36 protein-coding genes and 3 pseudogenes (1 of these 39 only partly in view) are annotated in these 57,671 nt (G+C 69.4%); 7 read left to right on the top strand and 32 right to left on the bottom strand.

Annotated features, from left to right (window positions below):
- Positions 1-252: 252 nt before the first annotated feature.
- The 10 genes from ACFY93_RS12720 to ACFY93_RS12765 all read right to left on the bottom strand — a co-directional run bounded on the left by ACFY93_RS12720 (position 253) and on the right by ACFY93_RS12765 (position 12,319).
- Complete coding sequence (locus ACFY93_RS12720) at positions 253-891, bottom strand: DJ-1/PfpI family protein (RefSeq protein ID WP_391356956.1); 639 nt, start codon at positions 889-891, stop codon at positions 253-255.
- A 57-nt stretch (positions 892-948) separates the two neighbouring features.
- A complete protein-coding gene (locus ACFY93_RS12725; RefSeq protein WP_391356958.1) occupies positions 949-2,424 on the bottom strand; it encodes an amidohydrolase family protein in 1,476 nt (491 codons plus the stop codon).
- Between the two features lie 85 nt (positions 2,425-2,509).
- On the bottom strand, positions 2,510-3,757 hold the full coding sequence (locus ACFY93_RS12730; RefSeq protein ID WP_391356960.1) for an FAD-dependent oxidoreductase: 1,248 nt from the start codon (positions 3,755-3,757) through the stop codon (positions 2,510-2,512).
- Between the two features lie 309 nt (positions 3,758-4,066).
- Positions 4,067-5,311, bottom strand: a complete 1,245-nt coding sequence (locus ACFY93_RS12735) for an allantoate amidohydrolase (RefSeq protein ID WP_391356962.1) — start codon at positions 5,309-5,311, stop codon at positions 4,067-4,069.
- Between the two features lie 313 nt (positions 5,312-5,624).
- Positions 5,625-6,569 carry an alpha/beta hydrolase fold domain-containing protein gene (locus tag ACFY93_RS12740; RefSeq protein WP_391356964.1) on the bottom strand — a complete coding sequence of 315 codons (945 nt, stop codon included), beginning with the start codon at positions 6,567-6,569 and terminating at the stop codon, positions 5,625-5,627.
- A gap of 155 nt (positions 6,570-6,724) precedes the next feature.
- Positions 6,725-7,738: an ABC transporter permease gene (locus ACFY93_RS12745; RefSeq protein WP_391356966.1), complete on the bottom strand. Its 1,014-nt coding sequence runs from the start codon at positions 7,736-7,738 to the stop codon at positions 6,725-6,727.
- A gap of 5 nt (positions 7,739-7,743) precedes the next feature.
- Positions 7,744-8,532, bottom strand: a complete 789-nt coding sequence (locus ACFY93_RS12750) for an ATP-binding cassette domain-containing protein (protein ID WP_391356969.1) — start codon at positions 8,530-8,532, stop codon at positions 7,744-7,746.
- Positions 8,532-9,383, bottom strand: coding sequence for a substrate-binding domain-containing protein (locus ACFY93_RS12755; protein ID WP_391356971.1), 852 nt, complete (start codon positions 9,381-9,383; stop codon positions 8,532-8,534). Before ACFY93_RS12755 ends, ACFY93_RS12750 begins: the two co-directional genes overlap by 1 nt.
- Before the next feature lie 402 nt (positions 9,384-9,785).
- The gene (locus tag ACFY93_RS12760) at positions 9,786-11,399 is read right to left on the bottom strand and encodes a helix-turn-helix domain-containing protein (RefSeq protein ID WP_391356973.1); all 1,614 of its coding nucleotides are present in this window, start codon (positions 11,397-11,399) and stop codon (positions 9,786-9,788) included.
- A 539-nt stretch (positions 11,400-11,938) separates the two neighbouring features.
- Positions 11,939-12,319, bottom strand: a complete 381-nt coding sequence (locus ACFY93_RS12765; protein ID WP_391356974.1) for an antibiotic biosynthesis monooxygenase — start codon at positions 12,317-12,319, stop codon at positions 11,939-11,941.
- A 255-nt stretch (positions 12,320-12,574) separates the two neighbouring features.
- Between ACFY93_RS12765 and ACFY93_RS12770 the strand changes: the two genes are divergently transcribed.
- Complete coding sequence (locus ACFY93_RS12770) at positions 12,575-12,934, top strand: hypothetical protein (RefSeq protein ID WP_391356976.1); 360 nt, start codon at positions 12,575-12,577, stop codon at positions 12,932-12,934.
- 346 nt (positions 12,935-13,280) lie between these two features.
- Here ACFY93_RS12770 and ACFY93_RS12775 read toward each other — a convergent pair whose 3' ends face one another.
- Positions 13,281-13,490 (bottom strand): hypothetical protein, encoded by a 210-nt coding sequence (locus ACFY93_RS12775; protein ID WP_391357383.1) that lies wholly within the window; start codon positions 13,488-13,490, stop codon positions 13,281-13,283.
- Between ACFY93_RS12775 and ACFY93_RS12780 the strand changes: the two are divergent.
- Positions 13,426-13,947 (top strand): annotated as a pseudogene (locus ACFY93_RS12780) (glycosyltransferase); the annotation flags it as partial. The gene ACFY93_RS12775 and the pseudogene ACFY93_RS12780 overlap by 65 nt on opposite strands.
- 35 nt (positions 13,948-13,982) lie before the next feature.
- On the opposite strand, the gene ACFY93_RS12785 reads toward ACFY93_RS12780, so the two are convergent.
- The 3 genes from ACFY93_RS12785 to ACFY93_RS12795 form a co-directional block, all read right to left on the bottom strand.
- Complete coding sequence (locus ACFY93_RS12785) at positions 13,983-14,555, bottom strand: hypothetical protein (RefSeq protein WP_391356978.1); 573 nt, start codon at positions 14,553-14,555, stop codon at positions 13,983-13,985.
- Entirely contained in the window at positions 14,552-16,357 is a 1,806-nt protein-coding gene (locus ACFY93_RS12790) for an alpha/beta hydrolase (protein WP_391356980.1), read from the bottom strand. The genes ACFY93_RS12785 and ACFY93_RS12790 overlap by 4 nt, the downstream gene beginning before the upstream one ends.
- Positions 16,358-16,482: 125 nt before the next feature.
- A complete protein-coding gene (locus tag ACFY93_RS12795) occupies positions 16,483-16,941 on the bottom strand; it encodes an amino acid ABC transporter permease (RefSeq protein ID WP_391356982.1) in 459 nt (152 codons plus the stop codon).
- Positions 16,942-17,424: 483 nt separating this feature from the next.
- On the opposite strand from ACFY93_RS12795, the gene ACFY93_RS12800 reads away from it, so the two are divergent.
- Positions 17,425-17,985, top strand: a complete 561-nt coding sequence (locus tag ACFY93_RS12800; protein WP_391356984.1) for a hypothetical protein — start codon at positions 17,425-17,427, stop codon at positions 17,983-17,985.
- Positions 17,986-18,368: 383 nt separating this feature from the next.
- Here the strand turns inward: ACFY93_RS12800 and ACFY93_RS12805 are convergent, their stop codons facing one another.
- On the bottom strand, positions 18,369-18,563 hold the full coding sequence (locus ACFY93_RS12805) for a hypothetical protein (protein WP_391356986.1): 195 nt from the start codon (positions 18,561-18,563) through the stop codon (positions 18,369-18,371).
- Positions 18,564-19,694: 1,131 nt separating this feature from the next.
- On the opposite strand from ACFY93_RS12805, the gene mycP reads away from it, so the two are divergent.
- Positions 19,695-21,023, top strand: coding sequence for a type VII secretion-associated serine protease mycosin (gene mycP / locus ACFY93_RS12810; protein ID WP_391356989.1), 1,329 nt, complete (start codon positions 19,695-19,697; stop codon positions 21,021-21,023).
- On the opposite strand, the pseudogene ACFY93_RS12815 reads toward mycP, so the two are convergent.
- From ACFY93_RS12815 to cseB, 6 genes and pseudogenes are all read right to left on the bottom strand, one after another.
- Positions 21,020-22,649 (bottom strand): annotated as a pseudogene (locus ACFY93_RS12815) (IS4 family transposase). The gene mycP and the pseudogene ACFY93_RS12815 sit on opposite strands and share 4 nt — an antisense overlap.
- Positions 22,650-22,866: 217 nt before the next feature.
- Positions 22,867-23,105: pseudogene (locus ACFY93_RS12820) on the bottom strand (IS481 family transposase); the annotation flags it as partial.
- Positions 23,106-23,133: 28 nt separating this feature from the next.
- Positions 23,134-24,003, bottom strand: coding sequence for an endonuclease/exonuclease/phosphatase family protein (locus ACFY93_RS12825; RefSeq protein WP_391356991.1), 870 nt, complete (start codon positions 24,001-24,003; stop codon positions 23,134-23,136).
- Positions 24,004-24,124: 121 nt separating this feature from the next.
- Entirely contained in the window at positions 24,125-25,174 is a 1,050-nt protein-coding gene (locus ACFY93_RS12830; protein WP_391356993.1) for a serine hydrolase, read from the bottom strand.
- 213 nt (positions 25,175-25,387) lie between these two features.
- Positions 25,388-26,650, bottom strand: a complete 1,263-nt coding sequence (locus ACFY93_RS12835) for an ATP-binding protein (RefSeq protein ID WP_391356996.1) — start codon at positions 26,648-26,650, stop codon at positions 25,388-25,390.
- Between the two features lies 1 nt (position 26,651).
- On the bottom strand, positions 26,652-27,401 hold the full coding sequence (gene cseB / locus ACFY93_RS12840) for a two-component system response regulator CseB (RefSeq protein WP_391356998.1): 750 nt from the start codon (positions 27,399-27,401) through the stop codon (positions 26,652-26,654).
- Positions 27,402-27,604: 203 nt separating this feature from the next.
- Between cseB and ACFY93_RS12845 the strand changes: the two genes are divergently transcribed.
- A complete protein-coding gene (locus ACFY93_RS12845) occupies positions 27,605-28,549 on the top strand; it encodes a LysR substrate-binding domain-containing protein (RefSeq protein WP_391357000.1) in 945 nt (314 codons plus the stop codon).
- A 182-nt stretch (positions 28,550-28,731) separates the two neighbouring features.
- On the opposite strand, the gene ACFY93_RS12850 is transcribed toward ACFY93_RS12845, so the two are convergent.
- Genes ACFY93_RS12850 through ACFY93_RS12885 form a run of 8 tightly spaced genes read right to left on the bottom strand, consistent with a single transcriptional unit; the run spans position 28,732 to position 35,838 of the window.
- Complete coding sequence (locus tag ACFY93_RS12850; RefSeq protein WP_391357002.1) at positions 28,732-29,733, bottom strand: amidohydrolase family protein; 1,002 nt, start codon at positions 29,731-29,733, stop codon at positions 28,732-28,734.
- 3 nt (positions 29,734-29,736) lie between these two features.
- Positions 29,737-30,258, bottom strand: coding sequence for a 3-hydroxyanthranilate 3,4-dioxygenase (locus ACFY93_RS12855; protein ID WP_391357004.1), 522 nt, complete (start codon positions 30,256-30,258; stop codon positions 29,737-29,739).
- Positions 30,255-30,728, bottom strand: coding sequence for a Rid family hydrolase (locus ACFY93_RS12860; RefSeq protein WP_391357006.1), 474 nt, complete (start codon positions 30,726-30,728; stop codon positions 30,255-30,257). The genes ACFY93_RS12855 and ACFY93_RS12860 overlap by 4 nt, the downstream gene beginning before the upstream one ends.
- The gene (locus ACFY93_RS12865) at positions 30,725-31,492 is read right to left on the bottom strand and encodes a fumarylacetoacetate hydrolase family protein (protein WP_391357008.1); all 768 of its coding nucleotides are present in this window, start codon (positions 31,490-31,492) and stop codon (positions 30,725-30,727) included. Before ACFY93_RS12865 ends, ACFY93_RS12860 begins: the two co-directional genes overlap by 4 nt.
- Positions 31,489-32,520, bottom strand: a complete 1,032-nt coding sequence (gene dmpG, locus ACFY93_RS12870) for a 4-hydroxy-2-oxovalerate aldolase (protein ID WP_391357010.1) — start codon at positions 32,518-32,520, stop codon at positions 31,489-31,491. Before dmpG ends, ACFY93_RS12865 begins: the two co-directional genes overlap by 4 nt.
- Entirely contained in the window at positions 32,517-33,503 is a 987-nt protein-coding gene (locus ACFY93_RS12875; protein WP_391357012.1) for an acetaldehyde dehydrogenase (acetylating), read from the bottom strand. Before ACFY93_RS12875 ends, dmpG begins: the two co-directional genes overlap by 4 nt.
- On the bottom strand, positions 33,500-34,306 hold the full coding sequence (locus ACFY93_RS12880; RefSeq protein ID WP_391357013.1) for a fumarylacetoacetate hydrolase family protein: 807 nt from the start codon (positions 34,304-34,306) through the stop codon (positions 33,500-33,502). Before ACFY93_RS12880 ends, ACFY93_RS12875 begins: the two co-directional genes overlap by 4 nt.
- Positions 34,307-34,350: 44 nt before the next feature.
- Positions 34,351-35,838, bottom strand: a complete 1,488-nt coding sequence (locus ACFY93_RS12885; protein WP_391357015.1) for a 2-hydroxymuconic semialdehyde dehydrogenase — start codon at positions 35,836-35,838, stop codon at positions 34,351-34,353.
- A 209-nt stretch (positions 35,839-36,047) separates the two neighbouring features.
- Between ACFY93_RS12885 and ACFY93_RS12890 the strand changes: the two genes are divergently transcribed.
- Together ACFY93_RS12890 and ACFY93_RS12895 are read left to right on the top strand one after the other, a co-directional pair.
- Positions 36,048-37,397: an MFS transporter gene (locus ACFY93_RS12890; RefSeq protein WP_391357018.1), complete on the top strand. Its 1,350-nt coding sequence runs from the start codon at positions 36,048-36,050 to the stop codon at positions 37,395-37,397.
- Positions 37,398-37,555: 158 nt separating this feature from the next.
- Entirely contained in the window at positions 37,556-38,821 is a 1,266-nt protein-coding gene (locus ACFY93_RS12895) for a carboxylesterase family protein (RefSeq protein WP_391357020.1), read from the top strand.
- Positions 38,822-39,110: 289 nt separating this feature from the next.
- Here the strand turns inward: ACFY93_RS12895 and ACFY93_RS12900 are convergent, their stop codons facing one another.
- From ACFY93_RS12900 to ACFY93_RS12910, 3 genes are all read right to left on the bottom strand, one after another.
- A complete protein-coding gene (locus ACFY93_RS12900) occupies positions 39,111-57,029 on the bottom strand; it encodes a hypothetical protein (protein ID WP_391357022.1) in 17,919 nt (5,972 codons plus the stop codon).
- Positions 57,030-57,110: 81 nt separating this feature from the next.
- Complete coding sequence (locus ACFY93_RS12905) at positions 57,111-57,488, bottom strand: hypothetical protein (RefSeq protein ID WP_391357024.1); 378 nt, start codon at positions 57,486-57,488, stop codon at positions 57,111-57,113.
- Positions 57,489-57,491: 3 nt separating this feature from the next.
- Positions 57,492-57,671, bottom strand: partial view of a YbaB/EbfC family nucleoid-associated protein gene (locus ACFY93_RS12910; RefSeq protein WP_391357026.1) — the final stretch only. The gene runs 276 nt beyond the window's last position; 180 of the gene's 456 nt are visible here — the last part of the coding sequence; its start codon lies beyond the right edge, outside the window — the gene reads right to left on this strand; the stop codon is at positions 57,492-57,494.

The following is a 57,671-nucleotide window of genomic DNA, read 5'->3' on the forward strand; positions in this document are numbered from 1 at the left end:
CCTGGCCGCGGGGTCGCGGAATTACGCGTGCGTTCATCGCGCCGTCGTCGAGGGACAGTCCTTAGCTTCAGAACGCCTTCCTGTCGGCGGTCCGCGCACTGATCACCGCCGCTTCGGTGGTGCACGCGGATGAGACGTTCACCCGCACCGCCGGGCGGAACGGGCGGAGGGAGTCCCGATGCGCTTCCTGTACGCATGGCACGGGGAAGGGGCAGTTGAGTCTCCGCCTGCTCCGGAGGGGTTCGGTGCCCGCTACCGAGGGAACCGCCTCGACAGTCTCTCTGTCGCGCTCCTGACGATGTCCGCGGGAGCGGACTCCAGGGATCCCGCGTCATAGGGAGGCTCCGGTGCGTACTCGATGATGAGCTGGACGGTCTGCGCCACGTCGTCGCCCAGCTGCAGGCCGGCCAGTCTCAGAGCCATGTCGATGCCCGCGGAGACACCTGCCGCGGTCGCGTAGTGACCGTCGATGACGACACGCTCGTCCGACGGTGTCACACCGAACTCGCGGAGCTGCTCGAGCGCGGCCCAGTGGGACGTCGCCCGACGGCCGTCGAGGACTCCAGCGGCGGCGAGGATCAACGACCCCGTGCAGACGGAGGTCGTCCACGCGGAGGTCCGGTCGACCGTTCGCAGCCATTCGTGGAGATCCCCGTCGGACATCTGCTCCGTCTGCCCGGGGCCCCCGCCGATGAGCACCACATCGGGGTCCGGCACGTCGGAGAGGCTAGCGGCGACGTCGACCGACAGGCCTCGCAGGTCGTTGCGGACGATGCCGGGACGCTCGGCGACGAAGACGACCTCGGTGTCCGGCAGGCGGCCCAGAACCTCGTACGGGCCGATGACGTCCAGCGAGGTGAACCCTGGATAGAGAACGATCGCGACCTGCACAGGCGCTCCTTCGGTTGGTCCGGTGCTGGGAAAGTCCGAACGGGAGTGACGTCGTCCTCACCGTGACGCTCTTACCGGCCGCCCGGGCAGAGCAGATTCTCGCAACCTGCCGTCACTGACGACGGACTCGCCGTTGACGAGCACATGGGCGAATCCGGTCGAGGGACGCGTCGTATGCCGGTAGGTCGCGTTGTCAGTGACGCGTTCCGCGTCGAAGACGACGATGTCCGCGTCGCGACCGGGCTGGATCCTGCCCTTGTGCCGCATGGCGGGTGAGGTCTCCTCCATGATTCGCGCCGGCTGCACGGTGCACTTGGCGATCGCTTCGGGAAGCGACAGGACGCCCGTTTCGCGCACCGCGACCCTCAGGGTGCGGCCGTAGGTGCCGACGCCGCGCGGGTGCGTCCGGACGAAATCCGGTGGCGGCCACTGCATGGGGTCGTAGCGGTGACCGTCCTCGACGACGAAGGGGACGGCGTCGGAGGCCATGACCGCGCCGGGCAGGGCGCAGATGCGCGCGACGCGGTCCGCGGAACTGTCCTCGTCGAACGACTTGATGAACGCCAGCCCCGACGGGTCGGCCGCTCTCAGTTCGAGCAGCCGGTCGACCGAGGCGACCGTCTCTCCGGTCCGGGCGTAGACCACGTCCCGAGGCGTCCCCGTCGCACCGAGGACGTGAAGCCGGTCGGGGCGGAAGTAGTCGGATCCGATCGAGGTCATGCCGGAGCCGTAGGGATAGGCCTCACTGGTCACCTTGGCGCCCTCGGCGCGCACCGCCTCGACCAGCGCCTGCACTCTGTCCAGGTGGCGCGTCGACGTGGAGTTGATGTGGCAGTAGTGCATGTGCGCGGCGGTCTGCCCGGCCACCCTCGTCAGCTCCTCGGCGCCGTCGATGACGACTCCGGGATCCTGTTCGACGAGTGGCCGCGCGTGGGTGAACGTCGGCACTCCGGCCGCTGCCGCGAGCCTCGCGACTTCGACGAACTCCGCTGGATCCGTCGCGGGGGCATACCCCAGAAGAACGCCGATCCCCAGTGCTCCGTCGCCGAGTTCCTGCTCCAGCATGCGCAGCATCGTGGCGGTCTGGGCAGGTGAGGCGGGCGCGCGCCACGCGTCTGATCCGAGGTGGTCGAGGGGCCCCTCCGCTCCCCCCGACAGCGGTGCGCCGACGAGCACATGCCTGCGCAGGGAGGCCCAGGAGGCCGAGTATCCGTAATTGACGGGGCGGCCCTCCGCGGCGGCCCTGCTGTACGCGACCGAGACGGGTGCGACGCCCGCCTCGAGCTCGAGAGCCGTGGTGACGCCGTCGAGAGCCTGCAGCCGGCATTCGCCGATCGCTTGTCCATGGCTGTGCAGGTCGATGAATCCGGGAGCGACCACCAGCCCGCGGGCGTCGATCCGCCTCAGGCCTTCGAGGTCCGCCTCGGAGACGGCGGCGATCCGGTCACCGATGATGCCGACGTTGCGTATGTCGTCCAGGCCGCTGTCGGGGTCGATGACCCGGCCCCCCAGAATCACGGTGTCGTACGTCACGCCGTCGCCGGCGCTCCTCGGTCCGTCGGCGTGTGTGTGCGCGGCCATAACAGGGTGTCTCCCGACGAGCTCAGGGTGTTTCCGGTCAGCGAAGTGGGTCGACAGCGCGCAGTGCCGCGGGCGTCCGGCCGGACACGATCTGCTCGGCGATCAGCTTGCCGGTCACCGGGCCCAGGGTGATACCCCACATGCCGTGCCCGCCTGCGACGAATATGTGAGGGCTGCGAGTCCGACCGACGAGCGGCAGCCCGTCGGCGGTACATGGACGGGAGCCCACCCATTCGTCCTGTCGGTCCTCCAGGTTCGCGCCCGACAGGAGCGGGGCCGCGGCGTTCTTGACCGCGTCGATGCGACGTCTGTCGAGAGGCGCGTCGACAGCGCGGAACTCCATCATGCCGGCGAGCCTGAGCCGCCCGTCGACAGGGCTGCAGGCGACGCGCTCGGCCGGGAAGTAGACAGGCCCTTTGGGTACGTGGTCGACCGCGACCGTGAAGCTGTAGCCACGACCCGCCTGGACGAGGCGCTTGACACCCAGCGGGCGCGCCAGCTCCCGCAGCCGCGCACCGGTGGCGATCACGACGGCGTCGAACCGCTCACCGTCGATCCAGGCACCCCGGCCGCCGTGTTCGACTGCTCGGACACGGGACTTGGTCCGGATGTCTGCTCCTCTGCGCTCGACGACCTCGGCCAGAGCCTTGACGAAGGAAGCGGGATTCAGGAAGCGTTGACCATCGATGCGGATCGCCGCGACGACCTCACGGGAAAGCGCCGGTTCCATCGAACGCGCCTCCTCTCCGCTGAGCAGGTCGTATCGCACTTGTTGTCCCGACTTCGCGATGTGACGGAACTCCTTGATGAGAGCATCCCGCACATTCTTGTCCTGATAGGCGACAAGGAGTGGTGCCGCTGCCTCCGTGCGGACGCCGGATTCCGGAGCCTCCATCTCCTCGAACGCGCGAAGGGCGCCTTCATTGAGCGGGACGAGGGCCGACATCGCCCGCTCCCAACGGGCCTGGGTACAGTTCCTGGCGAACTGTACGAGGAACTGGAGGATTCTCGGATTGGCAGAAGCCGGGACGTACACAGGTGAAGAAGGATCAAGAACCGCCCGCATCCCGAACTTGAGTACGGCAGGATCCGGCAGAGGCGTCGCAATGCTGGGCGTCAGCCAGCCCGCATTACCCCAGCTCGAGCCGGACCCGACGTCTCCCTGGTCGTAGACAGATGTTTCCACCCCGAAGTTCTGCAGAAACCAGGCTGTCGAAAGGCCGACCATACCGGCACCGATCACTGCGACGCGTTCGGGCCGGCCGCTCGGGATACGATGATTCATGTGTCCATGATCTGGCCTGGATCGGCCGGGCGGCCTGTCGGTTGCGCAGAACTTGCGGCGCCGGAGTTGGGCGAACTGACAACACCGGTACACGTCGTGTGCCTCGGGTCGGAATTCGGCGGCGCGACGGGCATCACGGTGGCGGCTGGACGAAGGTGCCTCGGCGCCAGGGGGCAGGACGATGGCGGCGCTCGACGCCCGGCCCGTCCTTGCGTACGAGGTCGAGGCACTTGCTGCCGAGCGGTCCGGTGCGGAGCGGGCCCGCCGGCGTCGGTGACGGGCTCCGTCCGGCGCGGCACCGAGGCGCAATCACACGCGACGCGGGGATTCGCTGCGCAGCAGGTCCTGCAGTACGTCGGCCAGGGCCGCCGCACCCGACTGCGCGTCGGCGTCCTCCACCTGCTCCTGCGGCGCATGTGAGATCCCGGTGGGATTCCTGGTGAAGAGCATCGCTGTGGGCACAACTCCCGCCAGCACGCCCGCATCGTGCCCCGCCCCCGCGTCGAGATGCGGTGCGTCGGGCAGGACCGCCGCGAGCCGGTCGCGAAGCGGGCGATCGAACCGGACGGATCCGCCATAGGATTCCTCGACGAGCGTGACCTCGCATCCCTCGGCCGCCGCGACGACGCGAGCCCGGTCAGCGATGGCCGCGACGAGCGTCACGACCTCGGCATCGTCCGGGTGCCGGACATCGAGCCAGACATCAACACACGACGCGATGACGTTCGTACCCCCTGGGGTGGGCTCGATCCGGCCCACCGTCACCCGCGCGTCCTTCACCGCACGCGCCGCGTCACGTGCCGCCACCACGATGGCGCCGGCCGCGACCACGGGGTCGCGGCGTTCGGTCATCCTGGTGGCTCCGGCGTGGTTCCCCTGCCCCGCGACCGTCAGTCGCCACAGTCCGTGACCGATGATCGAGGACCCGATCGCAACCGGCTCCCCGAGGTCGACGAGTCCTCGTCCCTGCTCCACGTGCAGTTCGACGAACGCACCGATGCGGCGGATCGCCTCGTCGTCGCGGCCGACGTGAGCCGGATCGATGCCGGCCCCGGCCAGCGCCTCGGCGAGCGAGATCCCGTCGGCGTCGCGGAGACGAAGGGCGCGATCGGCATCCATGGCACCGGTCATCAGCTGTGATCCCAGGCACGCCTGGCCGAAACGTCCGCCTTCCTCCTCCGGGAACGCCACGATGGCCAGGGCCCGGTCCGCCGTGAATCCACGCGCGCGCAGAAGATCGACTGCGGCGAACGCGGACGCCACCCCCAACGGGCCGTCGAACTCACCTCCACCGGGTACCGAGTCGAGATGGCTGCCCGTCACGACCGCCTGCTCGCAGGAGTCGCCGGGCCCGGGAAGCCAGGCCCAGAGGACTCCGTTTCTGTCGGTTTCCGTATCCATCGACCGCCGTGCGGCCTCCGCGACGAACCACTCCCGGAGATCGAGTTCGGCGGCGCCGTAGGCGAAACGGGAGTATCCGCCCCGGCGGAGATCGCGCCCGACATCGTGAATGCCGCGGAGCAACTGTCCGGCTGTCGCGGGACTGTGGGTCATGACCACCCTCCCGTCCATCGCGGAAGCTGCACGCGTGCGCTGGTCATGGCGTCTCCTGTGGGTGACGATCCGATTCCCGCGGAGGGCGACGAGTCGGTTCTGGTGCCGGAGATGGCGGGCCGGGACTTCCCGGCGGCCGGCTCGGGACGACACGGCGCCACGCGGACACATCTCCGGGAGCAGCTGTCCGGGACGGCTCGGCTGCGGCCGGCACGGGTGGCCCGGACACGTGACGTCTCCGGCGTCGGGCGGCAAGGGGCATCGGCCTGGTGACACCTCTCGCCGCCCGACGGACGTCGACGGGGCCTGCGTGCTATATCGGGAGGGATACTCGGCCGACGAGCTCGTTGACCGCGTCGGTGAGGCGGGTGAACGCCCGGTCGGCCGCCGGCACACGTGGCGCGAACTCGATCCACGCGTGCACGAGTTCGGGGTCGAGCTGAACCGTCACGGGCACTCCGTCGCCCTGGAGCCGTCGTGCGTAGTCCTCCTCCGCCGACCGCAGCAGGTCGTGCCCGGCGATGGCGACGATCGCGGGGGGCAGTCCGGCCAGTGACGTCGCACGCCCGGGCAGGGCGTACGGCGAGCCGAGCGCCGCTTCGTTGGAGGCGTACTGCTGGAAGAAGAACCGGAGGTTTTCGACGCTGGTAGGCGAGCTGTCGCGAAACGCGTGCATGCTGGGCGTGTCGAGGTTGTCGTCGATGCCGGGATACACCAGCACCTGACCGTCGATGCGAGGACCGTCCTCGTCCCGCGCCCGCAGCGCGACGCATGCCGACAGGGTGCCGCCCGCGCTGTCACCGGCGACGAGGAACGGCAGTCCGGGGTGCAGGGACCGGGCCCAGACGACCGCGTCGTAGGCGTCGTCGAACGGCGCGGGGAAGGGGTGCTCGGGCAGCATCCGGTAGTCGACCGACACCACGACGGCTCCCGTGTCGCGGCTGAGCCGACGCGTGACGAGGTCGTGGGTGTCGATGTCACCCCCGATCCAGGCGCCGCCGTGCAGGTACACGATGACCGAGGTGGGCGTCTCGGGGCTGTACACACGCACAGGGATCTTCCCGCCACGTCCCTGAACGGACTCGTCGGTGACGCGGTGCACCGCGATGGGTTCGGCGCCACGGGTGAAGACGGCGTTCGCGTCGCGCATCCCCTGGCGGAGCTCCTCCCCGGTCAGGTCCGCGGCGGCGACGGAGGCGGGTGGTCCCAGCTCGTCGAAGAGACTGATGACGTCGGGATCGATGGGAATGCTGTTCACGTCGCTTCTCCAGGTCGGACCGTGCTGTCGGGCTCCGTGCCGTCGCGGATCGTCCGGACGGCGTCGGCTTGTGGCTCGCGCAGCCGTGGACGGCGAGCCACTCACTTCGCGGCGGGCTGAGGGACGCCTCGCTCGAAGTGTTCTTCGGCCGGCGGCTACCTCTTGCGGTAGATGCGCGCTCGGCGGAGGTGGTCGACCGCTACCGCGCTGACCAGGATCGCGCCGATCACGATGCTGTTGTACTGCGGCGGGATGTTCGTGAGCACCAGCGCGTTGTCGATGAGCGACAGGAGGACGGCGCCGACGGCGATGCCCTGGACGGTGCCCATGCCCCCCATCAGGCTGACGCCCCCGATGAGCACCGCGGTGATCGCGTTGAGGGTGGTGGACGTGCCACCGGCGGTGACCTGCCCGGCGCCGACCTGGGCGGAGTAGATGATGCCCGCGAGAGCAGCCGTCCCCGCGGCGATCACGTACAGCGTCACGTCGAGCCGGATCACTCGGAGTCCGTTTCCGACCGCGGCCTGGCGGTTGCCGCCGAGGGCGCGGACCTTGACTCCGAACTGGGTGCGCTCCAGCAGGAACCAGAACAGGACGCCCACGGCGACGGCGATGACCACGTCGCTCGACAGGCCGAAGACGCTGCCCTGGGCGATCTGCTGGAAGCTGTGCGGGATCGGAATGATGTCGGAGCCGTCCGTCACCAGGTTGTTGAGGCCCGTGAGCATGTAGAACGTTCCCAGCGTCGCGATGATCGGCGGCACGTGGAGGTAGGTGATCACCAGGAAGTTCACCACCCCGAACGCGCAGCAGACCGCCAGGCCGATGAGGATCGCCAGCGGCCAGGGGACTCCGTCGACGAGCATTTTGCAGGTCAACAGCGCGCCCAGGGTGAACACGGCACCGGCCGAGAAGTCCAGACCACCGCCGATGATGAGGAGCGCGGCGCCACAGGCCATGACGAAGTAGATGACGCTGCTGCGCAGGATCTCGGTCAGGTTGCTCTGGGAGAGGAACAGATCGGACCGGGACGCGGCGAAGGCTCCGATCACCACGATGACGAGCATCAGCGTGGTCTCCTGCCGCACCAGAACCTTCGTCAGCACGCTGGTCCGCTCAGGTGCCTGAGTGGTGCCCTGGTTCCTGGTGGGCGGGGTTTTCGTGGTCACGGCCATCACGCCACCTTGTCGTTGTCGCCCGGGTCGTCCGAGGCGTCCGGTCGGTCGGGTGGGATCGCGCCGGTGATCATGCCGACGATCTCCTCGCGGCCCACGTCGGCGACCCGCCGGGTGCCGACAGTCCTGCCGAGCCGGAGGACTGTCACCCGGTCGGCGTGGGTGAAGACGAAGTCCAGGTCGTGGCTGACGATGATGACGGCCTTCCCGGACGCCCGGAGTTCGTCGATGATCTCGCCGACATGAGCGGTCTCCTGGACGCCGAGGGCGGCTGTCGGCTCGTCGAGCAGCATGATCGGCTTGTTCAGCCGGACGGCGCGGGCGACCGCGACGACCTGCCGCTGACCGCCGGACAGCAACCCGACGGGAGTACGCACGTTTCCGACGCGCACCTTGAGGTCCTTGAGGACCTGAGACGCCTCCTTCTCCATGCGGCGGCGGTCGAGCACGATGCCGAACTTGCGCGGCAGGTTGCCGAGCGCCATGTTGTGCGCGATGTCGAGACACTCGACGAGAGCGAGGTCCTGGTACACCACGGCGATGCCGTGCCCCTGGGCGTCGGCCGCTGACCGGACGTGTCGCAGCTCTTCGCCGTTGACCAGCACTTCGCCCTCGTCGGCCCGGTGAATGCCCGTGACGATCTTGATCGTCGTGGACTTTCCCGCCCCGTTGTCGCCGACGATGGCGTGCACCTCGCCGGCGTAGGCGTCGAAGTGGACGTTCTCGAGCGCCGACACGGAACCGAAGTACTTCCGGATGCCGCGCAGGCGCAGCGCGGGGGCACTCATCAGACCCATCCCTCGCGGAGAAGCTCCTCCAGCTGGTCCTTGCCGACGACCTTGAGCTTGATGGGGACCTCGGGCGCCGGCTTGCCCTGTTTGATGTTGACGACTGCGTCGAGCAACTGCTTCCCGAGCGTGCACACGTCCTGGAGCAGGATCAGGTTCGCCGTGCCCTCCTTGATGGCCTTGGACCCGCCGTTGTCGTGGCCACCGGCGAGCAGGAAGGTCTTGCCCACACGTCCGTGGGACTTGATCGCGGCCGTCGCGCCCGGGGTCACGGTGCCCATGTGGGTGACGATCTCGGTGACGTCGGGATGCGCCGTCAGAAGCCCGTTGACCTGTGGAAGCGCCTTCGCCGCGTCGTCGCCCGTGTACACCGCGCCCGCGATGGTGACGTTGTCGGTCTTCGCGGCCGCGGCCTTGACCCCGTCCATCCACGACTTGCCGAGTCCGGTGTTGGCCGCCGCGACGAGCCCGAGCACGTGCTGTCCGGGCAGGGCCGAGACCGCGTTCACCAGCTTCTCGCCGATCGCCGAGAAGTCCGGAGCGACGTTGTAGTCGGCCCCGAACTCCTTGCCGCCGGGACCGTAGATGGTTCCGGTCACCACGCCCGCGTGCTGGGCCTGCTTGAGGACCTGGGTGAAGCCGGTGCTGGACGGGAACGTGATGATCGCGTCCTTCTTGTTCGCCGTTGCCTGTCTCACCTGCTTGATCATCGCGGGCGCGTCCAATGCCTGGCCGGTCGGACCGCTTTCGGTGAGCTCTACATCGAGTTTCTTCGCCTCGTCCTTCATGCAGTTCCCGATCTGCTGCCACGTCGGATAACTGGGCAACGGATTGATGAATTGCACCGTCATGCCATGCGAGTCTCCCGAGGACGAAGTGGCGCCGGTCGTTGTGCCTTGATCGGCGCATCCGACCAGAATGGGGAAGGTGAGCATTGACGTCGCAAGTGCCGCACAAATGCGGATGTGACCGCGACGCGCGATCGTACTGGTCGTCATCCTGAGTTCCTCCTGAAGGGCAACCCGCGGCCCGGTCCTTGGCGGTGGTCCGAGCTGTGGTGCAGCATCATCCCTCGGGCGGAGCCCACCGGGTCTGGTCTGATCGGCCAAAGCTGAGCGGCTTTGTTTAGCCCTTGGTACCAGGTGCGTACAGAGGGGAGCCGACGCCGGAAGACGGACGGACCGGAGCCGGGGTTCGTTTTCGCTCTCCGCTGTCGAAAAGGCGCTGGGCGTCTTGGAATCCTGTCGGAATGATCAGGAATCAAGGCGGAACTGGAGCATGAGCTCGAAGCGCATTTCGGCGTCACTCAGGTCCACTCTCGTGACTTCCGTTATGCGTTTGAGTCGATACCGCAACGTATTCTTGTGCACATGCAGGTCCTCCGATGCCGCGGAGATGTCGCCGAAGTTGTCGAGCCAGCAGCGAAGGGTCTCCAGAAGTGCCGCGTCGTGCGCCCGGTCGTACTCCCGCAGCCTGTCCAGAGGCCCTGTGTAGCCGGGCGCGTCGCCGACGAGGAGATCGGAGAGACGGAGTACGAGGGATCGGCCGTACACATCCTCTCGCGTCGCCAGGCGGAGCGACGGCGTCCGCGCTCCCGCGGAGGAACGCAGTACCCGCAGTACGAGGTCCGCGTCGTCGCGTGACCGGTTCAGGTCGGTGAGGTGACCGACGGGCGCGCCGATGCCGATCACCAGCCCCTGCCAGTCGCGGCCGAGGCGTTGCACGAACCCGGTCGCGAGGCGGCGAACCGCGGACAGATCCACGGTCTCGTCCGCGTACGTCGGTACGACCCCGTAGATGGTGTCACCGAGCAGTGCGCAGACGGTGCTCGGCAGTTCCCCGCGCAAGAGCATCATGAGGGAATTGGCGACGTGATCCAGACCGGCCGTCGCGGTCAGTGGCACCGGCCCGTCGTGGGTCAGACCCGCCGCCAGGACGTAGCCGCCGGTGACGGCGCGCGGGGTGTTCAGTTTCTGGGACGCCTGCCACGCGGGTTGTCCCCCCTGGAGCAGAGCGGCGACCGTCGCGAGCCGCATCCTGTGCACGGCGTCGGCGGCGATACGTGAGCGCAGCATCGCGATGGCGGCCACGTGGGCGGCCTCCATCATCGCTTCCTCGTGCACCGGGGACAGGGGTTCCTCGGAGATGGCCCAGATCGACCCCAGGAGTTCGTCACCGGCGGACACGCGCATCGCCACACGCGACTGGGCGTCGAGCATGAACGGTTCGACGAAGAGCGGCCGGGCGGACGTGTACAGCTTGTGGAATATGCCCAGATCTGTCAGGTGCGCCTGGTAGAGGTTCGGCACCTGCTGGCCGAGCACGCTCGCCTTGCGGGCCTCGTCGGCCCGTGCCTGATCGGCCGAGAAGGCGAGAATGCGCGAGTCGCGGTCCTCGATCGTCACAGGAGCGTCGAGCAGCCCCGACAGGCTGTTGGCGATCTTGAACAGATCGAGCTCGGTGTCGGCGGTTCCCACCGCCGCCCATCTGTCGTCCCCGTCGGTCGACTGTGGCTGCAGCAGCGCCGCGAGGTGCAGCCACGACGCCCCGCCGACGAGGCTCAGGACGGTGACGGACCCTTTCATCGCTCGTGCGTGGACCTCGGCGTCGATCTCGGCCGGGCCACGGACGACCAGGACGCTGGCGCCCGCGTCGCTGATCCGCTCCAGCAGCTCCACGATGCCACGCGGCCCATGGACACCGACGCCCAGGACCAGAGCCCGTGCGGGAATCGGCACGTCGTCGATCGCGGAGAGGATCGTGACGTGCTCGAAGACCTGGGTCTCCCCCACCGGGCCGGTCTCATGGGTCAGCAGCGACCTGCCCAACCGCTCGAGCACGGCGGAGACGGAGTCACCTCTGGGCATGGGATACCTCCCGGGATGTGCCTCGCGCCGCTCACCTCGTCCGATACTCCACTCGGCACCGTGATCCCGCCGACGGAGCGGCACGGGGACCCCGTGGGGTGAGTGTGGTCAGATTATATTTTCTGCCCTCTTATGTCACTGAGTAAGTGGTGGCTGCTCGACTCCTCCTCCTGCTGAGGGGACGAGCGGCAGTTCCGCCGTGATCGCCGGCTGAACCTCAAGGGCAGATGGGAGTGCGAGACCGACCGGTCCGACACCGGCCGGGAGCGCGGACTGGCCGAGCACGAGCTGGCCGGCGAGATCATGGTGCCCTTGGCTCCCGAATCGAGGCTCTCCGGCGTCGAGGAGCGACCTCGCCGAACCGGAGGCACCGGCGGGCGCCCGAGCCCCGCGGTCCTAGCCAGACGCACGCACGCACACACGCGTACACGGTGGACGAGACCGGGCGGACCGGCAATGGGCCGGCACCGTCCGCGCCCGCGACGGTTCTACACAGCACCGGTCGCGCGGCACCGGCCGGCCGGCGCCCGGGCGGCCGCTCAGCCCGCTTCCGGAGCCAGCGTGGCCTCCGCGCGTGTGAACGCGTGACTCCTCTCCACCTTGGCGATGTGCAGCGTGTAGCTCTGGTACCACTCGGCACGGCCGCGCTTCTGCGCCTCACGGTGCTCGGCGTTGCCGCGCCACTCGGTGAGGGCATCGGCGTCGCGGAAGTACGCGGCGGTGACGGACAGCCCGCCGGGGGTACCCGCGTGATCCATCCCCAGGAATCCGGGGACCTCCTGCACCAGCTCTTGCATACGCGCGCTGGTCTCGGCGTAGCCGTCCTGTTCCTCGCTGCTGACCGTGGTGAAGACGGCAACGTAGTAAGGGGGTTCGAAGGCCTGGACGGGCGCGACAGTTACTTCCGGGTGTTCGCTCATGGCCCGAGGGTAAGCCAGGAGTGAGGTTCCCCAGGGAAACTTCATAGCTCCACGGCGACAAGGGCTACGCCTACGAACCACCTGCGCCGAAGGTTCCGCGCCTGGGGACAGACTCCCCGTGGCGGGTCTGGGCTGATTGCCCTGGCGGTTGACAGCTGTTTGATGGTGACGCGGCACCTCTATGAGTAGTTGGCGAGCCCCTGATGAGTAGTCGCACTCATGTCGCTATCCGGTGGCCGACCACAGGCTGGACCCGTGAACGTCACACGGAACGTCAAACCCCGCGACCTGGCCGACTGGCCGGCCTGCCGTTACCTCGCCCTGTTCTTCTGGAGCTGGGCGACGCTGATCACGTTCGGCCCCACCCTTCTCATGGCTGTGCTGTCCGTCGCGTGGATGCAGCCGCTGACGTCAGTGGTTCCGTCCGCTAAAGTGACCGTGATCCAGGTTGGCATTACTTCGGCTGTGCTGACTCCCCTGTACTTCGCCCCTGGCATCAATCGCCTCGCCCGTTCCGCCCGATTCGCACTGCTGGGACCCCTGGCCGTGACCGTCATCCTGGTCGTGCTTCTTTGCCTCGGTCCCCATGTTGGAGCCACGTCGCTCCTACCGTGATCTCACCGGCTCGATGGGGCGGACCCCATGGAGCAGCCGCGCGGCACCGCGAGCACATCCGCGATCTACGATGCTTCCTGCACGCGAGGCAGGGATACAAGAGTTCCTCTTCACAGGCGACCAGCCGCGCACCCTGCGCACGAATTACGGCCGGTTCGGGACCACTCCGTAGGGTGTCGGACGGCTCCTCGCGAAGGTCCGGCTGCCCGATATCGTCCGCCAAGTCCGGATATCCCCAGGCCCGGGCACGGCCCCGGCGCCCGCCGGAACGGGAAGCCCCACGACGTGACCAGCGCAGACCTCGACCGCCGTCTCGCCGCCCTGGGCCGGCCCTTCCGGCTGATCATCACCGGCGGCGCACACCTACCCCGCGCTCACAGCCATCCGCACCACGAGCGCCCGCCTCGGCCGCCTCGGCATCGGCCTGGACGTGCTGTGGGTGGGCATCGAGAGCGGTCTGGAGGCCGGCGTCGCCAGAGCGTGAACACAACGGCGGCGCCCAGGGCTCGGCCCAGATCAACACCGTCATCCGCGCGATCCTGCCCTGGTTGCTCACCCAGGCCAACGTCATCCACCAGTGTGGTGCCACTTCCATCGAGGAGTCGCGCCAGCACGCGGCCCAGCTCCCGGCCGAGGTCCGGCCCCGCTACCTGGTCACGGACTTCGTCGGCCCGGACCTTCCCGACGTACTGGCGCTGGCAGACGTCGTCATCTTCTGCGGGGGCGCCTGCACCATCGCCGAGCTCACCGCCCTCGGCAAGCCGTCCGTCCTCATCCCGCTCGCTACATCGGCCGGCAACGAGCAGGAGCACAACGCCCTCCACCTCCAGCAGGCGGGCGCCGCGGTCGCCCTGGTGAAGGACGCGGTGACCCTGGAGAGCCTTCGTGCGGCGGTCGACCCGATCCTCACTTCACCTGAGCAGCGCACGCATATGGCGGAGCGGGCCCGGTCATTGGGGCGCCCGGATGCCGCCGACCGCCTCACTGAGGTGTTGCTGAGCGCGGGCGTCTGACGAGGACACATACGAAGTGACTGTGCGCTGTACGCTCAGTTCTTCTCGCTCGGCGACGCAGAGGGGATCGGGGTGGTTGATGACCAGAAATCCGATCGGACGTTGGGGTCCGGGATCGATCCACCCGCGTAATTGGGGCCGACCGTCTCCGCTGTCGGCGGTGACACCGAGGACTTGGTGACACACGGTGTAGCTACCTCGAAGAACGCTTGGCCGTTGCCTCCGATGAGGAGACGCACACGGAACTGGTCGGGTGTCTCGAAGTACGTCGCAGGGCTCTTGGTGCTTCGATTAACACCAAGCTGCCGGTACCCCTCGGCCTTCCAATAGCGCTCAACCACCCCGAGGAAGCTACCCCTGCGTTCCGGGGAGATGATGGTCATCACTGCCCGACGCCGCGACACATCACAGCTGCCCTCGGTGGTCTCCCCGTGGGTCCAGTGGACGGCGGGCTTGATGGCGGCGAAAGTCCCGTCCAGCATTTTGTCGGCGTGTTCCGCCGCTTCTTGCATGTTCATCTTCGGCTTCCCTTCAGTCGACTGCTCCGAAGTTCCGCATCCTGTCAAAAGCAGCATTCCTACCAGGAGCGTTACGCTGACGCCTCTCATCGCGGCTGCTCCAAGACGATTTCGTCGGACTTCCCAACCACGATTTTGGCAATATTATCGGCTGACATCTGATCCTTTGTGGGGGTGAAATAGTGCGAGTGTGCGTCAAACCCACCCTCGGTCACAGGAGGGCCATCGTCGACCAAGAAGCGTGTGGCTCCGAACGCCTTGTTCGCCGGATCGGTTCCGAACCAGATCTGACTGGGATCCGTCTGCTGGTCCTGAGCCATATAGCCGGCGACGCCACCCACGACAGTACCGGCTGCACCACCAACGACTCCACCTATGGGGCCGCCCATCCCCAATCCCAATACAAGACCTGCTGATCCGCCACCGGCAGCCCCGGCTCCCATGCCACTGGCCTCATTGTGATTAGGTAGCTTGGTGACGATGTCGTTGTCTGCCGCGCCGACGAATACATGGTGCTTGCCGACGTTCAAGTCGTCGGCGGTCTTTGCGCCAGTGCCGGGGCTACCGACAAGGATGATGTCGTCGGCTCCGGGGACCCCGCCCTTCTCCTGAGCTGCCAGGCCGACGGTGAGGGAACCGTATGAGTGCCCAATGGCCGTGATGTGCGGATCCTCGTTCTCGTTCGTCGCCGAGATTCCTGCCATGAAGCTGTTGTATGCCGGTGCTCCGGCTTCGGCATTTTCCCTGAACATGACGTCCGTGTTGGCGGCGAGGTCCGTGGGAGAGACCTGGGGTGCGTCGTAACCGAGCCAGACGATCGACGCGGTTGAGCTGTGAGGGTCGGCTTCCCTGGCGCCAAGAGCAGTGTCCTGGGCTCGTTTCATCGTGCCGCCGACGAACTCACCATCCAGCTTCGTTGAGAGCCCAGGGACATAAGCCGAAACGTTCTTCGCCGTGTCGGGATTCCCATAGGAAACGATCGCACGGCCGTTGCCTTCGTCTCCGATACCAAGGAGATACATCGGGGGCACGCTTGGTTCCTGTAGTTTCTCCTGAATCCCCTTCAGCCCGTCCAGCATCGTCTTCGACTCCTCGTCATCCTGCCCCGAGAGTTTGCCGATGAGGAGCTGGATGTTCTCCCGGTTGGCCTCGTCGCGCACGGTCGCCGGGATACCGTCCAGGTTCCCGATCACGTCCGGGTAGACCGCCAGGTACTCCTCCCGCTGCTCCTGCGTGAGGTGGTCCCACCAGTCCTTGCGGGCGGCGGGGGACTTGTCGAGAGGGATGTCGCCCTTCAGGTATTCCGTTGCAGCCTCGCCCACGGCCTTGACGTCGGCGGCAGCGTCGGCCCAGGTCTTCGCGTCGACCTTCAGCCCGGGGCCTGCCTTGAGCTTGCTCAGCGCCTGCCGGTAACGTTCGTCGATCTCCCGGGCCTCACGCAGGGCATGGGCGATGCGGTCGGCGATGTCCTGCGCCTTGGCGTGGTTAGGGTTGGGGTTGATCAGGCCGGGTGTTCCGGGACCGGTGCCGGGCGTGTACAGCCCCTTGTCGCTCGGTGGGTACAGCCCGTTGTTGCCCGGAGTGAGCATGCCGTTGTTGCCCACTGCCGAGCCGCCGGGGATCTTCTCCCCGGTCATCTCGTTCTTGCCGCCGGCGGGGTACCCGATGCTGCCGTCCTCGTTCACCGTGTACGACAGGGCGGTGGCGTCGTCCAGTGCTTCCTTCAGCCGCCGCTGAGGGGCACCGAGTTCGGAGGCAAGACCGTTTATCGAGGAGCGGATCAGTCCGCACTCGGCGTGGATGTAGTGGTAGTTGCGGCTCAGTCGCTGCAGCCGCCGGATGGCCGCCCTCGCCGACTCGCTTTTCTGTGTCTTGGATAACTTGCCGGCCATATCGGCATCCACGCGTTCGGCCGAGGCATCCGCGTGGTGCGAAACCTTGGCTCATCCGTCGGCCGCGTCGTCCAGTTCCGAGAGCTTCAGGTCCCGCAACTGCTGCCAGGTCAACGCCGAGGTCACTAGCCCTTGCTCCCGTCTGAGACGTGCACAGCGCGCGCCTTGGCGGCAACGGCACTGTCGTGCTCGCCCATGTCCTTGGCGACGGCGCGCAGTTTGGGCTCCAGCGACTCGCACTCGTCCCGTACCGCCTCCAGCCGCTTCTCCCAGGAGGTGAGTACCGTCTTCAACGCACCCAGGCTCGCCAGACCCTCAGCCCCCGTCGACACGCCCGTATGGCCGGACTGCAGGCTCTTCCTCGTGGACTCGGTGCTGATCTTCAGGTCGTCCGCTGTGCCTGCCGCGTGGGTCCATGGCCCGTTCGAGTGCCGCAGGGTGCCCGAGCCGCCATCCGATCCTGGCTTCGCCCCACGTGTGGGAGTGCTGCCGCCCTGATCAGCCGGCAACTGGTTGAGCTGCATCTGGGTGGAGTGGCGCTCGGCCGCCGCGGCCTTGATCTGTTCCCACTCGTCCCACGCCACCAGCGATCCCTCCCCGTGTACGCCTCCACGGCGCTGCCTGAGCCTGCTGTTGCGGACGTTATCTTGTGGTCGCAACGCACTGTATCCGTGCGATCGCCAGAGCGACTGAGTACTCCTACTCATGCCAACGGACTTGCCCGGCTGTCACAGTGGCCACAACGGGGTGAAACTGCGACACAGCCCGGTTGGGCGGACAGCCGAGCCACCGTCATGCATCGGACATTCACAGAACGACCTCTGCGCACGGCGACAGCCCGTCTTCGTCAAGGTGCCGCCCTGCAGCAGGCGGGACGTGGCAGCAGTGGAGTGGCCGAACGTGCGGCGGAGTCGGCTTTCAGCCAGCCTCATGCCGTGGTGGTAACAGAGTTCCGCGAAGACACAAGATCACAGCTATCTTGCGGGAGTTGCTTCTATTACAGACGGGGATGTCAGGGGCACTGTCAGTGAGTGCCCCGAGGTGCTCACTGAGCGGGGAGGGGCGTGGTGGCGGTCGACAGCACGGGAGATCCGCAGGCAACCACCGTTGCCCTGGGAGCGGCTGTGGGAGTGATCGCGGCTTCGGGTATCGGGCCCTTCGGGGGTACTGGTGCCGCCGCGGCGCAGGTTCTGCGTGTTGAGGGCGAGACGCTGACTGCCTTCAAGACGAGGGTGGATGACCTGTTGACTCAGCTGGAGGAGTCGAAGGCCGCGCCACGCAGGATCGCGGACGGCGCTCTGCCTACGGGGCGTCTGGGGAACTTCGACGAGGCCGACGCGCTGCACGCCGCCTACACCCGAGTGCACTCCCAACTGGAGAAGCTGTCCAAGATGCTGGCGTTGCAGATCGAGGGACTGGTCGTCACGGTCGATGCCTCGAAGGCTGGCTATCACGATCTCGACGATGACATTCGCGACCGCCTGAGCCGGATCCGGGTCGAGGCCGACGAACTGCTCGCCGACAGGCCCGGGCCGGGTGCGGAGAACCGCACCAGCGGCGGGGCGGGAAGGCCGAACGGTGACCAACAGGGTTCCCAGCCGATGGACGCGGAGGCCGGAGGTCTGTGATGCCTTTGTCGGCAAGGAACGGCGGCACCACGACCGTGATGGGGAAGGCGGGCCGGTTCCATGAATGAGTCCCGGTTCCTGAGCCAGGATCCTGAACAGCTGTGGTCCATGGTGGAGGGGGCGGACGGTGCGACGGCCACGGAGCTCGGCGTTCTGCTGACCCAGGCCGCGAAGACGATCGGGGAAATCGGCACGGATCTGCGAACCCACAGCCTGGCGGTCGAGTGGGAGGGCGAGGGCGGCGAGGCGTTCCGGAAGTGGATCCACCAGGCCGCGCTGGCCACCCTGGACCTGGGCGATTTCAGCGCGAGCGCTGGCAAGTGGCTGGGCCACGCGGGGGATACGCTTCACGAGGTCAGGCCCCAGTTGGAGATCCTGCGGAATCAGAGTGCCACCGCGCGATCGGTGCTCGACGCGCACGCGGCGAAGGCAACGGACATCGGCAACCACGACGGCGGTCCCTCGGATGCCGCGGTGGAGAAGGCCAAGACCTCGTTCGCCGATGACAGCGCCGAGGCGGCCCGGCTGATGATGAAACTGGCCCAGTCGTACACCGCCTCGACGGAACAGATCGACACGCTGGAGGCGCCCGAGTTTCCGGAACTGCCGAAGCAGTTCGTGCCGACCAGTATTGATAGTGGAACACACATCGCTGCTCCCACCACCAGCGGTGGGGGCGACCAAGGGGCGGTTGCAGGACCGGACGCTCATGGAGGGGAGGCGGGTGCCGACTCCGTTGTGGGCGCGGCAGGTTCAGCACCGAAAGCGTCCACGTCGCACCACTTGGCGGGCCCGACCGGTGGGCCGGATGTGTTGCCGCCCCTCCACTCGGACACGACGAACACGGCGATCGACAGTGTAGGAACCCTTCCGTCTGACCCCGCAGTTCTTTCTGTACCCTCGGTGGCGCCTCCGGGACCAAGCAGTCCGGACGGCAGGACACAGCCGACGACCGGGTGGCTTCCGCCTGCGTTCGGGGGCGGAGCAGTGCCTCCGTCGGTTCCTCGGACAGGCGGGCAGCACTCCGTGTACGGAGGCCGGGGCGCCCTCCCCACGCCGTCCGGCTCGGGCACGTCGGGAGGTTCACGCGTACCCGGGCACGGTCTCACCAGCCCCTTCGGCCCCGGCATGTCCGGTAGTCAGCCAGTCCCAGGTCGTGAGTCGGCCGTTCCCGGCGCGGCCAGAGGTGCCAACGGCATCATTGGCGGCCGCCCCGTCTCGCCAGCGAGCGGACGATCTGCTGGTGCGATTCCACGCGGCACAGTTATCGGCAGCCCGAGTCAGCAGCAGCCTCCCATCGGTCGTGGCACCGCGCCGGGAGGATCCGGCCTTGGCACCACATCGCCCCGCGGTAACAGCCCCACGAAAAGCCCTGAAGGCGCGTCGAAGAGCGCCCGCCTGCCCGCGCAGTCCGGTGGGATCGTCGGTGGTCAACCCAGGACACCCCGACAGCGCGGACGGGCAGGGTTCACCTCAGGGGGTGCCGGACTCGTACGAGGAACGGGCGCAGGCGACGCACAGCCGCAGAGCGGCGGACAAGCCCGCGGTGCCTCCGCCGTCGCCCGTGCCCCGTACGGTGGTGACCGCTCCGCCCATGACGAGCGGTCGCGCAATCGCGCGAATCCGACGGCCGAGGACGAGGGAGGCCGACCGAGCGCACAACGTCCACCCAGCGGGCCCGACCGACACGCAGGACAAGAAGGATGACCATGCCCACCCGCAGCAAGCAGGCCCTACGGTACGGCCGGGTCATGGCGGCCGTCGCCAGCGTCCTGCTGGCGGGCGTCACCGTGACGCCCGCGTACGCAGACACCGTCCGCGGCCAGCAGTGGCACCTGGACGCCATGCAGGCCGAGCAGATGTGGAAGACCAGCACGGGCAAGGGCATCACGGTCGCCGTGATCGACACCGGCGTCCAGGACAACATCCCCGACCTGCGCGGCCGGGTCGTGGCGGGCAAGGACTTCTCCAATCACCCCGGGGACGAACACTCGGACTACGACGGCCACGGCACCAGCATGGCCGTCCTCATCGCCGGCACCGGAGCCAAAGGCCGAGCGACGGGTTCCTACGGCCTGGCCCCAGGAGCGAAGATCCTCCCGATCCGCATCCCGGACTTCATCGAGCAGAGCCGTAGCGACGGCAACCCGGACGACTACCCCACCTACATGGCCAAGGCCATCCGGTACGCGGCCGATTCGGGCGCCCAGGTCATCAACATCTCGCAAGCGAGCGCCGACAATTCACAGGAGCTGACCGAGTCCGTCGCCTACGCACTGTCCAAGGGCAAGCTGATCTTCGCAGGGGTGGGCAACACCGGCAGTGGACTCAACGAGCTGCAGTACCCGGCGGCCACGCCCGGTGTCGTCGGTGTCGGAGCGATCGGCAGAAACGTCAAGGCGACGAAGGAGTCCCAGCACGGCCCCCAGGTCGACCTGGTCGCACCGGGGGAGGACATGGTCGCCGCCTGTCTCGGCGGCACGGAACTGTGCAAGACCCACGGCACCAGCGACGCCACGGCCATCGCCTCCGCATCCGCCGCCCTGATCTGGTCCAAGCACCCCAGTTGGACGAACAACCAGGTCCTGCGGGTCATGCTCGCCACGGCGAGCAAACCCAAGAGCGGTAAGGAGCGCACGGACTACCTCGGCTACGGCGCGGTACGCCCCCGCATCGCACTGACGGACCCCGGCGACGCCGGTCCCGTCCACGTGTACCCACTGCCGGACTTCGAGTACGCCGCGGCCAGGACGCCAGAGGCGTCAGCCTCCGCTTCATCGAAGCAAGAGGGCGCGGCACCAGCCGCGTCGACGAACTCCGGCAGCGGAGACAGTGCAGCCTCGTTGATTCTCCTGGGTGTTGGCGGTGGCGTGCTCATCAGCGGGGCAGCGTTCGCAACGTGGTCTGTCCGCAAGCGTCGCCGTGCTCTGGCGGCATCACGTGTCTATCCAGCTGCTCAGGAGCCTGCCCAAGGAGCGTGGCCGTACGGAGACAGCAACCACGCCGGGAGTGAAGTTTCCCCAAGGCCGGGTAGTTAGCGTTTTCGCAGGTCATGCAAGGGGGTCGGCCTCTGTGTGATTGCCGCGTAGCGGCCCGTGCGGACTCTCTTGATCATTCCTCTCTCGGTCCAGCGGGCGAGTTGTCGGTAGGTGGCGACGAGGGTGACGTCACCGAGGAGTTCGGCGATCTCTCTTGAGCGCCAGAGCCGTTCGGGTTCTGCCTGCAGGATGGTCAGGACACGTGCCATGCGGTTGCCGGTGTTCTCCCGGTCGGTTGTCGCGGGCAGTGTGGGCTGTGGCGGTGGGGGCGGCAGAAGCGTGATCGTCGTCGAGGTCACGACCTTGCTGCCGTCGGGGCGGCCGTCCAGTTTCCGTTCCGCGTAGCGGGAGATGGGTGACTTCACCTTGCGGGTGCTGACGCGGTTTCGCCGTGCGGGCGCCAGTGTCAACAGGACTCGGCGGCCGATCTCGCCGATGCCCTGCTCGAAGACTCCTTGCGCACATACCAGCAGGTCGCGGGGCGGTCTGGAAGGCAATGGTGAAGCCGCAGCGGTCGGGATCGGTGCCCGGCTTGGACTCCGCCGCCTCGACCATTGTGCGGCGCAGGAGCTGGTAGAGAGTGAGCAGGGCCCACATCTCCTGCTCGACTCCGGCCGGATCGTGCGAGCGCAGGACTCGTGCGTGCAGGATGGTGTGGCGGAGTGCGTAGTAGGCGCTCTCGTGCTCCCAGCGCTCGTGATAGAGGTGCACGAGGCGGTCGGCGGGGTAACGGCGGGCATCCAGCAGCGTGGTCACCAGACGGTAGGAGCCTTCGAAGTTGCTGCCATCGGTGCAGGTGATACTCACCTGGGCTTCGATGATGCGCACCGGGACGCCGCCGATGACCGAGAGATAGGAGGAGTCGGCGAGAGTTTGAAGGACTGGTGGGCGGCGGCGCTGGCGGATGCGGCCCAGGACCTGTGCGCCGGTGGCGTGCGCGGCGGTGAGGAAGTCGTTGCTGTCGAAGCCCCGGTCCCACAGCACCAGCATCTCGGGGCCCAGATGATGCAACAGCCTGGTGGCGTACGAGGTCTCGCCCTCCCGGGTGGGACCGAAAACCGCCCCGATCACGGCCCGGGTACCGGTCTCGACCAGCGTCATCAGCTCGACCTGGGGATAACCGCCGTGCGGGCACCGCCCCAGCCAGCCCCGGTTGCGCTCACTGTCAGGCACCTTGATCGAGCTGCAGCCGTCGAACGACACCGTCCGATACGGGCCGAACCGTACCCCCGGCGTGGCCGGCTGGGCCAACGGCCCGGCCAGCACCTCGAACAACGCCCGCACCGGTGCGCTGCCGAGTCTGCGGCGCAGGTCACGTAGTGCCTTCGCACTCGGGCAGACGATCGGCATCCCCGACAGACCGGCGGTCAGCTTGTCCCAGACCAACCGGTAGCCGACCTCGGGGAACAGGCACATCGCCAGGAGGAAGTAGACGCCGACCCGCGAGGGCAGATCACGCAACCGCCTCTGCACGGTCCGGGTTTCAGACAAGACAGCGTCGACCAGCTCGAACGGCATGACCGGCGTCAGTTCTCCCAGATGCCCGGGAGCGAACCGGCCCACGGCCACAGTCACCGTACGGGTGATGGCCGTCAGCGCCGACGGCGAGACACAATGAACAGGCAACGGAGCTCCTTGCGGGACAAGCTGTCTTGGACGACTGCCTGTACCAACGAGCTCCGTTGCTTGGTGTCAGGGATTCTTCAACCCCCTTGCGTGACCTGCGAAAACGCTAACTACCCGGCCTTGGAGGTTCCCCCCTGATGTCGGACAGCATGTTCGTTCGACGTGTATTCGCTGCCGCGGTCGGGGTGCACAATGCGGCCGGCCTCGAGAGCGCCCCTTCGACCTTGCCGTTGGTCTGCGGGCGGTAGGGCCGGGTGCGTTCATGGGCGATCCCGGCCGCTGCCAGAAGCCCGTGGCGGTCTCCTTCTTCTCGTCCGCGTGGATCTCGCTGTGGGCGAGGCGGGAGTGGTCGTCGACGGCGGTGTGCAGGTAGCTGTAGCCGGCGCCGGACCGCTTCTTGCGGCCTGCCTGGCGGCCCAGCACCTTGTGGCCGCCGCCGTCGGGGATGTTGCCGAGGGGGCAAGCGGGTAACTGCCGACAGGACCTACAGCCGCACGGACGCCGCCACCGGCAGGTGGTCGCTGCCGGTGGCCGGGAGGGTCCAGGCCGATCGCGCCTCCACACCGCGCAGGAGGATGTGGTCGATCCGGGCCAGCGGGAACGCAGCCGGCCAGGTCAGCCCGAATCCGGCTCCGGCCGCTTCCTGGGCCGAGTGCGTCGCGGAGGTGAGGGCGGATAGGGCCCCGTCGTCCGTGGTGCCGTTGAGGTCGCCCACGAGCAGGACGCGGGGGAGCGGTTCGGCACGCAGGGCCGTCGCCAGACGGCCGGCGGCGCGGTCGCGAGCGGCGGTGCCGAAGCCCGCCGTGGGGCTGAACCGGACGGACAGGAGGTGCGCGACGTACACGGCGACCGGCCCCTTGGGGGTGCGGACCGTGGCGCGCAGGGCGCGCGGCCAGGGGGCGATGCCGACGGTACGGGTGTCGGTGAGCGGAAAGCGGCTCCACAGGCCCACCGTGTCCCGCACCGAGTGGTACGGGTAGTCGGCGGCCAGCACCTTCTCGTACACGGACGGGTCGCCCAGCTCCTCCAGGGCCAACACGTCGGTGTCGGAGGCGGCCAGGGCGCGGGCGGTGTGCGCCGGGTGCGGATTGTGCTCGTTGACGTTGTGCGTCACCACGGTCAGGTCGCCGCCGCTCGCCTGCTTGTCGGTGAGTGTCCCGCCGTAGAGTGCGCCCCACACGAGGGTGGGCAGCAGTACGGCCGCGGCGGCGGTCGCGGAGCGTCGGATCGCGGCACACACGAGGAGCAGCGGTACGACCAGGCCCGTCCAGGGCAGGAAGGCCTCGGTGAGACTGCCGAGGTGACCGACCCGGTCGGGGATCCGGGCATGCCCCAGCATCACGAGCGTGGCCAACGGCGCGAGGAGTGCGGCGATCCGCCCCCGGCGCCAGATGCCGGGGTGACGACGCGGCCGTCGGGGCCGAGCGGGTTTGGGCGGGGCGGGCGAAGCGTCGAGGACAGGGGCCAAAGTCGTCTCACCGGGTTTCGGAAGGGATGCCGGACGTCGTGGCGGGATCGGCCGCGGACACCTGCTGCCGGACCCTCTCGACGAGTGCGCGGCCGGCGTCGAAGACGGTTCGCAGGCCCTGCTGCGGGCCGGTGCCCGCGCTTTGGTGCAGCACCACGCCGAGGGCGAGATGCCGTCGGCCGCTCCGGTCCGCAGCGTCGACCGCCCACATCAGCGCGCCCCCGGCCGGGGTGCTGGAACCGGTCTTGATCCCCGTCACGCCCGGTGTGTTCAGCAGTTCGTTGCTGTTGGGAATCGTACCGGAACCCACTGCGGCGGCGGTGCGTGGCAAGGAGACGACGGACCGGAAGACGTCGTCGCGCATGACCTGCCGCGCCAGCTTCAACTGGTCCGCGGCCGTACTCGTGGTGGTGGGCTCGATACCGCTGGCTCCCGTGTACGTGGTGTGGTCCATGCCGAGGTCCTCGGCGGCGCGGTTCATCCTGGCGACGAACGCCTTCTGCAACCCGGCGTCCCAACGGGCCAGCAACCGGGCGATGTTGTTGCCGGAGGGCACGAGCATCAGTTCCAGCAGGCGTCGTTGGCTCAGTCGCTGTCCCCGCCGCACCTCGACGGTGGACTCCGCGCCGGAGAAGGACTCGTTCGCGGCCTGCTCGTCGACGGTGACCAGGGGGCCGGACGCGTCGCCGCGCAGGGGGTGGTCGCGCAGGACCACGTACGCCGTCATCACCTTGGTGACGCTGGCGATCGGTACCGGCCGCCGTGGTCCGTGGACGCTCGGGGCACCGCGCGGCCCGAACCCCTCGACCAGGACGGCCGCCTGACCTTCGTCCGGCCAGGGCAGCGACGCGGTGAGGGACGTGCCCGGCCGCCCGCCGGGCCCGCTGTCGACGCCAGCGGTGGACGCCGCGTCGTCCACGGCTCCGCGGGCCACGAGGACGCTCCCGAGGGTGACCAGGGTGACCAGGGCGGTCGCGCCGGCGGCGAGGAGTGCCGAGCGCCGCCGCAGGCTGTGCGGCAGCCGGGAATCCGACGGCGGAGCGGGGGGAACCCTCACGCTCGCCGGGTTCGGGGACTGGGCGCATGGGAGCACCTCCGAGAAACGCGGTGCGCGTCGTTCGCGCATCACGGCCACTCTCGGCGAGGGGGATGTCCGCACGGCCGTGAGCGCGTCTCCGCTCCTGCTCGGCCGGTCATCCGTTGTGTATCGGCTCCTGCACAGCGGCCCGGCACACGGCGACGTGGCCGGACCGCGCACGGTTGGCCGGTGTCAGTCGGCAGCGGTCGGCAGCCGGAGGGTGGCGACGGCCCCGCCGTCGGGCGCGTCGGCGAACGACAGCGACGCACCGAGGACCTGGGCCTGGCCCAGCGCGATGGTGAGCCCCAGGCCGTGGCCCCGACCGCGTTCCGGCGCGCCGGTGCGGAACCGCTGGGGTCCCCCGGTCAGCAACGCGGGCGGAAAGCCGGGACCGTGGTCCCGCACGGTCACCGTGGTGCCGGCGACCGTGACCTCGACGGGCGCGCGACCGTGCCGGTGGGCGTTGACGACGAGGTTGGTGACGATCCGGTCGAGCCGGCGCGGGTCGGTCTCGGCGGACAGGGCGTCCCTCGCGGTGAACCGTGTGTGCAGCCCTGTTCGGTCCAAGGACTCGGAGACCACCTCGGCCAGCGGCACCCTTCTCGGCTCGGCCCGCTCGGCGCCCGCGTCGAGCCGGGAGATCTCCAGCAGGTCCTCGACCAGGGTCCGCAGCACCCGCACCCGGTCCTGGACCAGGCCGGTCACCTCCCCCTCGGGGAGCAGTCCGCTCGCGGTGACCAGGCCCATCAGCGGGGTCCGCAGTTCGTGGGCGACGTCCGCGGTGAAGCGCTGTTCGGTCAACAGCCGCTGGTGCAGGCTGTCGGCCATCGAGTCGACCGTGGCCGAGATGGCGGTGATCTCGTCGTTGCCGCGGCCGGCTCCGGTTCTGGCGGTCAGATCGCCGTCCGTGATCCGGCGTGTGGTGCGCGCCACCCGCCGCAGCCGGCGGTACGGCAGCTCGGCGGCGAGCGCCGACAGGGGAACGACGACGGCCAGGGCGAGAAGGGAGTACTTCCACATGTGCCGGTCCAGGGCACGACGCGTGAGCAGGTCGGAGGTCATGTCGGTCTCCGTGGCGACGGGCTTGCCGCGGTAGCTGCGTGCCGCCCACATCGAGGGGTGGTCCCCGGCGTCCGGATCCTCGTACCAGGTGACCGTGTCGTGGTTCGGCTCCGGTTCCTGCCGGTCGTCGAGCCGGCGCAGCAACTCGTCCGGAAGCTCCCCCGGCACCAGGTGGAGCCCCCGGGGCGGGACGCCGTCCCGCTCGTAGGCCTCCACGTCACCGAGGAGTGCCGCGGTGGCCCTGGCGGCCCCGTCGTTCATCGACCGGGCGCGGGTGCTGGAGTGCACCAGGGTCCCGATGGTCAGCGCGACGGCACAGCAGCACACGGTGACGAGCAGACAGGTCTTCCAGCGCAGTGAACGCCAGTTGAGCAGGTCACGAACGGCGTCCACGTCAGCGCCGCAACTTGTAGCCGAACCCGCGGACGGTCTCGACCCGGTCGGCCCCGATCTTCTTCCGCAGCCGCTGCACGCACAGGTCGACCACGCGGCTGTCCCCGTCCCAGCCGTAGTCCCACACGTCGCGCAGCAGGGTCTGCCGGTCGAGCACGGTGCCGGGGTGCGCGGCGAACTCCAGCAGCAGCCGCAGTTCGGTCGGGGCCAGCGCGACGGGCCGGCCCGCCAGCGACACCTCGAGGCCCGCCGTGTCGACGGTCAGGTCGCCGAAGACCAGCAGGGCACGCCCGTCGGCACCGGACCGCTCCGGCCGCCCCCGGTCCGCGGCGGGCGGGGCGGAGGCGGGCGGGGCGGCGGGCGTGTAGACCGCCCGCCGCAGCAGCGAGCGGATACGGGCCACCAGAACCGCGGTGTCGACGGGCTTGACGACGTAGTCGTCGGCACCCGCCTCCAGACCGGAGACCACGTCCAGGGCGTCACCGCGCGCGGACATCATCAGCACCGGGTCCATACTGGTCTCCCTGATCCGCCGGCACAGCCCGATGCCGTCGAGGCCGGGCAGCATCACATCCAGGAGCAGCAGACCGTGGCGGCCCTCCCGGAACAGCTCCAGTCCGGTCAGACCGTCACAGGCCGACACGACCCGGTAGCCGTAGCGTTCCAGCGCGAGCGTGACGGACCTGCGGATGACCTCGTCGTCCTCGACCAGCAGGATCGTCACGGGCGCCGGGGCGTCCTCCTCGCTCACTGGGCCCGACCTCTCTGCCGGCCGCCCACCGCGGGAATCCCGCAGGGCGGCGCTGACCTCGTACTGCCCGCAATTCTGCCTGTCGTGTGTCGCCCCGGGGCATCCGGCAGGGCTCGGCCGTGTATCAGCCGCGTATCGGACCGGCCCTGGGCACGTGCGCGCACGGCCGGGGAGCGGCGGGCGGCGGTGGATAGAGTCACGGGGTGGAGACTCCCCGCCTGCTCGACGGCCGGCTCAAGTTCCGGCACCTGGTCCTGATCGACGCGCTCTCGCGCCAGGGAAGCGTCGTCGGCGCCGCCGCCGAACTCCATGTGACGCAACCCGCCGCGACCCGGAGCCTGCACGAGCTGGAGGACATCCTCGGCGTGCCGCTGTTCGAACGCGGCCCCCGGGGCGTCACCCCGACGGTGTTCGGCGAGGCGTTCACCCGGCACGCGCGGGCGGTCCTCGCCCAGCTGACCCAGGCGGGGCGGCACGTGGTGGAGCTCGCCGACGCCGACCGGGGCACGGTCGTCGTCGGCACGCACCTGGCCGGCTCCAACGTGCTCCTGCCGCGGGCCATCGCCGCGCTCAAGAAGGAGCGCCCCTACCTGACCGTGATCGTGCGGGAGGGGGCGCCGGAGGCGCTGCTGCTGGAGCTGGAGGCGGGGCGCGTCGACCTCGTCGTGGGGCGGCTGACCGCATCCTCCGACGAACGGATGGAGCGCCGCAAGCTCTACGACGAGTCGGTGGAACCGGTGGTCCGGGCCACGCACCCGCTCGCGGGCCGGGAGGGGGTGGAGCTCGCGGAGCTGGTCGACCACCCCTGGATCCTGCCCGGGGCGGAGACCGTGCTGCGCCGGGAGATCGAGGAGCTGTTCGGCCGCCACGGGTTCGCGCTGCCGCTGAACCGGGTGGAGACCACCTCTTTCCTGACCATCCGTCAGCTCCTGCTGGAGACTGATGTCGTCGCGGTGCTCCCCAGCCTGATCGTCCGCGACGACAACCGCATAGTGCGGCTGTCGGTTCCGCTGGACCCGATCGGGCACAGCGTCGGGCTGACCCGGTCGGCCGCCCGGACGCTGAGCCCTTCCGCCGAGGCCCTCATCCGGAGCCTGGAGGCCGTCGCCGACGAGATGGCCGCGCGGACGGGCGGTCGGCCGCGTTAGATTAGGTCCTGTCTGGAGTTTCCCGTCTGCCGCGCGACGCCTGGCACGGCACCTCGGCGCACGGCCGAATCATCCAAGTACGTCCAGTACGAGGACGATCCGGCCGCACGCCGATGCACCGCACCGGACGCCGCGCGGCCTGCCCTTCGGGCAGACGACGGGAAACTCCGGACAGGGCCTGGTCAGGCACCGGACAGTCCGAGGAACCGCTCGGCGTTCTCGTGGCCGATCAGCCGCCGGTCGGCGTCGTCGAGGAACTGGCTCTTGCGGACCACCTGACCGACCGGACGCTCGCCCAGCGGGTACGGGTAGTCGCTGCCCACCATCACCCGGTCCGCGCCCACCGTGTCGACCAGCAGCCGCAGGGCGCGCTCGTCGAAGACGACGGAGTCGACGTAGAAGCGGCCGAGGTAGTGGGACGGCGGGAACCGCGAGGTGCCGATGACGTCGTTGCGTCCGTGCCAGGCGTTCTCCATCCGGCCCAGCCAGAAGGCGAACGATCCGCCGCCGTGCGCGAAGCAGATCTTCAGACGGTCGTCGACGCGGTCGAAGACCCCGCCCAGGATCAACGCCAGGATCGACAGGTGGGTCTCGGCGGGCATCGCCGTCAGCCACTGGGCCATCCAGCGGTCCAGCCGAGGGGAAGTAGCCATGTCCCACGGGTGCACGAACACCGGTACGTCCAGCGAGGCGCAGTGCTGGAGGAAGGTGACGATCCCCTCGCTGTCCAAATCCTGGTCACCGACGTGGTTTCCGATCTCGACCCCGCGGTGCCCGGCCGCGACGCAGCGTTCCAGCTCGCGGCAGGCCGCGTCCGGGTCCTGCAACGGCACCTGGCAGAACGGGATCAGCCGGTCCGGTGCGGGCTCGACGATCTCCAGCGCCAGATCGTTGAAGATCCGCGCGATGTTCGTCGCCTCCCGGCCGCTGCGCCCGTAGGAGAAGAAGGCCGGTGTCGGGGAGACGACCTGGGTGCGCACGCCGTCCGCGTCCATGTCCCGCAGCCGGACCTCGGCGTCCCAGCAGTCCGAGCGGATCCGCCGGAACTCCTTGGTCCCCATCATGATCACCGCGTCCGACTCGGTCTCCACCCGCAGCCACGGCGCGTCCGGCCCGCCGTCGGCCGTCAGGTCGGGCCAGCCCCGGGGCACGTAGTGGGTGTGGATGTCGATCACCTGGTCCACCGGTCAGCCCTTTCCGGGGTGGAGCGCACCGCACTCGCGGCAGACGCGGGCCCGCTCGTTCTCGTAGAACTCGGTGAAGACCGGGGGCAGGTCCTCGACGATGTCCCTGACCTGGAGTTCGATCCCGTGGATCAGGGCGGAGCAGTTCAGGCAGTACCACTGGAAGCGCTCCAGGGTGCCCTCCTCGCGGACCCGCTCGATGACCAGACCGATCGACTCGGGGTCGGGGCGCTGCGGGGAGTGCGGGACGTTGCCGGGCAGCAGCCACGCCTGGCCCTCCCTGATGTGTACGGTCCGCGGCCCGTCCCCGGTCATGAGGTTGACGTGCATGTCGCCCCTGACCTGGTAGAACCACTCCTCGTACGGCTCCTGGTGGAAGTCCGTACGCTGGTTGGGGCCGCCCACGATCTGGACGATGAAGTCGTTGCCGAGCGACATGGTCCGGTTGTTCACCGGCGGCTTGAGCAGGTGCGCGTGCTCGTCGATCCAACCCTGGAAATCGATGACCTCGGGAATGTCGGTCATGAGACCACCTCCGTGCTGTGCGATGCGGATGTACCGGGGGCTGCCGGGGCCCGGGAGGCCCGGGGCAGGTGGGCGACGGCCTGGATCTCGATCAGCAGGTGCGGGTGCGGCAGCTGGTGCACCGCCACCGTCGTACGGGTCGGGCCGTGCTCGTCGAAGAACTCGCCGTAGACCTCGTTGTATCCGCCGAAGTCGTTCATCGACACCAGGTACGAGGTCACCTGGGCGACGTCGTGGAGTCCGGCGCCCACCTCGGCGAGCATGTCCCGGATGTTCTCGATCACCGCGCGGGTCTGCGCGCGGATGTCGAGGTTCGTGGTGCCCATGGCGTCGACCTCGACGCCCACGAACGTGTTGTCGGGCCGGCGTGAACTCGTACCGGACACGAAGACCAGATCGCCGACGACCTTCAGGTGGGGGAAGCGGCCGCGCGGGGTGGCCCGTCCCTCGAGAACGCGTGCGTCGCTCATCCGACGACCCTCACTTCCACCGTGCCGAGCCCCGCGACCTCGCAGGCGGTGACGCCGGCGGTCAGCGGCACCGCCGCCGTCGCCGCGCCGGCGAGCACCACCTGTCCGGCCCGCAGGGGGATGGACCGGCGCCGGCACATGTCCACGAGCGCGTGCAGGGCGCGCACCGGGTCGCCGAGGATCGCGGCGGTCGAGCCGACCACCTCCGTTGCCCCGCTCACCAGCCGTACCGCCCGGTTGGGCACGCTCTCCAGGGGCCGCCAGGCACCGATCGCGTACGCCGAGGCCGACGTGTTGTCCGCGACGACGTCCTCGTAGGTGAACCGGAAGTCCCGGTAGCGGGAGTCGATGACCTCCAGCGCCGGGGCGAGGGCGTCCACACAGGACTCGATGTCCGTCGTGGGGTCCTCCACGTCCACGTCACGGCAGATCCGGTACGCCACCTCCGGCTCCACCTTCGGGTGGATGAAGCGCGCGAGATCGAGATCGCCGCCGTTCGGGACGCGCATCGCGTCGGTGAGCCGTCCGACGATCACGTCGGACACCCCCATCTGAGCCATCTTGGCCTTGCTGGTGAAGCCCAGCTTGACCCCGGTGACCCGCTCGCCGCGCGCCTCGCGGCGGGCCAGCAGCGCCGCCTGGATCGCGTAGGCCTCGCCGATGCCGAACGCGTGCGTGTCGGCGAGGCTCGGTACGTCGGTGCGCGTCGTCTGCGCGGTGTCGAGCCGCTCCGCCAGGGTCTCGACGGTCCGAGCCGTGATCATGCGGCGCTCCCTTCGGTGCCGGCCCCGCCTCGCGCGGCCAGGTCCAGTGCGATGTCGACGATCATGTCCTCCTGGCCGCCGACCAGTTGCCGCCGTCCGACCTCCAGCAGGATCTGCCGGGTGTCGATCCCGTAGCGCAGGGCCGCCCGTTCGGCGTGCAGCAGGAAGCTGGAGTACACCCCGGCGTAGCCGAGGGTCAGCGTCTCGCGGTCCACTCGCACCGGGCGGCTGCGCAGGGGGCGGACGATGTCGTCGGCGGCGTCCTGGAGTGCGAACAGGTCGCAGCCGTGTTCCCAGCCCAGCAGATCCGCGACCGCGACGAACGGTTCCGCCGGGCAGTTACCGGCCCCCGCGCCCTGCCCGGCCAGTGCCACGTCGACGCGGTACGCGCCGTGCTCGACGGCGGCCACACTGTTGGCGACCGAGAGCGAGAGGTTCTCGTGGGCGTGGATGCCGATCTGCGTACCCTCGTCCAGCACCTGGCGGTAGGCGTCGATCCGCTCCGCGACGTCGCGCGTGGTGAGCCGCCCGCCGGAGTCGGTGACGTACACGCAGTGCGCGCCGTACGACTCCATCAGGGCGGCCTGCTCGGCCAGGCGTGCGGGGGAGTTGAGGTGGCTCATCATCAGGAAGCCCGAGACGTCCATTCCGTGCTCCCTGGCCCACGCGATGTGCTGCGCGCTCACGTCGGCCTCGGTGCAGTGGGTGGCGACCCGGACGCTGCGCACCCCCAGGTCGTAGGCGCGGCGCAGGTGCTCGATGGTGCCGATGCCGGGAAGCAGCAGGGTGGTCAGCTTCGCGTGCTCCAGTACCTCCGCGGCGGCCTCGATCCACTCCTCGTCGGTGTGGGAGCCGAAGCCGTAGGTGGCGCTCGACCCGCCGAGTCCGTCGCCGTGCGCGACCTCGACGGCCGCGACGCCCGCCTTGTCGAGCGCGGTGACGATCCGGCGTACCTGATCGAGGGTGTACATGTGCCCCATGGCGTGCATGCCGTCCCGCAGGGTCACGTCCTGTACGTAGATCTTCACGCGTCCGCCCATCCTCGCAGTACGGCGATCCGTTCCGCGGTCCTGACCGCGGCGGAGGTCATGATGTCCAGGTTTCCGGCGTAGTCGGGCAGGTAGTGGCCCGCGCCCAGCACCTCCAGGAACACCGTGACCCTGACTCCGGTGATCCGGCGGCCCAGCGCCGGGACCATGACGTCCTCGACGGGGTCGAACTGCACGTCCTGTTTGAGCCGGTAGCCGGGGACGTACTCCCGGACCTCGGCGGCCATGTCCCGTACGGAGCCGGCGATCCGCTCCCGCGTCGCCGCGTCCACCGCACCCTCGACGAGGCAGTACACGGTGTCGCGCATGGCCAGGGGCGGCTCGGCCGGGTTGAGGACGATGACCGCCTTGCCCACCGAGGCGCCGCCGACGACGCGGATGGCCTCGCTGGTGGTCTCGGTGAACTCGTCGATGTTCGCCCGGGTGCCGGGACCGGCCGACCTCGACGCGATGGACGCGACGATCTCGCCGTACGCCACCGGGGCGATCCGGGAGACGGCGGCGACGACGGGGACGGTCGCCTGGCCGCCGCAGGTCACCATGTTGACGTTCGGCTCGTCCAGGTGCTCTCCCAGATTGACCGGGGGCACCACGAACGGGCCGAGCGCGGCCGGGGTCAGGTCGACCATCAGCTTGCCGTGCCGCCGGGCGATCTCGGCGTTGCGGACATGGGCCTTCGCGGAGGTCGCGTCGAACACGACCTTGATACCGGCGAACTCGTCCATCTCCACGAGGCCGTCGATCCCGCGCGCCGTGGTGGCGACCTTGAGGCGTCCGGCCCGGGCGAGACCGTCGGACGCCGGGTCGATACCGGCCATGGCGCCCATGCGCAGGGTCTTCGACAGCCGCATCACCTTGATCATCAGATCGGTGCCGATGTTGCCGGAGCCGATGACGGCGACGGGGACCGTGCCCGTCGTGGTCGGGGGCGTGCCGCCCGGTCCGGTGGTCGCTGGACTCACTTGGTTTCCTCCTCGACGACTGCTTCCACTTCTCCCAGCCCGTCCAGCTCCAGCCGGAACCGGCCAGGTCCGGTGACCGGGACCATCGGGCCGAGCGCACCGGACATCACGACGTCCCCGGCGCGCAACGGCTGCTCGCGCCGGACCAGTTCGCGGGCCAGCCAGGCCACGGCGACGACCGGTGAGCCGAGGCAGGCGTGCCCCGCGCCGTGGGAGACCGGCTCACCCTCCCGGCGCAGCGTCATGCCGACGCGGGCCAGATCCCGGCCGGCCAGCGGATACGGGGTGGTGCCGAGGACGACCGCGCCACTGGACGCGTTGTCCGCGACGGTGTCGGTGATGGCCAGGTCCCAGCCCGCGATCCGGGAGTCGACGATCTCGATGGCGGGCAGCACGAACTCGGTGGCCCGCAGCACGTCGGCGACGGACGCGCCGGGCCGGTCGAGGTCACGGCCGAGCACGAACGCGATCTCACCCTCCGCACGCGGCTGGAGGAACCGGCCGAGCGGCAGCGGCTCGGTGTGGGCGTACAGCATGTCGTCGTGGAGCACGCCGAAGTCCGGCTGGAAGACACCGAACTGCTGTTGCACGACGGGGGCGGTGAGCCCGATCTTGGCGCCCACCCGGCGTGCGCCGGCCGTGACGCGGGCCCGGGCGACGCGGCGCTGCACCTCGTAGGCGGCGTCGAGGTCGCTCGTACCGAGGTACTGACGGACCGGGGCACAGGGCGTGCGGGCGGCGGCCGCGGTGGTGAGCAGTTCGACGGCGGCCTCGACGGGGTCATCGACGGGGTCATCGGACACGGCACTCAGGGGACGGGCGGGGGCGTGGGGGTTCGGATGCTCGCTCACAGCTGTACGCACACATTCGTCGGCTCGGTGTAGAAGTGCAGGGACGACTCGCCGCCCTCGCGCCCGATGCCGGAGAGCCCGACACCGCCGAAGGGGGAGCGCAGATCGCGCAGGAACCAGGTGTTGACCCAGGCCATGCCCACGTTCATCGCCTGCGCCACCCGGTGGCCGCGGCGCAGGTCGTTGGTCCACACGGAGGCGGCGAGGCCGTAGTCGGTGTCGTTGGCCAGCTCGATCGCCTGCGCCTCGGTGTCGAAGGGGACGAGGGCGGCCACCGGGCCGAAGATCTCCTCGCGTACGACCCGGTCGGCGTTGGTCAGCCCGGTCCACAGGGTGGGTTCGATCCACGAGCCGCCGTCGAGGTCCGGGCCGAGGGTGGGTACCGCGCCGCCGGTGAGCACCTTCGCGCCGCTCCGCTCGGCCAGGTCGAAGTAGCGCAGCACCTTGTCGCGGTGGGTCCGTGAGATCAGCGGGCCCGTGGTGGTCGCTCCGTCCAGCGGGTTTCCCAGCCTCAGGCGTTCGGCGCGCTCCACGAGTCCGTCTGCGATGTCGTCGAACACGGACCGCTGTACGTACACCCGCTCGGTGCACAGGCAGACCTGCCCGGTGTTGGTGAACACCGACTTGGCGAGCCCGGTCAGCGCTTCGTCCATGTCGACGTCGTCGAAGACGATCGCGGCGTTCTTGCCGCCGAGTTCGAGGGAGACCGGCCGCACCCGCGGCGCGACGGTCCTCATGATGTGCGAACCGGTGGCGGACGACCCGGTGAAGGTCACGCCGTCGATCCCGGGGTGGGCCGTCAGGTACTCACCGGCGGATTCACCGCCGAAGCCGTGGACGACGTTGTACACCCCGGCCGGCAGACCCACTTCGGCCAGCACCTCGGCGAGCAGGGTGGCCGTGCCCGGTGTCTCCTCGCTCGGCTTGACGACCACGGCGTTGCCGCAGGCCAGTGCCGGGGCGATCTTCCAGGTCAGCAGGAGGAGCGGCAGGTTCCACGGCACGACGACCGCGACCACGCCCAGGGGCTTGCGGACCGCGTAGTTGAGGGCCCGCTTCCCGCCCGGCAGATCGGTCAGGAACGAGTCCTGACCCGCCGCGGCGACCACGTCGGCGAAGGCGCGGAAGTTGGCGACGGCGCGGGCGACATCGAGCTGTCGTGCCTGGGTGACCGGTTTGCCGGTGTCGGCGATCTCCGCGGCGACGAACTCCTCGAACCGCTCCTCGATCCGGTCGGCCGCCCGGCGCAGCAGTTCGGTCCGCTCACGTACCGCCGTGTCCGCCCAGCCCGCGCCGAGAGCGCGCCGGGCCGCCATCACCGCACGGTCCACCAGTGCCTCGTCCGCCTCGTGAACACGGGCGTGGACGAGACCGGTGGCTGGATTGATCTTGTCAAAGCCGCGGTCGCCGTCAGGGCCGTCATCGGGGTCGACGAACCGTCCGTCGACGAAGTTGCGGATCCACCGCCCAGTTTCTGCCGTCATGCCTCTCACTGTGGGAGGAACGGCCATGCCCGGCAAATTAACTTCTCGTCCATCTGTATGCCCAAGTTGGTATATCCGGGCTTCAGGCTGTGGCTGAAATCGGGCTATGCCCAAACTGGTATGTCGTGACGCGTGTTCGGTATTTGTGCGTCATGTCTCAGCGGGCCAGGATCCACCGTTAAACGCGTCACCGAGTGATAGGTCATCCCATGAGCAGCTCACCTCAAGAAGACGGCGCGGGCGGAGGCGGAACCGCGGCGAGAAAGACAGCCGTCGCGACGCTGGCCGGAACCACGCTCGAGTGGTACGACTTCTTCCTCTACGGCACCGCGGCCGCGCTCATCTTCGACAAGCAGTTCTTTCCCTCGCTGAGTTCCGGGGCGGGCACCCTGGCGGCGTTCAGCACCTTCGCCGTCGGCTTCGTCGCCCGGCCGCTCGGCGGCCTGGTCTTCGGACACTTCGGCGACCGTATCGGGCGCAAGGCGACGCTCGTGGTCTCGCTCCTGCTGATGGGCGTCGGATCGACGCTCATCGGCGCCATCCCGAACTACGACGCGATCGGCTTCTGGGCGCCGGTGCTGCTGGTCCTGCTCCGCATCGTCCAGGGCATCGGCCTGGGCGGCGAGGGCGCCGGCGCGACCCTGCTGTCGATGGAGCACGCCCCCGCCGGCAAACGGAACCTGTACGCGGGGTTCCCGCAGATGGGGACCCCCGCCGGACTGGTTCTCGCCAACATCGTGTTCCTCACCACCAACTCCGTGGCCGGTGACGACGCGTTCACCTCGTGGGCCTGGCGCGTCCCGTTCCTGCTGAGCTTCGTCCTGGTCGCGGTGGGGCTGGTGGTCCGGCTGCGGGTCACCGAGTCCCCGTCCTTCAGCCACGCCGTCCACCAGGACGAGGTGGTCAGGTTCCCGCTGGCGGAAGCGCTCAAGGTCGGATACCGCCGCCTCGGCCTCACGCTCCTCGCCGTGGTCGCGAACTCCGCAGTGGCCTATGTGTTCCTGGTGTTCACCCTGTCGTACGGGACGAAGGAGCTCGACTACAAGAAGAAGTTCCTCATCCTCGGCGTGACCGCGGCCTCCGTGATCTGGTTCGCGACCATTCCGTACTGGACGAAGCTCGCCGACCGCTACGGCCGCAGAACGATGTTCATCGGCGGTTCCGTCGCCATCCTGGTGTGGTGTGTGGCGTTCTTCCCGCTGCTCAACACGAACAAGTCCCTGCTCGCGCTGGTGGCCCTGGTCGGCATGGGTCTCGTCATTCCGGTGACGCACTGCGTCCAGGGGGCCATCATCGCCGACACGTTCCCCATCCACGTCCGGTACTCGGGCTCCTCGCTGATCCTCCAGCTCGGCGCCATCCTCGGCGGCGGACTCGCTCCGCTGATCTCCACCGCGCTGCTGGACGCCGGAGGCTCGTCGACCGGCGTGACGTGGTACCTCGTGGGGATGTGCTCCGTCAGTTTGATCGGAGCGATCGCGCTGTTCCGCCTCGTCCCGGAGAACACGCCGGAACCGGCCACCGAACCCCCGGCGCAGGCAGCCGTGGCCCGCACCTGAACGACACGCGCCTGAACCACAGGTGGGTGAACGACACGTGGGTGAACGACACGCGGGGCCGGGGCCGGGGCCGTCGCCCGACCGGCCCCGCAGGTCACGTCCCTGCTCCGACCCCGGTGCTCCGTACCCTCGTCACCACCCCTGTCCGGAGGCCGCACATGACCGATCCCACCGACGCGGTGGTGCGCACCGGACCCGTCCGTTACGCCACCGCGGCACGCTTCGCCCGGCCCCGCCCGGTGGCGGCCGACGACCACCGCCCGTCGAGCGGCGAGATCTGCCCCCAGCTCCCCTCCCGCCTCGACGCGGTGATGGGACCCCCGCTCGACACCCGTCCGCAGGGCGAGGACTGCCTCAATCTGACCGTCACCACCCCCGCCCTGGACGACGGAGCCCGTCCGGTCCTCGTGTGGTTCCACGGCGGCGGCTTCAGCAGCGGCGCCGGCCTCATGGACTGGTACGACGGCGGGGCGCTCGCCGCCCAGGGCGACGTGGTCGTCGTCGGCGTCAACTACCGCCTCGGAGCCCTCGGATACCTCTGCCTGGACGGCATCAGTGAGGGAAACCTCGGACTGTACGACCAGCTCGAAGCGCTGCGCTGGGTGAGCACGCACATCGCCGCCTACGGGGGAGACCCAGGCAGCGTCACGGTCTTCGGCCAGTCCGCGGGCGCCCTCTCCCTGCGCCTGCTGCTGGAGATGCGGGAGGCGCGGGGGCTCCTGCACAGGGCGATCCTCCAGAGCCCGCCGCTGTCCATCACGGCCCGTCCCCGCACGGACTCCGAGGTCCTCGGCCGTGTCTTCGCCGGCCTGCTGGCCGAGGACCCGCGCACCGCCGGACTTCCCGCGATCCTGGCGGCCCAGCGCGAGACCGCGAGCATCAACCTGCGACGCTCGGGAAGTACACTGGAACCCCCTTTCCTCCCGGTCAAGTTCCCCGCGGCTCAGGACGGCGAACCGGCCGTCGCGACAGTACGAGGTCTGGACGTCCTGTACGGCTGGAACGCCGACGACATGACCGCCTTTCCTGTGGACGATGCCGACCCGGCGGAGCTGACCCGCCGCCTGTACGAGAAGCCGCTGGCACACTACGGGGTCGAACTGGCGCGGTCTGGGGCCCGGGTCCACACGTACCGCCTCGACTGGCGCCCGGCCGGTTCGCGCTTCGGTGCGACCCACTGCCTCGAACTGCCGCTGCTGCTGGGCACCCGCGAAGCATGGCGGTCGTCGCCGATGCTGGGGACGGAGCCGTGGGCGGAGGTGGACGCGCTGGGCAGGGCGGTACGCGCGGCGTGGATCGCCTTCGCCCGCACCGGAACGCCCGGCCCCACGCCGGCACCGCTGAGCTGCGGCCGGGGACCCGAGCCGGTCTGGAGAGGAGAGCCGCCGCGGGGAGGGCCTGCCACACGGCCGGGTGACATCTGAACCGGCTTGCCTCACAGGCACATGGCGGGGGTGCCACTGCGGTCGTGATCGAGGACTACGTGCAGGACCGGACCGACCCGGCGGTGCATGTGCCTGGCGCCACGACTCGGATCCGGCGAACGACCGGGCGGTCATCAGGGCCCTGGGGTAGCCGAAGGACCGTCAGCCACCTGCGGCTTCCCCCCTGGCCGGACGTGCCGTCAGAGGCGTGCCCACCATGTGGGTCGGCGGGTGGGGAGCCGTTGCGTCGAACGGTTCATGCAGCATCGTCGCTTTGGCGTGGTGCCGTTCACGGATACTTGAACTCGACGTCTGCCCGGTTGAAGGGGACTTCCCGCTGCAGCATGGCCTGAGGACGGATGAGGTCTTTGAGTAGGAACCGAACCAGGGCGCCGCCCGACATATGCCTCAGACGTCGGGCCACGTCGGGACGTGTGTGCTCGATGCGGGCGAGCTCGACGACACAACGCTGTGCCAGGCCTGGGATGATGTCGCGACCGACGAGGACGTTCGAAGAGGGATGCTCTCCGCGGGAGTTCGTGATGCCGGTACCGTGATAATGGGTGACGCTGGTCCCCTCCACCACATCCGCCGGCCTGTGGATGCGGACCCGGCGATAGTATTCCAGAGAATCCGTGAGTGCCTCTCTGCGCTCCCTCTTCAGCTTTTCCAGCTTCCTGTGGTTGAGTTTCGACAATTCGATCCGCAACGTGGCTTCCTCCCTGCGAATCTTCCGCATTGTCGCGACCATCGCGTGCACAGCGGCCGGGCTGCGCAGCTCAGTCAGCCGACCGGCCGATTCGGCCAAGACAGCCAACCGCTCCACACGAGTATCGATGTCGGCATAGAGCTTCCTCATTTCGTGGACGCTCCTCTTCAGTCTCCCTTCTGGAGATTTGGCGGGAACCGAGGGATACAGGTCCGACCGACCGGTCGGTTCCATCTCTTCCTGGAGCTCCGGGTCGGTGGTGCGGACGTAGCTGATCAGGTATCCGTCGGCATCGGCGCGGATGGTGGGGAACTCGCTGTCGAGGAAGTCGTTCAGCATCACCCAGCCGTTGTTCTCTTCGAGTGCACGGATGGGAAGTGTGATGCGTGCAGGATCGTCGCCGCCGAAGCGACTGGGGCGAAACTCCGCACGCTCCGACTCGATATAGAAGAAGACGAACCCGTGATTGGCCAGGCCTTCGGAATCGAAATCTGCGGTGTTGTGCTGGATGTCAGGCACTTCGTCCTCCAGCACGGCGAGTGACTTGAGTGCGGGGCGTTGATGGGGCGCATGCCTCGGACCGAGGATCTTCTGTACCCGCTCGGCCGGCGAGTAGTGCCGCAGCACACACTGCCGCAAGGCGGCTTCGATCTCCGTCTGCTTCTGGTCCACCCACGCCGGGCCCGTTCGGCCGGCGGCCGCGTGCAGTCTCCGCACCCGGGAGACGGCGAGATCTCTCCTCAGGGACTGCAGAGTTTTTGTGGACAACGATTGGAAATGTTCCAAGTAGGCACCGGTGAACATGTCGCCATACATTTCAGGCTTGCGCCAGAGTGCACCGAAATGAATCATCAGGAAGTAGCCGTAATTTCGCACCTGATCACTGAATCTTCTGATGTCGCTGCTGACCAGATGATTCGCCTCTTGCAGGTAGGAGGCGTGAACGATGCACCATCGTCGGACACCCATGTCGATGCCCGCCAGCCTCTCGATACGTTGTAGTTCGCGTTGGAAACCAAGCGCAGCCTCGAGGGCTGAATCCGGATGCTTGCCCAGTTCGTAGTCGCCCTCCTTCAAAGCCTTGAGATGAGCGAGCTTCGTCTGGCTGTAGACACTTGAGCGATTGTTCAGTCTGTTCACGGCCTCGTTCACCTGACTCGGCGGTTCGGGCCACGGGTACTGGTTCGCCGCGTGGTGGGATCCGGTCAGTGTGCTCAGCTCGAATGCCTCCCCCTCGTTGTCCGGGTCGGGTGGCGTCGAGGCGAAGTCGTGCATGTGGGTGTCCCCGTCGCTGTCGGCCTGCGGCGGAGCTTCGGGTGTCGGGGGGACGGAGTCGTGCATGTGGGTGTCCCCGTCGCTGTCGGCCTGCGGTGTGTTGGCCTCCTGTGGCACGTATGCGTAGTAGCTGCCGCTCAGTGTCGTGGTGGTGGTGTTGAAGCCAAGGTGCAGTCCTCGGGAGTACGAGTCGTCGTACTCCACATCCATGAAGTGCGCTTCGTCGAAGACGTTGTTCATGGTGACGTCGATGGTGGATGCGACGACCGGAACCTTCAGCACATCCGCCAGGCGCTGAGCCGGCGGGTATGTTCCCGCGCCGGCCTGACACACGACCATGTGGATGTGAACTCCGGCAGGCAGTGTGCCGCCGTACATGGACTGGATTTCGGCCGCCGCTGCCTGGCCGTCGCTGAACTGATGACCGTGTCCGATGATGACGAGCTTGGAGCCGGGCTCGAGACTCGTCGGGCCGGGCAGGACATCGCCGCGCTCCCGCATCAGGGCGCCTTCGAGGATGCCTGTCTCGAAGGAAGGGATCTTGAGCACTGCGTCTCCCGGCTCGATCGTCAGCCCTGCCACGGTCGAGTCAGTGGTCGCGGACGTGGATCCGGTGAGTGTGCTCAGCCCGAATGCCTCCCCCTCGTCGTCCGAGGGGTCGAGGAAGTCGCTGGGGGACGGTGAAGGCGGTGACGGCCAGGACGCGTAGTCCCGGTCCTGTGAGTCCTGGCTTGGAGTGGGCGAGAGCCGTGGCGAGGCATCGGCGGGTCCATTGCGGGCATCGTCAGTCGTCGTCGTGGTAGTGGCCGTGGTCGGCGGATCCTTGAACTCGACGTCCGAACGAGTAAAGGGGACTTCCCGCTGCAGCATGGCCTGAGGCCGGACGAGGTCCTTGAGAAGGAACCGGACCAGGGCCTCGCCTGACATGCCCTTCAGGCGTCGAGCCACGTCGGGGCGAGTCATCTCCATGCGGGCGATCTCGACGACGCAGCGCTGTGCCAGGCCGGCCATGACGTCGCGGCCGACGAGGACGTTCGAGTCCACCGGCTCCGGGCGGACGTCGTTGAAGACGAGACCCTCGTAATGGGTCTGCCCGGGCTCCGCCGCTGTCTGCCCCGGTCTGTGGATACGGACCTTGCGGAAGTAGTCCTTGGATTCCTTGAGAGCCGCTTCACGCTCCTGCTTCAGTTCATTCAGCTTTTCATGGTCGATATTCTTCAGTTCCGCCCGAAGAGCGTCCTCCTTCTTCAGGAGCTGTCGCATGGCCCCGACCAGTGAGGGAGCGTCGTCACCTTTCTCCGCCAGTGTGCTGGCCCGTGCGGCAGCAGCGGCCATTTCCAGCACGAGAACCTCGGCATTGAGATGGAGCATTCCTATTTCATGGACGCTCCTCCTCAGCTTCCCTTCGGGAGATTTGGCGGGAACGCTGGGGAAATCATTCGGATCGCCCAGTGCGTAGAGCTCACTATGGAGGGCATGGTCGGGTTTACGGACGTAGGAGATCACCTGTCCCTGCTTGTTGGCGCGGAGGGTGGGTATCTCGCGGTCGAGGAAGTCGTTCAGCATCACCCAGCCGTTGCCCTGTTCGAGCGCACTGATGGGGAGTGTGACGCGGGCGGGCTTGTCACCGCCGAACCGGCTGCCGCGGAAGCCTGCTTGCTGCGACTCGATGTAGAAGAAGACGAAGCCGTGGTTGGCCAGCTGGGAGGAGTCGAAGGTGCCGGTGTTGTGCTGGAGGTCCGGTACCTCTTCCTCCAGCACCGCGAGGGACTTGAGCGCGGGATCCGGATTGGGGGTGTGCGTGGGGCCGAGGATCTTCTCTATGCGCTCGGCCGGCGAGTAGTGTCGCAACACGCAGTGCTGCAGGGCGGCTTCGATCTCCGTGCGCTTCTGATCGACCCACGCGCTGCCCGTTCCTCCGGACGCCGCATGCCGTTCCCGAGCCCTGGTGACAGCAGGGTCGTGGTCCAGCGAGTGCAGGGTGTTCGCCGAAATGGACGAAAAATAGCCGACGTACGATCCGGTGAATGCGCTTCCTCTGACTCCGGGTTCATTCCAGAGAGAACCGAAATGGCACATCAGGAAGTAGGCGTAGTTTTGCGCCTGCTCGCTGAACACCATGATTTCGGCTGCAATCTGACTGGTCGCCTGTTGCAGGTAGGAAGCGTTGTCGGTGCACCATTGACGGACCCCGGAGTCTGTGTTCGCCAATGTCTCGATGTTCTGCAGTTCACTCTGGATTCCGAGCGCATACTGGAGAACCGCATCCGGATATTTTCCCCGCTTGTAGTTGCGCTCTTTCAGGGCGGTTAGATGAGAGTTCTTCACCTGGTTGTAGATATCGGAACGATGGCCCAGCCTCGCCACGACCTCGTGTACCTGGCTCGCCGGCTCCGCGTCTTCCTGGAGTTGGTTCGCCACGGACCCGGACCCGGTCAGCACGTTCGGTTCGGATGCCCGCATCATGCCCAGGGAGGGTGCACTGCCGATCGAGCGTACGGGAGAGGGCGGCGGGAGGACGGCAGCGTCGACGGCAGCGGACCGGGTCCGCGACGGCTTCGGCCGCGGGTCCGGGGTGCCGGGCGTCAAGGGGACGAAGTCGCCGTCGCGCCGGCGGAGCCTGAGGTGAGGGCTGCCGTCAGGGGAAGGGCCGGGGTACGTGTGGGCGGTGCCGTCCTCGTCGACCAGGGTGACGGTGGTCCGCATCGCGGCTGCGGCCCACTGGGCCATCGCCGGGTCGGCCGAGGGACCCCACGATGCGTCGGTCAGCTGACGGCGCACGTCCTGTTCCGGGAGCTCCGGGCTCCGACCAGGCGTGTGAGGGCCGGCTTGGGGTGGAGGGCTGGACAGATGGTCGCCTTGGTCCCGACTGCCGGGGAGGTGGTTCAGGTGCAGTAGTTCGGTGGCCGGCAGAGCAGCGCGGAGGCGCAGCCGTACCGCTTCCTGACGGCTGTGCCCAGGCTGCTCGGCAGCGTGACGCATGGCCGCGGAGAGTGCACCGAAGAAGCCGTTGCCGCGGCCGGACCGGGTGCCCTGGACGTAGGTGGTGCCGTCAGGTGCTGTGAGCACTCCGTCGCGGTCGATGCGATACCGCGGAGCGCCGCCGATGCGAGGCAGCCCTGACGGGGCCGCCTGGCTGCTGTGCGCAGGGGGTGGGGTGCCGGTGTCTGAAGGCGCGGTGTTCGCATGCTCGGTCCCGGGAGGTCGGCTTTCCGAGGCTTCTTCGAGCGGGCTGCCCGAAGTGCCGTCGTCCGGGTCGGAGCCGGGCGTGTCGAGAGAGGTCCCCGCCGCCGAAGAGGTCGGCGCGTGGGTGGTGACCGGGGCGGGGGTGCCCGGTGGAAGGGCGGCGTGGAAGAAGCCGTCGGCCGTGAAGAGGACCGGGTCGGCGGTCGGGTCGACGGCGGCCGCATCGCCGCCGTGCGGCAGGAAGAGCTGCGCGCGGCCCTCGCCGGTCACCACGGTCAGCGGGGTGCCCAGCACCCGGGCGGCCAGGGCGGGCAGCAGGTCCGCGCCGCCGTGGTCGCCGGCGCGGCGTTCCGGCCGGGCGGGCTCGCCGTCCGGGGGTGCGGCACTGTCCTGTCGCGGCTCGCTCACGAAGGGCCGGGAGAGGGCCGCGGTGGCCAGGGCCACCCGCTGGGCGGGGTTCGGCCAGAAGGTCTCCGGGAGACGCCCGAAGGCATCGAACTCGGCCTGCTGAGCGGGCGTCAGCTCCACGCCGGCGGCGTTGAGCTCGTCCTGGCTGAACGTGTCCGAGACGTCCAGGGCGAGAGCGTCCAGCAGGTCCTCGTTGCCGTCCGCGCCCAGGGCCCAGGCGAGCCGGTCGCGGGCCGCGCCGACGGCCTCGTTGACGACCTCCGGGTCGCCGGGGGCGTTGGTGAGGCGATCGGTGAGGTCGGTGCCGAGCAGGTGGGGGAGGCGGCCCCGCGCCTCGGCGGCGGCGAGCAACGCGTGGAAGAACGAGGCGCCGTCGTGCGGTACCTCGTGCACCTCGCGCACCGTAGCCCCGTCCGGCGAGATGAGCGCGCGGGGGCCGGAGTCCCCTCCGCCCGTGATCCGGTACTTCTCGGGCGCCTCGGAACGCCATGCCGGGTTGCTGTGACTCGGTGACGGATCCGGCGCCGGAACCGAGTTCCGGTTCTGGTGATGGGCGGTGACACGGGAGGCGTGGAGGTGCAGCCGGTGAAGTTCCGAGGCGGCGGCGTCGGTGCGCAGTTCCCAGCGGCGCACCTCCCCGCGGGCGGCCTGCCAGGAGACGACCGCCGGGGACTTGGCCATGGCCGGCGGCAGGTCCGTGCGGCCGGAGCCGTCCTCGCCGAGCGCGGCCTGCTCCTCGGGGCTCATCCCGAGCCACGTCTCCCGCGCCCGTGCCCGTGCTTCGTAGTAGCTCTGCTCGGCCGCGGTGAGGTCACCCGTCGCCTTGGCCACGTCCTTCCACGCGTTGCCGGCCTCGTCGGGGAACGTGGCGTCGTCGAGGAGGCCGTGGTCCCGGGCGATGTCCTCGCGCAGCCAGACCAGGGCGGTGGTCTCGGCCTCGGCGGCGCGCGGGCCGCGCACGGGCTTGCCGAGCGCGTGCAGCATCTTGTTGTCGGTGATCCGGTGTTCCACCTCGGCCACGGCCAGCCAGCTGACCGGCAGCGCGAAGAGCATGCTGCGGGCGGGGGCCACCTTGACGTGGTCGGCGAGAGTCGTGTCGACGGTGCCCTTCTGCCCGATGCCGTCGTTCGTCCCGGCGATCGGCACCGTCGTGCCCGGGGTCACCATGCCGGCGCTGGAGGTGCTGACCAGCGGTCCGGTGCTCACCGTGCCCTCGACGTTGTCGGCGATGCCGGCCTCGTGCGCGTCGGAGGTCTTCGTCCGCCGGCTGCCGTCCATCTTCGGCTTGTGCTCCACGGCGAGCAGCCGGGCCCCGCGGCGGTGCATCTTCGCGTAGAGGCGGGAGTCGGCGGTGTGGAACTGGCCGAGGAGATCGGCGGAGGCCTGGACGGGCAGTGCCGATCCGTTCGCGCCGAGCGCCTCGCGGAAGCCGGAGGTCAGGCCGGTCTGCCCGGTGGCCTCCTGCTGCAGCTGGGCCGCGGCGGTGCCCAGGCCGGTGAGCGGGGTGAAGCGGGCCATGCGCAGCCGTTCGGTGAGGACGCCGCCGGTGTGCCGCTTCCCCAAGTCGTTGTCGACGAACCCGTCGGCGCGGGCGGTGGCGAGGGTCAGGGCGTCCCCCACGTTGGACGCGCCGATGATGTCCACGGCGACGATGCCGGAGCCGATCCGGTCGTCGAAGGGCAGGATGTCCGGGTCCGCGCCGCCGTCGGCGCCGGGGCCGCGGTCAGTGGTGCCGCTGTCGGGGGAGGTCCGCCAGACCGCGACGCCCTCCGGGCGGGCCTGGGGAGCCGGCAGCATCCGTACCGCCCGTTCCGGTTCCGGCACGGCCTGCTCGGTGAGGGTGCCGTCGTCGCCCTCGCCGACCGGGGTGAGCAGGCTGGTCGGTACGAACTCGTTGAGGCTGCCGACCGGGGCGGTGACCGGCGGGACGATCTCCTCGCCGGACATGTCCGTCGTGGTGACGGTCAGGCGGTAACTGGTGACGGTCTCGACGTGTGTCTGGGTGGTGGCCATCGACGGCAGCGACGCGTGGCCGGTGCTCTGCCCGCTCGTGCTGGACCATTGCCCGGCCGCGGTGCCCTGGAGCATGGGGTTGGCGGCGAGAACACCGCCCTGAGTACGCGCGCCCACGCCGAGGGACAGCTCGGCACCGCTCTGTTGGGCCTCGCCCTGCGCGTCGTCGCGGGCGGTGGCGCGGATGTCCTCGAACTCGAAGCCGGTACGCAGGCGTTCCACGGTGGTGGTCACCGGGATCAGCCGGATCCGGACCTGGCCGGGGCTCCCGCCGACCGGCAGGTGGTGCGGACTGGACCAGGAGCGGTAGCGGATCGGCAGCGGCATTCCGTCGGCCGTCAGTTCCTGCCGGTTGGCCCGGAGGAAGTCGGGCGACAGACGCTGGAGGACCTGCTCCCGGTCGTGCGAGGGCACCCCGATGTCCTCCAGCCGCGGCAGCAGTTCGCGTGCCACGGCGCTCGCGTCGAGCTGGCCGCTCGGGTGGGCGGGGAGGGGGCGGCCGCCGAGGAACGACGGCATCCGGTATCCGCCGCCGAGGTTGCTCGGAGTGGAGGTGCCCAGGCCGTCCGGCGCGAGCCCGGCCCCGATGACGTCCTGCATCGGCAGGTGGAACATCACCGCGTCCCGGATCTGCTGCACCGCGGCGGCGGCCCGGCGTGGGGCGAGGCCGTCGGCGAGGCGCCGGGAGAACCGTCCCGCCGCGGAGCTGATCGCGTTCCCGGCACGGGTGCCCACCGCACCGAACGCCGCCGTCCAGCGGTCCCGCACCGCGATGGTCTCCACGACGTCGGCGACCACCAGATACATCCGGCCGGTGAACTTGAGCGCGGTGTTGCGTCCCGACGTGAGCGTCTGCGTGACCTGGCTGGTCCTGCCGCGGGAGTACTGGAGCCCGGCCGTGTAGGAACCCGCCGCCACGGGTCGGCCCGGAGGCTGCTGAAGCGGACGGTCGGCACCCTGGACCCCGGCGGTGAAGCGGGAACCGCTGCTCGCACCGCCGACCAGACGGTGCTCGGCGCCCAGGGTCGCCTCCAGGCCGGACCGCCGCGGGTCGCTCTTGACGCGCACGTTGCGCAGTTCCCCGCGGACCGCGCCCTTCAGGTAGTGGGTCCGGAACGGCCCGGCGCCGACCAGGCCACTGACGCGGGAGCCGAAGGGGCCCAGGTACTGCCCGAGTTGTGCGGTCACACCGAGGTTCGCCACCGCCCGGCGCAGAGCGGTGCCGGCGCGGGTCCCGGGCGCGTTGACGTGCCAGGAGTCGCCCGTGGCGCGATCGGCGGTGTCCTGCATGAGCTGCCGGCGCTGCCCGCTGCCCTCGACGCCGAGTACCACGTGCGGGGCGCTCAGCAGATGGCGGGCGAGCTCCCGGTCGGCGGAGCCCTCGACCGTCGGCCGGCGGGTGCCGTCCAGGAGGTGGTCCGCATCGGTGGAGGACAGCTGCTCCGGCGCGGGCGCCGGTGCACGGGACGGACCGTCGACGGGACCATGACGTGCGGAGCCGTGCGCCGCCGGCACGGCCAGCTCCACCCGCCCCACGGCCTGGCTGTCCCCGTGGAACAGCGGACGCTCCGCGACCTTGCTGACGAAGTAGCCCGTGCCGAGCAGGCCGACGGAGACGAGACGGGCCCAGCCGCGCGGCCGGCGGTGGCCCTCGAAGGTGGCGTCCAGCTCCACCCGGTAGCTGTAGAGGTCGGAGCTCTCCTGGAAGGACAGGTGGTCGTGAGTCACCGCGACGGTGCTGCGGGTGGCCTTCTGGGTGGTATGGGCGTAGCGCCCGCCGACGGCCACATTGCCGGTGTTTTCCCTGAACGCGGGTTCGGCCACCTTGCCGTGAGTGCGCGGCGAGACTCCCACCTCGATGCCGGCGGAGAGGGTGGTGTCCGCCTGCTGGCCCTGGCCGGAGACCTCGGTGCCGATCACCGCGTTGCGCATCGCGCGCTCGCTCAGGGTGGTCTCGAACCGCCGGTCGGTGAGGCGCGCCCGCAGGACCAGGACGTGGTGGCCCCGGCGCACCGTGCCGTCCTCGGTGAGGGCGACCGGCACCCCGGTCGTCGTCAGGTCGTCCAGGCTCTGCGCCAGGGTGGGCCGGTTCAGCGCCTCACGCACCTGCCGCTCGTTGTGCAGGGCCGTGCGTATCCGCCCGTCGCCGTACCACAGTCCGGCCAGCCGCGGGTGCTTGAGCGCCCAGGGCGAGAGGAACATCGACGGGTACGACTGGTGCAGGGTTTCCAGTACGGAGTCCGAGAAGACCCGCAGGGGGTCCTGGGGGGTTCGGGGGCCCTGGGGGCCCTCAGGGATCGGCTGCCCGGCGGCGTCCTGACGCGGGCGGTCGGGGCGGAAGCCTTCGGCGCGGACCTGACCGCTCAGGTGCACCGGGTCCTCGGGAGTGAGATACCAGGGAACCGGCGGCTCGGCGTCCGGGTCGGGTCCGGTCCGTCCGGGGGTGCGGCTGTCCCAGCCCGCCAGCCGGCGTGCGTCCTGGGTGGACATCCAGTCCAGGGTGACCACCCGGACCGGGCGGGCCTTGGACGCCGGCTCGCCGGCCTTGCGCACCATGAGGGTGCGCTCCACCTGGTAGAGCGCGACGGGGCGTTCGCGTACCAGACCGGTGGTTTTGCGGGCCGCGTCGTTGCCGAGGCCGTGGGACCGTCCGGTGCCCAGGTCCGCGCGGACCAGGGGGCCGCCCTGGATCCGGATGTCGGTCTCGGGACCGACGACGGTGCCGTTCGGCCCGCTGCTGACCTGGATGCCGAAGCGTGTGTCGCGGACGTGACCGCGCTGGTTCTGGTACGTGGTCTGGGTGAGTTCACGCACCTCGGTGCCGATCGACTCGGTGACCAGCGTCGCCCGGTGCGGGATCGAACGCTCCACGACCAGGTGTCCCAGCGGACGCTGACGGCTGCCTCGGGTCACCTCGGGTCCGCTGACCGGACCGGCGAACCGCCCGAACAGCGGGAGCAGTTGCGCCGGCTGGACGAAGGAGACCAGCCTGCGGTGTGCCGAACTGCCGGGCCGGGCTCCGGAGAGCACGAGCACCAAGTCCTCCGGGGGGTCCACCAGGTGCAGTCCGGTGGTGTCGGAGACACGTGGTTCGCGCCCGTCCGGGAAGGTGAGCGTCTTCGGGGCGCGCCGGGGTCCCTTGAACGGAACGGTGAGCGCGTCCGGCAGGCGCCAGGTGAGCCCGTCCCGCACGGCGAACGCCGCGGAGTGCACCTGGCTGCGCTGCCGGCGGGGCTCCGGCGGGGGCGGGCTGTCCGGCCGGCCCGGAACAGGGTTGTTCCGGTCGGTGACCGGGCCGCTCTGCGGCGGTCCGGCGGGCGGAGGGTCCTGGCCCACTGTCCCGGGTCGCTTGGTGAGGCGGCGACGGGGCAGGACGAGGCGTTCCACCCGCACCTGGTAGTAGACGTCGTCCAGGTGCAGGTGCGAGCCGTCCGGCTCACGGCTCTCCGACTGGTGGTACGTCTGGGTGCCCAAGGCGTAGTCGGTCCTGCGGGTCCAGCCCAGCGAGGCGCTGATCTTCAGGATCCAGTTGAGCGGCGGGCCCAGTCCCAGGGCTCCCGCGATCCGGCGTCCCGTGCCGACGCTGCCTCCGACACCCGTGCCGGCCTGCCCGCGCCGCGTGGTGTCCAGCTTGACCGTGCTGCCGTCCGCGTCGGAGAGACGCTTCCAGTGGTGGTACGGAATGGCCTCGACCCGCATCTCGTGGCCGACCCCGGACTTCTCGCGGCCCACCAGGAGTGCGCCGCGCGGGGCGGTGAAGGCGCTGGGCTGCTCCGTCAGCAGCCGCAACAGCTCGGCCTCGTCGAACTGGGAGCGCAGCTTCGAGGGCAACTGCCCGAGGATCTGCTGTGCCACCTGCCCGGGTGAGCGCAGGGTGAGGACGCCGGGGCCGGTGAGAAGTCCGGTGGGCGGGCTCTGCCGGGTCCCGCTCGGGTCGCCGTCACGCGGACCGGACTGCGGGCTGATCAGGACGGAGGGCAGCGCACTGCCGTCCGCGAAGGTGAAGGTGCGTGGGGCCGGGCGCGGCGGAGAGACGTCCGGTCCGGTCATCAGCTGTGCCGGGCGATTCCGTTCGAGCCGGGTCTCCAGCGGCACCCGCTCGTCGGGGTCGGGTCCGACCAGGTCGGGGGTGCCTCCCATGTCCTGGAGCCATTGCGTGAAGGGGCTGGGCTGTTGAGGGGTGGGTGTGGGAAGGTCGGTGACGCCGGCCATGTCGTGCAGCCATTGCCTGAGGGTTTCCTGCGGGTCGGGTCCGTACAGGTCCGGGGTGCCTCCCATGTCCTGTAGCCATTGCCCGAACGGGTCGGACTCCCCGGGGGAGGCGGCGGCCGATGTGCGCACGGGAGGGAAGGGGACCAGCGCGCTGTAGTGGTCGGTGCCGTTGTAGTCCAGGTGCAGGGTGCCGCCCCGACCGCCCGGATGGAGGCTCGTGACGAGCATGCTCCCCGGCGACTGCCGGTCGGGCTGGACGAGCCGCAGGTCGAGGTCCAGGGTGTGGGCCAGAGCCTGGGGCAGCAGGTCGGAGAAGGGCGAGGCCCACAGCTCGGGAAGCCGGGCCGCCGTGGCGATCAACTGCTCGGTGCCGATGCGCCGCGCGTCGGCGGGAGTCGGGGCGAGGGCGGCGAGGTGCGGGTAGCCGCTCTCCACGAGGATCCGCTGCCACTCGCGAGGGTCGCCGTCGGTGACGACGGCCTGTGCGATCTCGTTCCAGTGCTCGGTGATCCGCTGCCGCCCGGCCGGGTCCTCCACGCCGGCCAGGGCGTCCATACGCAGGTCGTCCACCACGGCGAGCACGGGGTCCGGGGTGGCCTCGGCGGCCGCTGCGGTCAGTTCGGACCCGGTGAGCCGGTCGGCCAGCAGCTCGCGCAGCCCGGCCACGTTCTGCGATGCCCACGCGGGTGGTATGTCCTGGCCCCGCGCGCTGTCGAGCAGCGCCCGGAACAGGCAGTTCCCGTCCCCCGGGGTGGTCAGGCGCATGTAGGCGGTGCCGTTCGCGTGCACGACGACCGGAGGGTTGGACGGCGTGGTGACTCCGTCGGTGCCCCTCGGGTCTTCGACGACGCTGCCCGTGCCGTCCGCCACGGGCACCAGGTCGGTCCTGCGGCGCGCGAGTTCGGCCAGGTCCCCGGGGCTCAGGGCCAGCTCGGACAGCGGCAGCGGCGTACTGGAGAGCGACCATGTGATCCGAGCGGACGGCGCGTAGCCGAGCCCCTGCACGTCTTCCGGAGCGACGAGCGTCGTTGGCGGGAGTACGGGCGGTGGTGGGGGCAGCAGGGTGTCACGGGCGGTGTCGGACTCGGCGGTGCCGCGCAACCCGGCCGCGTCGCGCAGGAACCCGGTGTACTGCTCGACCGTGGGGTCGGCCCCCGGATCGGCGGCGGTGCCGCCTGTCGCGGCCTGCCGGCCGGTGACCATGCGACGCAGCAGGTCCGGGGTCATCCGGCCGTCGCCGTAGCGCGCCGCGGTGTCCGGGCCGAGCCAGCGCAGCCCGTCCACGAACGCGAGTCCGGCGAGCAGGTCCCGGTTCTCCGGCTGCTGCTCGGCGTCCGGGCCGAGGATCTCGCGCAGTGTGCGCACCTGCTGGAGGGTACGGGCCTGGGTGAAGGCGTCGACCGGTTCCGGGCCCGAGTGCAGCCCGATGTCGCGTGCGAGCCGGTCCAGATCCGGGCCGCTGGGCTCGGGAGTGAACAAGCGCCATTCTCCGGGCCCGTCCGGGCCCTCGACGAGCACGGCCTGGACGTTGCCGTGCTTGTCCCGGACCGTGCCCGGTTCGGTGGTCGGCGCCCAAACGGGTCGTCCCGTCCGGTTCGCGACATGCTGCGCCACCGGCAGCCCCGCCACCTCCGGCTGCCGTCCGGTCTTGCAGGAGTACAGCACCAGCGGCCCGTCGCCGCCGAAGAGCTTGAACACTTCGCCCGCTTGTACGCCGTTGACCGTCACGGTGGGATACGCGGCGTCATGGCTGCCGAACGTGACGGTGCGGGGCGTGCCATGACCCACGAAGTAGTCGGCACCACTCTCGGTGCCCGAGCCGGGGAGGGGTGAGGGTGCGCCGGTGAATACGACACGGGGCGGTGGCGGGTCCGGGGTGGGCCCCGCCCCCGGATTGCCGAGGGTGGTGCGCACGCTGCGGAAGGTGCCCTGACCGAGCAGCTCACGACGAGCCGCGCCGCCCGCCGTTCGGTCCTCGGCCGGGCTGTGGGAGATGGACAGACGCTGGACCGGGTGTCCGGGCTGGGGCTTCGCGGATTCCTGCACCCAGAACCGCAGCTGGGCGACGGGTACCGTCCGGCCGTCCGTGGCGATGACGACCGGATCGCCCGCGGGCACCGTGGAACCGTTCCTGCCGGTGCCGGTCTGGCCGTGCTTCGCGGGCCGCACGATGATCCGCCCCTGCGGGGAGGCCGCCGCCGGAGGATTGGCCGGAGGCATGGGCGGGGGCATGGGCGGGGGCGGGGTGCCGCCGGGCCCGAGCCCAGCGCCGGGACCGGGGACGTGTCCGCCGCCGCCGGAGTCGGGGACATGCCCGTCGGGTCCGCCTTCGCCGCCGTGGCCCGATTGCAGGTACAGATCGGTGGCCGACTCGGCGGAGGGGTAGGAGTCGTACGGCGTCAGGTAACTCGAGTTCGGATTTTGCGTACTCGAATAGCCGTGGCTCGGGCCCTGGGGATTCGAGTAGCCGTGGCCTGGGTCGTACGGATTCGGATAGCCCTGGCTCGGGTCGTACGGATTCGAGTAGCCGTGGCTTGGGTCGTACGCATTGGCGTTGGGTGTGGGGCTTGGGTAATGGGACAGTTGGGAACTGGGCATCTGCTGTGAAGGGGGAGCGAAGCGGGTGAACCACCCGGGCACCGTGTTGCCGTGTGCGTCCCAGGTCTGCGTCGAGCCGTAGCCGGAGCTGTTCGTCGTGCCCGGGATGCGCCGGATCCGGACACCCCATCCGGTCGGTGCGTACCACGTCCGGGTGGAGCCGTGATCGTGCATGTACCGCGCGAAATCCGCGGCCGCGGTGGCCCGGGGGTGGCCGGAGAGGCAGGACATGAGCAGCCCGTCCTGGTCCGGGACCAGTTGGGTGGCCTGCCGGTACCCGGGGTGGTGTCGCAGGATACGGCCGAATGTGGCCCCGTCGACCTTTAGTTTCATGACGGTTCCGCCGCCGATGTTCACCGGGAGGTCGAAGAATTCATTGCTCGCATGAGCATGGACGTACAGGGGACGGTTATTCCATGGCGCAGGAAGGGCAGGGCCCATGTGATAACGCGGTGATTGCGGGTCACCTGATTGGGTTATGCTGTAGGCCTCTGTGTCCGAGGTCCGGTATCTCTGCCTCGCCCAGTCTGTGACCTGCTCAATATCTCCAGGCGCGGTCGGGAAGGATATCCCGATCAAATTCCCGTCATAGTCACGCATCGACTTCGCCTGCACATCGCGATAATCAAACTGGTAGTACTCCCCCCGGGAGTTGATGCCGCCCAGCGGGCCGCCCGGTCCCCGAGCGGGTCCGGCCAGTGTGCTCAGCTCGAATGCCTCGCTCTCGTCTGAGAGAGGGGGCGGAGGGGTCGGGCTTTCGGGCGTCACGCCCTTGCCGTGCAGGGGAGACACCGGCGTTGAGGGCGTCTTCTCGGGCCTGTCCGTAGCGGTGAGGAGCCGGTCGCCCCGGTCGTGTGTCTCGGTGCTCTGGGTGACGGGGCGGGGCGCCGGGGCGGGAGTGGCGCCGAGCGCGTCGGCGAGCGGCAGCAGTACATCCGCGCCAGGGAACACCGTGTCCGCGGTGTCCATGGGGCTTCCGGAGTTCCGGACCCCGGCCGGACCCGCGGGGCTCCCGGTACTGGCCGGCGTCGCGACGGGCGGGCCGGTCAGCGGGCGAACCCGGACCGGCGCGCCCGGTCCCTCACGGGTCAGCTCGACGGAGGAACGCACGGGACGCCCTGTTCCGTCCGGTGCGCTCACCGGCCCGAGCACGACGGCCCGGTCGGTCCCAGCCGTGTCCAGCAACTGGGCCGCCTCCGGCGTCCCTTCGGCCGGGGGTGCCCCTTGCGAGACCAGGATCGTCAGCGGCGACGTCTGAGCGGGAGCGGCATTCTCCGGGACCGGGTCACCAGTGGTGACGTCGCTGGTGTCGCTGGTGTCGCTGGTGTCGGCGGTGTCGGCGGTGTCGGCGGTGTCGGCGGTGTCGGCGGGGGAGTCGGGGTTGTCGGTGGTGACGGGTGGCGTGGGTGTGTTGCGGTTGTCGGTGAGGGCGGAGTTTTCGGGTGTGGGGGCGTTTTGGGGGGGTTCTTGGGTGTGCGCGGGGGTGTTGGGGGTGGTTGTGTCCTGGGGTTTGTTTTCCGGTGTGGGGGTGCTCTGGTGCTGTGTCTGGGAGTTGGGTGTGTCTTGGGGTGGGGTGGTTTGGCGGGTGGGGGTGTGGTCGTTCGGCTGGTGGCTGGTGTCGGGTGTGGTGGGGGTGTCGGGACTGTCAACGGTGCTGCTGGGCGTGTTGGGGGTGCCGCTGGTGTCGCCGATATGGGGGGTGGGTGTGTTGGGGTTGTCGGTGGTGACGGGTGGCGTGGGTGTGTCGCGGTTGTCGGTGGGGACGGAGTTTTCGGGTGTGGGGGCGTTTTGGGGGGGTTCTTGGGTGTGCGCAGGGGTGTTGGGGGTGGTTGTGTCCTGGGGTTCGTTCTCCGGTGTGGGGGTGCTCTGGTGCTGGGGGCGGTCGTGCGTTTGGTGGCTGGTGTCGGGCGTGGAGGAGGTGTCGGGGCTTTCGGAGGTGATGGGGTCGCCGGTCCACGGAGGGGGCGTGGTGGGCGCACCGGCGGGGGAGTCGACCGAGGTGCCCGTGCCGCTGCCGACGGTGTGGGGGACCGTAGAGGGAGGAGGCTCCACCGTGACCGGGCTGCCGAAGCCGTACAGGATCCGGCTGACCTCCTCGGTGTCGGTCTGGACGGCGGCACTGTTCCCGGTCGGTACCACCCGGATCCCGGGCACCTGGGAGAGGGTGTTGTACAGGCCGCCCCGGATGCCTGTCTCCGTGCTGGTGGGCGGCTGGGAGCCACGCATGCCGGCGAGGTCGCGCAGTGCCTGTTCGCGCATTTCGGGCGACCCCTTGTGCACCTGCTCCCACAGTTCGTTCTCGGCGGAGGGCGCGGGGTCCGACCCCTGAGGGTGTGACGTCGGGGGCGCGGGGTCCGCCCCTTGGGTGTGCGACGGCGGGGTCCCGGCGGTGTCCGGCACCGGACTGCTCGGGAAGCGGGACGGCGGGGGAGCCGACGGGGTGCCGTCGTAGTCTCCGGTGCTCGTGGGCGAGCGGCCGTCGGACGAGCCTCCGGGGGTGGGGGCACCTGTGCCGCCGGACACGGTGGGCGGCCGGTTGCGCAGGTTGTCGACGGCGTGGCGCACCTCACCGCCGATGTTCTGCGCGGTGTCGCTGAGCGTCGACTCGACGTGGCTGCTGAGCCCCGCGCCGGCGAACGTGTCCCAACTCCAGGACCACTCGCCGTAGAAGCCCCCCTTGACCACGTACTCCCCAAGCCCCTCACCGGAGCCGGAGGCGGCGAAGTCGGTCGTCGCCTTGAGCCCGTAATGTCCGGCCACGGCGCCCGGCCGGTGGTGGAAGCCGCGCAGGTACGGGTTGTTCCGCCACAGCTCGGGATTGTTCCGGAAGGAGAGCGGGTGGTCGCGGGAGGTGACCGGCGGCTTCTTCGGGGGGGCGGGTGCGGGGTTCGGGCTGTTGCCCGGGGGGTCGGGGTGGTTCTTCGGGGGGTCGGGAGTGGGGTCGGGTTTGGGGTCGGGGTGGTTCTTCGGGGGGTCGGGAGTGGGGTCCGGTTTGGGATCGGGTGTGGTTTTCGGAGTGTTGTCCGGAGGCCCGGGGGACCACCTCTTCGGCAGGTCGGCGCCGTTCTTGAAGTCGAGGTCCGGGCCGTTCTTGAAGACGTTCTTGTCGTAACCCTTGACGATCTGCTTGGCAATGTCGTCGAAAATACTGGTGAAGGCACCTGCGGCGGCACCGAACGCAGCTGCCTTGAGGACGTCGCCCCAGTCGATGCCTTTGGGCCGGCGGCCGTCCGGGCCGAAGGACATCATCGCCAGCTGCACCGCGAAGTCGGTGAACGCCTCGGCGATCGCCTCACCCAGCGTCGGTGTCAGATGCAGTCGCTGGAGCAGGCGAAGGAGCGAGGCGAGGATCGCGAACCGACTGCGCAGCTTGGCCAGGAAGAACTGGCTGGCCGAGGCACCGCCGGTGAAGTAGGCCAGCACCATCAGGACGGCGAGCTCGATGAGGAGCCTGACGACCTCGGCGATGATCTCCCACTTGGACTTGATGATGTCCGTGGAGCTCTTGATCCGGCCCTCGGCGATCGCGTCGAGCTGCCCCACGAACTCCTTCAGAAGGTTCTTGCCCTTGTCATCGGTGAGCAGGCCCATCGCGTCGGAGTACGACTTCGCCACGTTCTCCGGCATGGCCCCGGAGATGGCGTGGACCGACTCGGTGATCAGGGCAAGGAGCCGCTCCAGCTTCCGCCCCAGGCCGGAATAGGACAGCCGGTCGTCGTAGGCGAGGTCCTCGTCCGCGTCGATGAACCGTTCCCCGGTGAGGGCGAAGACCACCCCCCTGACCTCGGGCGAAGGCTGGAGACTCATCGGTGCCCGCTGCGCAGACCGTGCGGGCAGGACACAGCGGCCGCTCCCCACGGGGTGTGGGGGCGGCAGACGGCCGCGAGGTCAGCGGCCGCCACGCCGGCCCGAGCCGCCATAGCCGTCCACCCCATGGGTGTTGATGCGGTTGTTGCCCTTCTCGATCTCCTCGATGTTGTGGTCACGGGTGTTCTTCATGAGCTGGACCTGACCCATCGTGGCGTCGGTGATGCTCACGAGGGCGTCCCGAATGGAGATCATGGTGTCCTTGGCGGCCTGCCGCTCCTTCTGCTCCTTCGGCACGGCCTTCTTGGCGAAGTCGCCGATCGTGCCGGGCCAATGGCAGGTGCGCGACACGTCATCGAGGAACTCCTCGGTCATATCCCGGGACAGAGCGGAGATCTCCTCCAACGTCCTTGTCAGAGCCTCGATGCGCTCAGGGTCGGCGTGGTACCGCTGCCCCATCCGTCAGTCCTCCCCGTCCTCGCCGAGCGCGTCCCGCCAGGCGGGGGTCGCCGTCCGGCCGGCCCGGGCCGTTTCCGCGTCGTCCTCCTCCAGCACTTCGGGGCCGAAGATCCGGCCCCAGTCCAGGTCGAAGCCCTTCAACTCCGGTACGGCGGCACTGGGTTCGGTGAACGGAGCCAAGGC

The sequence above is a fragment of the Streptomyces sp. NPDC008313 genome, assembly GCF_042956125.1.
GTDB lineage: Bacteria > Actinomycetota > Actinomycetes > Streptomycetales > Streptomycetaceae > Streptomyces.

What these genes read in the sequence shown, in the direction of transcription:
- ACFY93_RS12730 (WP_391356960.1), bottom strand. Translation starts at nt 3,757, where the DNA reads ATGAATCATCGTATCCCGAGCGGCCGGCCCGAACGCGTCGCAGTGATC.
- ACFY93_RS12735 (WP_391356962.1), bottom strand. Translation starts at nt 5,311, where the DNA reads ATGACCCACAGTCCCGCGACAGCCGGACAGTTGCTCCGCGGCATTCAC.
- ACFY93_RS12750 (WP_391356969.1), bottom strand. Translation starts at nt 8,532, where the DNA reads ATGAGTGCCCCCGCGCTGCGCCTGCGCGGCATCCGGAAGTACTTCGGT.
- ACFY93_RS12755 (WP_391356971.1), bottom strand. Translation starts at nt 9,383, where the DNA reads ATGACGGTGCAATTCATCAATCCGTTGCCCAGTTATCCGACGTGGCAG.
- ACFY93_RS12760 (WP_391356973.1), bottom strand. Translation starts at nt 11,399, where the DNA reads ATGCCCAGAGGTGACTCCGTCTCCGCCGTGCTCGAGCGGTTGGGCAGG.
- ACFY93_RS12765 (WP_391356974.1), bottom strand. Translation starts at nt 12,319, where the DNA reads ATGAGCGAACACCCGGAAGTAACTGTCGCGCCCGTCCAGGCCTTCGAA.
- ACFY93_RS12785 (WP_391356978.1), bottom strand. Translation starts at nt 14,555, where the DNA reads ATGAGAGGCGTCAGCGTAACGCTCCTGGTAGGAATGCTGCTTTTGACA.
- ACFY93_RS12790 (WP_391356980.1), bottom strand. Translation starts at nt 16,357, where the DNA reads ATGGCCGGCAAGTTATCCAAGACACAGAAAAGCGAGTCGGCGAGGGCG.
- mycP (WP_391356989.1), top strand. Translation starts at nt 19,695, where the DNA reads ATGCCCACCCGCAGCAAGCAGGCCCTACGGTACGGCCGGGTCATGGCG.
- ACFY93_RS12855 (WP_391357004.1), bottom strand. Translation starts at nt 30,258, where the DNA reads ATGACCGACATTCCCGAGGTCATCGATTTCCAGGGTTGGATCGACGAG.
- ACFY93_RS12860 (WP_391357006.1), bottom strand. Translation starts at nt 30,728, where the DNA reads ATGAGCGACGCACGCGTTCTCGAGGGACGGGCCACCCCGCGCGGCCGC.
- ACFY93_RS12865 (WP_391357008.1), bottom strand. Translation starts at nt 31,492, where the DNA reads ATGATCACGGCTCGGACCGTCGAGACCCTGGCGGAGCGGCTCGACACC.
- ACFY93_RS12885 (WP_391357015.1), bottom strand. Translation starts at nt 35,838, where the DNA reads ATGACGGCAGAAACTGGGCGGTGGATCCGCAACTTCGTCGACGGACGG.
- ACFY93_RS12890 (WP_391357018.1), top strand. Translation starts at nt 36,048, where the DNA reads ATGAGCAGCTCACCTCAAGAAGACGGCGCGGGCGGAGGCGGAACCGCG.
- ACFY93_RS12895 (WP_391357020.1), top strand. Translation starts at nt 37,556, where the DNA reads ATGACCGATCCCACCGACGCGGTGGTGCGCACCGGACCCGTCCGTTAC.
- ACFY93_RS12900 (WP_391357022.1), bottom strand. Translation starts at nt 57,029, where the DNA reads ATGAGTCTCCAGCCTTCGCCCGAGGTCAGGGGGGTGGTCTTCGCCCTC.
- ACFY93_RS12905 (WP_391357024.1), bottom strand. Translation starts at nt 57,488, where the DNA reads ATGGGGCAGCGGTACCACGCCGACCCTGAGCGCATCGAGGCTCTGACA.